The organism is Agaribacter marinus, assembly GCF_030160655.1.
GTDB lineage: Bacteria > Pseudomonadota > Gammaproteobacteria > Enterobacterales > Alteromonadaceae > Glaciecola > Glaciecola marina.
The window spans coordinates 230,685-288,355 of sequence record NZ_BSOT01000009.1; the positions used below are offsets into that span (position 1 = coordinate 230,685).

The 57,671-nt window shown below is 41.1% G+C and carries 43 protein-coding genes (1 of these 43 only partly in view); 23 read left to right on the forward strand and 20 right to left on the reverse strand.

Annotated features, from left to right (window positions below):
• Positions 1-297 precede the first annotated feature (297 nt).
• On the forward strand, positions 298-1,728 hold the full coding sequence (locus tag QQK00_RS16690) for a PhoH family protein (RefSeq protein ID WP_284218812.1): 1,431 nt from the start codon (positions 298-300) through the stop codon (positions 1,726-1,728).
• A 65-nt stretch (positions 1,729-1,793) separates the two neighbouring features.
• Here QQK00_RS16690 and QQK00_RS16695 read toward each other — a convergent pair whose 3' ends face one another.
• The gene (locus tag QQK00_RS16695) at positions 1,794-3,713 is read right to left on the reverse strand and encodes a tetratricopeptide repeat-containing diguanylate cyclase (RefSeq protein WP_284218813.1); all 1,920 of its coding nucleotides are present in this window, start codon (positions 3,711-3,713) and stop codon (positions 1,794-1,796) included.
• A gap of 296 nt (positions 3,714-4,009) precedes the next feature.
• Here QQK00_RS16695 and QQK00_RS16700 point away from each other — a divergent pair, with 296 nt between their 5' ends.
• Together QQK00_RS16700 and QQK00_RS16705 are read left to right on the forward strand one after the other, a co-directional pair.
• Positions 4,010-4,945 carry a diguanylate cyclase gene (locus tag QQK00_RS16700; RefSeq protein ID WP_284218814.1) on the forward strand — a complete coding sequence of 312 codons (936 nt, stop codon included), beginning with the start codon at positions 4,010-4,012 and terminating at the stop codon, positions 4,943-4,945.
• A gap of 181 nt (positions 4,946-5,126) precedes the next feature.
• Positions 5,127-7,637: a TonB-dependent receptor gene (locus QQK00_RS16705; protein ID WP_284218815.1), complete on the forward strand. Its 2,511-nt coding sequence runs from the start codon at positions 5,127-5,129 to the stop codon at positions 7,635-7,637.
• Between the two features lie 24 nt (positions 7,638-7,661).
• Here QQK00_RS16705 and QQK00_RS16710 read toward each other — a convergent pair whose 3' ends face one another.
• Both QQK00_RS16710 and QQK00_RS16715 read right to left on the reverse strand, forming a co-directional pair.
• A complete protein-coding gene (locus QQK00_RS16710; protein ID WP_284218816.1) occupies positions 7,662-9,407 on the reverse strand; it encodes a monovalent cation:proton antiporter-2 (CPA2) family protein in 1,746 nt (581 codons plus the stop codon).
• A gap of 95 nt (positions 9,408-9,502) precedes the next feature.
• Positions 9,503-9,976, reverse strand: a complete 474-nt coding sequence (locus QQK00_RS16715; protein ID WP_284218817.1) for a nuclear transport factor 2 family protein — start codon at positions 9,974-9,976, stop codon at positions 9,503-9,505.
• Positions 9,977-10,201: 225 nt separating this feature from the next.
• Here QQK00_RS16715 and QQK00_RS16720 point away from each other — a divergent pair, with 225 nt between their 5' ends.
• A complete protein-coding gene (locus QQK00_RS16720) occupies positions 10,202-11,650 on the forward strand; it encodes a hypothetical protein (protein ID WP_284218818.1) in 1,449 nt (482 codons plus the stop codon).
• A gap of 22 nt (positions 11,651-11,672) precedes the next feature.
• On the opposite strand, the gene QQK00_RS16725 is transcribed toward QQK00_RS16720, so the two are convergent.
• Entirely contained in the window at positions 11,673-12,650 is a 978-nt protein-coding gene (locus QQK00_RS16725; RefSeq protein WP_284218819.1) for an AraC family transcriptional regulator, read from the reverse strand.
• 277 nt (positions 12,651-12,927) lie between these two features.
• On the opposite strand from QQK00_RS16725, the gene QQK00_RS16730 reads away from it, so the two are divergent.
• Both QQK00_RS16730 and QQK00_RS16735 read left to right on the forward strand, forming a co-directional pair.
• Entirely contained in the window at positions 12,928-14,562 is a 1,635-nt protein-coding gene (locus QQK00_RS16730) for an alpha-L-fucosidase (protein WP_284218820.1), read from the forward strand.
• A gap of 132 nt (positions 14,563-14,694) precedes the next feature.
• Positions 14,695-15,918, forward strand: coding sequence for a M23 family metallopeptidase (locus QQK00_RS16735; RefSeq protein ID WP_284218876.1), 1,224 nt, complete (start codon positions 14,695-14,697; stop codon positions 15,916-15,918).
• A 195-nt stretch (positions 15,919-16,113) separates the two neighbouring features.
• Here QQK00_RS16735 and gorA read toward each other — a convergent pair whose 3' ends face one another.
• Positions 16,114-17,472 (reverse strand): glutathione-disulfide reductase, encoded by a 1,359-nt coding sequence (gene gorA, locus QQK00_RS16740; RefSeq protein WP_284218821.1) that lies wholly within the window; start codon positions 17,470-17,472, stop codon positions 16,114-16,116.
• A gap of 212 nt (positions 17,473-17,684) precedes the next feature.
• Between gorA and prlC the strand changes: the two genes are divergently transcribed.
• The 5 genes from prlC (at position 17,685) to ubiB (ending at position 23,739) form a co-directional block, all read left to right on the forward strand.
• Positions 17,685-19,745 carry an oligopeptidase A gene (prlC, locus tag QQK00_RS16745; protein ID WP_284218822.1) on the forward strand — a complete coding sequence of 687 codons (2,061 nt, stop codon included), beginning with the start codon at positions 17,685-17,687 and terminating at the stop codon, positions 19,743-19,745.
• Between the two features lie 54 nt (positions 19,746-19,799).
• Positions 19,800-20,504, forward strand: a complete 705-nt coding sequence (locus tag QQK00_RS16750) for a DNA-3-methyladenine glycosylase I (protein ID WP_284218823.1) — start codon at positions 19,800-19,802, stop codon at positions 20,502-20,504.
• 132 nt (positions 20,505-20,636) lie between these two features.
• The gene (gene ubiE, locus QQK00_RS16755; RefSeq protein WP_284218824.1) at positions 20,637-21,434 is read left to right on the forward strand and encodes a bifunctional demethylmenaquinone methyltransferase/2-methoxy-6-polyprenyl-1,4-benzoquinol methylase UbiE; all 798 of its coding nucleotides are present in this window, start codon (positions 20,637-20,639) and stop codon (positions 21,432-21,434) included.
• Positions 21,435-22,109, forward strand: a complete 675-nt coding sequence (locus QQK00_RS16760) for a ubiquinone biosynthesis accessory factor UbiJ (protein ID WP_284218825.1) — start codon at positions 21,435-21,437, stop codon at positions 22,107-22,109.
• A 1-nt stretch (position 22,110) separates the two neighbouring features.
• Positions 22,111-23,739 (forward strand): ubiquinone biosynthesis regulatory protein kinase UbiB, encoded by a 1,629-nt coding sequence (gene ubiB, locus QQK00_RS16765; protein WP_284218826.1) that lies wholly within the window; start codon positions 22,111-22,113, stop codon positions 23,737-23,739.
• Here ubiB and QQK00_RS16770 read toward each other — a convergent pair.
• Both QQK00_RS16770 and rhlB read right to left on the reverse strand, forming a co-directional pair.
• A complete protein-coding gene (locus QQK00_RS16770) occupies positions 23,723-25,237 on the reverse strand; it encodes a Ppx/GppA phosphatase family protein (RefSeq protein ID WP_284218827.1) in 1,515 nt (504 codons plus the stop codon). The genes ubiB and QQK00_RS16770 overlap by 17 nt on opposite strands.
• Before the next feature lie 15 nt (positions 25,238-25,252).
• Entirely contained in the window at positions 25,253-26,536 is a 1,284-nt protein-coding gene (gene rhlB, locus QQK00_RS16775; RefSeq protein ID WP_284218828.1) for an ATP-dependent RNA helicase RhlB, read from the reverse strand.
• A 102-nt stretch (positions 26,537-26,638) separates the two neighbouring features.
• On the opposite strand from rhlB, the gene trxA reads away from it, so the two are divergent.
• Positions 26,639-26,965 (forward strand): thioredoxin TrxA, encoded by a 327-nt coding sequence (gene trxA, locus QQK00_RS16780; protein WP_284218829.1) that lies wholly within the window; start codon positions 26,639-26,641, stop codon positions 26,963-26,965.
• A gap of 440 nt (positions 26,966-27,405) precedes the next feature.
• Here trxA and QQK00_RS16785 read toward each other — a convergent pair whose 3' ends face one another.
• From QQK00_RS16785 to QQK00_RS16795, 3 genes are all read right to left on the reverse strand, one after another.
• Positions 27,406-27,642: a hypothetical protein gene (locus QQK00_RS16785; protein ID WP_284218830.1), complete on the reverse strand. Its 237-nt coding sequence runs from the start codon at positions 27,640-27,642 to the stop codon at positions 27,406-27,408.
• 446 nt (positions 27,643-28,088) lie between these two features.
• Entirely contained in the window at positions 28,089-30,578 is a 2,490-nt protein-coding gene (locus QQK00_RS16790; RefSeq protein WP_284218831.1) for a hypothetical protein, read from the reverse strand.
• 17 nt (positions 30,579-30,595) lie between these two features.
• On the reverse strand, positions 30,596-34,177 hold the full coding sequence (locus QQK00_RS16795) for a TonB-dependent receptor (RefSeq protein WP_284218832.1): 3,582 nt from the start codon (positions 34,175-34,177) through the stop codon (positions 30,596-30,598).
• Between the two features lie 1,102 nt (positions 34,178-35,279).
• Here QQK00_RS16795 and rho point away from each other — a divergent pair.
• The 7 genes from rho to QQK00_RS16825 all read left to right on the forward strand — a co-directional run bounded on the left by rho (position 35,280) and on the right by QQK00_RS16825 (position 41,978).
• On the forward strand, positions 35,280-36,545 hold the full coding sequence (rho, locus tag QQK00_RS16800) for a transcription termination factor Rho (RefSeq protein WP_284218833.1): 1,266 nt from the start codon (positions 35,280-35,282) through the stop codon (positions 36,543-36,545).
• 127 nt (positions 36,546-36,672) lie between these two features.
• Positions 36,673-37,041, forward strand: coding sequence for a SirB2 family protein (locus QQK00_RS20540; RefSeq protein ID WP_431307751.1), 369 nt, complete (start codon positions 36,673-36,675; stop codon positions 37,039-37,041).
• 101 nt (positions 37,042-37,142) lie between these two features.
• The gene (locus tag QQK00_RS16805) at positions 37,143-38,441 is read left to right on the forward strand and encodes an amidohydrolase (protein ID WP_431307752.1); all 1,299 of its coding nucleotides are present in this window, start codon (positions 37,143-37,145) and stop codon (positions 38,439-38,441) included.
• Positions 38,442-38,588: 147 nt separating this feature from the next.
• The gene (purE, locus tag QQK00_RS16810; protein WP_284218834.1) at positions 38,589-39,077 is read left to right on the forward strand and encodes a 5-(carboxyamino)imidazole ribonucleotide mutase; all 489 of its coding nucleotides are present in this window, start codon (positions 38,589-38,591) and stop codon (positions 39,075-39,077) included.
• Positions 39,074-40,213 carry a 5-(carboxyamino)imidazole ribonucleotide synthase gene (locus QQK00_RS16815; protein ID WP_284218835.1) on the forward strand — a complete coding sequence of 380 codons (1,140 nt, stop codon included), beginning with the start codon at positions 39,074-39,076 and terminating at the stop codon, positions 40,211-40,213. The genes purE and QQK00_RS16815 overlap by 4 nt, the downstream gene beginning before the upstream one ends.
• Positions 40,214-40,283: 70 nt before the next feature.
• The gene (locus QQK00_RS16820; protein WP_284218836.1) at positions 40,284-40,790 is read left to right on the forward strand and encodes a copper chaperone PCu(A)C; all 507 of its coding nucleotides are present in this window, start codon (positions 40,284-40,286) and stop codon (positions 40,788-40,790) included.
• Between the two features lie 84 nt (positions 40,791-40,874).
• Positions 40,875-41,978 carry a PQQ-dependent sugar dehydrogenase gene (locus QQK00_RS16825; RefSeq protein WP_284218837.1) on the forward strand — a complete coding sequence of 368 codons (1,104 nt, stop codon included), beginning with the start codon at positions 40,875-40,877 and terminating at the stop codon, positions 41,976-41,978.
• Between the two features lie 80 nt (positions 41,979-42,058).
• On the opposite strand, the gene QQK00_RS16830 is transcribed toward QQK00_RS16825, so the two are convergent.
• Positions 42,059-42,376: an Mpo1-like protein gene (locus QQK00_RS16830; protein WP_284218838.1), complete on the reverse strand. Its 318-nt coding sequence runs from the start codon at positions 42,374-42,376 to the stop codon at positions 42,059-42,061.
• Positions 42,377-42,559: 183 nt separating this feature from the next.
• On the opposite strand from QQK00_RS16830, the gene QQK00_RS16835 reads away from it, so the two are divergent.
• The 4 genes from QQK00_RS16835 (at position 42,560) to QQK00_RS16850 (ending at position 46,541) form a co-directional block, all read left to right on the forward strand.
• On the forward strand, positions 42,560-43,408 hold the full coding sequence (locus QQK00_RS16835) for a tetratricopeptide repeat protein (protein ID WP_284218839.1): 849 nt from the start codon (positions 42,560-42,562) through the stop codon (positions 43,406-43,408).
• A 15-nt stretch (positions 43,409-43,423) separates the two neighbouring features.
• Complete coding sequence (locus tag QQK00_RS16840) at positions 43,424-43,615, forward strand: DUF2065 domain-containing protein (RefSeq protein WP_284218840.1); 192 nt, start codon at positions 43,424-43,426, stop codon at positions 43,613-43,615.
• 92 nt (positions 43,616-43,707) lie between these two features.
• Complete coding sequence (locus tag QQK00_RS16845) at positions 43,708-45,006, forward strand: adenylosuccinate synthase (protein WP_284218841.1); 1,299 nt, start codon at positions 43,708-43,710, stop codon at positions 45,004-45,006.
• Between the two features lie 134 nt (positions 45,007-45,140).
• A complete protein-coding gene (locus tag QQK00_RS16850) occupies positions 45,141-46,541 on the forward strand; it encodes an aldehyde dehydrogenase (protein ID WP_284218842.1) in 1,401 nt (466 codons plus the stop codon).
• Between the two features lie 39 nt (positions 46,542-46,580).
• On the opposite strand, the gene QQK00_RS16855 is transcribed toward QQK00_RS16850, so the two are convergent.
• The 9 genes from QQK00_RS16855 to fre form a co-directional block, all read right to left on the reverse strand.
• Positions 46,581-47,954 carry a Na+/H+ antiporter NhaC family protein gene (locus QQK00_RS16855; protein WP_284218843.1) on the reverse strand — a complete coding sequence of 458 codons (1,374 nt, stop codon included), beginning with the start codon at positions 47,952-47,954 and terminating at the stop codon, positions 46,581-46,583.
• Positions 47,955-47,974: 20 nt separating this feature from the next.
• Positions 47,975-50,437, reverse strand: coding sequence for a penicillin binding protein PBP4B (gene pbp4b / locus QQK00_RS16860; protein WP_284218844.1), 2,463 nt, complete (start codon positions 50,435-50,437; stop codon positions 47,975-47,977).
• Between the two features lie 98 nt (positions 50,438-50,535).
• On the reverse strand, positions 50,536-51,453 hold the full coding sequence (murQ, locus tag QQK00_RS16865; protein ID WP_284218845.1) for an N-acetylmuramic acid 6-phosphate etherase: 918 nt from the start codon (positions 51,451-51,453) through the stop codon (positions 50,536-50,538).
• Positions 51,454-53,022, reverse strand: a complete 1,569-nt coding sequence (locus QQK00_RS16870; protein ID WP_284218846.1) for a sodium:solute symporter — start codon at positions 53,020-53,022, stop codon at positions 51,454-51,456.
• Positions 53,019-54,110, reverse strand: a complete 1,092-nt coding sequence (gene alr, locus QQK00_RS16875; RefSeq protein WP_284218847.1) for an alanine racemase — start codon at positions 54,108-54,110, stop codon at positions 53,019-53,021. The genes QQK00_RS16870 and alr overlap by 4 nt, the downstream gene beginning before the upstream one ends.
• Before the next feature lie 123 nt (positions 54,111-54,233).
• The gene (locus QQK00_RS16880; protein ID WP_284218848.1) at positions 54,234-54,695 is read right to left on the reverse strand and encodes a thioredoxin family protein; all 462 of its coding nucleotides are present in this window, start codon (positions 54,693-54,695) and stop codon (positions 54,234-54,236) included.
• Positions 54,696-54,782: 87 nt separating this feature from the next.
• The gene (locus QQK00_RS16885) at positions 54,783-55,559 is read right to left on the reverse strand and encodes a substrate-binding periplasmic protein (RefSeq protein ID WP_284218849.1); all 777 of its coding nucleotides are present in this window, start codon (positions 55,557-55,559) and stop codon (positions 54,783-54,785) included.
• Positions 55,560-55,734: 175 nt separating this feature from the next.
• A complete protein-coding gene (locus tag QQK00_RS16890) occupies positions 55,735-57,132 on the reverse strand; it encodes a M28 family metallopeptidase (RefSeq protein ID WP_284218850.1) in 1,398 nt (465 codons plus the stop codon).
• A gap of 71 nt (positions 57,133-57,203) precedes the next feature.
• Positions 57,204-57,671, reverse strand: the 3' portion of a protein-coding gene (fre, locus tag QQK00_RS16895; protein WP_284218851.1) for an NAD(P)H-flavin reductase. 228 nt of this gene lie beyond the right edge of the window; 468 of the gene's 696 nt are visible here — the last part of the coding sequence; its start codon lies off the right edge, out of view; it ends in the stop codon at positions 57,204-57,206.

Here is a 57,671-nt window from a genome sequence, read left to right on the forward strand (position 1 = left end):
GTAGTCGTTAATTGTAGTCTCCAATTGTGGGATTGTCAGTAATAATCAAACTTTCGAAATAAAAGTAGTGATAATTGTCTAAATCTTGTTTATTGTAGATTACGGATTGAGCAAATCTCGATGGTCAAGTGTTCAGCTGCATAATTGAAAATGCGCAGGCACGAGTAAAAAATGCTCAGTTGTAATCAAACTCCACGAGGTTTCCTCTTTCGACACCTTATCTTTGTATCGGATGTGGTTTTTGTTTGCATCAGATACAAGGGTCACGCATACACTGTCGCATTAACGGAGTGATGAATGCCAGAAACCCAAACTGTTGAAAAACTTGATATTCAAACCGCTGTTTTAACTCATCGAAAACTCTTTGTCTTAGACACAAATATTCTTCTTCATGAGCCTTTGGCTTTTTTATCTTTTAAAGAACACGATGTTGTCGTACCGATGACCGTGCTTGAGGAGCTAGATTACATAAAAGATAGCAAGAAAGACGTTGCGCGAGATGCGCGCGTATCCATTCGTGCAATGGAAGATCTGCTGCATGATGCCTCGCCAGAACAAATGTTGGAGGGCGTATCGATGTTAGGCTTGGGATCCGGAAAGTCAGCGCCTTCTGGAGCATTATCGATTTTTGCTGATTTAAGCATGCAAGAGCAACAACAAGTATTTACGAGTAATGAAAATGACAATCGTATAATAAATGCAGCCTTGCATTTACAAGCTGAAAATCCCAAACGAGACGTCGTTTTAGTTACCAAAGACATCAATATGCGGCTAAAAGCTAAGGGTGCAGGGATGGGTTTGGTACAAGACTACCGTACTGATCAGCTAATTAGCGATATGAAGTACTTGACCAAAGGTTTTTACACCTTTGACGGTAATTTTTGGGATAAGGTTAAGTCCGTAGAAAGCGTTACGGAAGGCAGAGATACTGTTCATACCATCGATAAATCATTAGTACCTGAACCTTATATTAACGAGTTCATAGTTGATGAAAATAGCGGTTTTGCTGGGCTTATCGAGGCGATTGATGACGATACCTTAGAGGTTTTAGACTTGGGTGTGGATCGCTTAATGGCGCGCAAGGCTTGGGGTATTCACCCTAAAAACATTGGTCAAGCGATGGCGCTGCACACTTTGCTCGACCCTCATATCGATTTGTGTATATTGACCGGGCCTGCCGGTAGCGGTAAAACCTTGTTAGCGATAGCTGCCGCATTACATATGGTGATTGAGCACAATATGTATGACAAGATAATCGTTACTCGAAGCACTCCTGAAATCGCTGAATCCATAGGTTTTCTGCCGGGTACAGAGGAAGAAAAAATGGCGCCTTGGTTGGCCGCCATTACCGATTCCCTAGAGGTGCTGCATAAGAATGATGAAAACACTAAAGGTTCCATGAGTTACATCATGGAGAAGGCCAACATTCAGTTTAAATCTGTTAACTTTATGCGTGGGCGGAGTCTACAAAACGCCATTGTTATTCTTGATGAGTCACAAAACTTAACTGCCTCACAATTAAAAACGATTATTACGCGATGCGGCGAAGGAACAAAGCTTATATGTGCTGGTAATCTGTCGCAAATTGATAGTAATTATTTAAACCCGTTAACGTCAGGGTTAACTTACCTTGTTGAAAAATTTAAATATTTTTCAGGGAGCGCAACGATTAGTTTGGATGGTGTTGTACGCAGTCGATTAGCTGAGTTTGCAGAAAAACAACTCTAAAGTACTTTTGGCATTGGGCATAACCCCAATGCCAGGTTTAGATAACTATGTTTAGACGACTATGTTTAGACAACTATGCCGTTAGGTGCGGTTGACGTTTCATTATTAATGACAAAGTTATTGCGGCCATTTTCTTTGGCGCAATAAAGGCTTGAATCAGCTCTATTAATAAGATCACGTAATTCACTACTTTGTGAGTTTGTACATACTGCAACCCCCATACTAAAGGTGATTTCATAATTACTTGGAATGCCGGGTATTGATGATGAGTTTAGCTCATTTCTTAAGCGTGAGAATATGCCCTCAAAGTCATCTAAGCTTGTATCATCGAGCACCAACAGCCACTCTTCACCGCCGTATCTGCCAAAATGGTCATGTTTTCGAAGTACGTTTTTACAAGCGTCTGAAAAAGCTTTCAGCACATTGTCACCTGAGTCATGACCATAGTTGTCATTCACTCGTTTAAAGTGGTCAATATCTATAATTGCTACGCTAAGCGCATGCTTATTATTTAGTTTGTCTTGTGCAAGTTGTAAAATTGCACGTCGATTTGGACTTTCTGTTAGCGGGTCTTTTAACGCTAATGCCTTAAATAAGTTACGGTGTTGAATTTGTTTTGCTAACAATAAAAACGTAATAATAAGTACTATGAAAATTAGCGTAACTAAAAAAATCCAATATTTCTTTTGTTCTTCTTGTTGTTTTATTTTAAGTTTTTGTAATTCGTTGTCTTTCTCCAACGCTTCATTTTTCAATATTTGAAATGTGGTATCAAATTCGACAGCATACCGTTGAATTTGTTTTTGTTGGTCCTCTTCAAACATCGAGTATTGGAATTCTGAACTTTTATCCAACAGATCGTACGCATGCTGATATTCGCCTCGTGCATATTTTAGCGCAGATAAGGTGTAATGATATTGATTCTCATACACCGGAGAATTAATAGACGGCAATAGTTTTTCTATTTCTTGTAGTGTAGTATGTGCATTATCATCTTTATCGAGTGCTAAATACGCATTGGTTTGTGCCAGTTTCACCGTAAATAACGATAGATTGTCTCCATAGTCTTCGAATTTTTGCTGGAGCCCCTCAGAAAGTACCAGTGCTTTTCCCCAATTACTGCGTTCAATTTCAAGTTCCACTAATGAAAGCTCTGCCCAAGCGACACCTATTTCGTCGTCGATTGATTTACTTATCGTGATGGTTTCCTTAAATATTGACTCCGCAATATCTAAATTGCCAAGGTCAACCTGAGTTGAAGCATGATTATAAAGCACGACAGATAAGTCAAAGCGATTTCCATACTCACGAGCGATTGCCGCTGATTGTTCAAAATATTCACTGGCTTTCTCGGCATTGCCTAAATCGGCGTAGATGACGCCGAGCGAGCTGAGAACGGTTCCTTTTGACACTTCATTGTTGCTAGACTGAAATTCTCTAAATGCAGCATGTAGATATTGTATTGCATCCGTATGTTCAAACGTATCCATGTAACTTACCGCGATCGAATATAGTAAGTGCCCACTTAGTTCACCATGCTTATCTAGCGATACAGCATGTTTGAGTTCAGAACGGAGAGATTCTAGTGACGTCGTAATCCCAGAATTGCTTAACAAATACAGTTTGGCCATATTGTATCTAAGGGTGAGTTCTTCATCATCAAACGCGTAAATAGTTTGTTCTATTTGGTCAGAAAGGGTTTGTGCTGCAGCGATGTCTTCGAGCTCAATTAGTAAGTTAAGTGATAGTGCTTGCGCTCTGAGTTCAGCGGCTTTCCAATTGTTTCGTCTGCTAATGTCTAGCGTGTTATGTAGTACTTCCAGCGTTTCTGTTGGTGAAGTAGTTTGGTCTTTTTCAAGAATCTTTATATATGTTATTAAGGCATTTTCTGTTGTTGGTTCGTTTGCAAGTGATTTAGAGGGAATAAGGAACAAAAACAACAATAGCAATGCAGTTGAGAATATAGTCAAAGTCTTAAGTTGCATGATTTCTCTCTACTGTATCGATAGCAGTCTATTTTATATTCTAGCGGTGCTTTTGTCTGGACCTTAAGTTTTTTTTGATATATCTAGTCAATTAATTACGCTAACTACATGATTTATCGGTACTCAGTCGCTAAAAACTTATATAATTGTACTTAAGTATGGTGTTTTTTCTGATATCGTTATCTTTTTAGATTAAGAACAAAAAATTAGCGATAAAGCCAAAATTTATCGTATTAAATCTACATTTAATGGATGCTGCATGTAGCATAAGTATAGGTTGACTAATTAAATCACGAATGACAAATTTAAAACCAAAAATACTCGTAGTAGATGATGAGAGGCTAAACATTCGCCTATTGTATGAAGGTTTAAGAGACGAGTATCAGATTTTGGCCTCAAGTACCGGTATGGATGCATTAAGAATTGCGAATACTGAGTTGCCAGATTTGATTTTATTGGACATTGGGCTAGACGATATAAGCGGGCATGACGTTTGTACCCAGTTAAAGTCAAACGAACTTACAAAAAATATTCCTATTATTTTTGTTACCGCACAAGATACATACGAAGATGAACTAAAAGGCTTAGAGCTCGGGGCAATTGATTACTTTAGAAAACCTTTTTCTATCCCACTTGTGCGAGTTAGGGTGCGTAATCAAATTGAACTAAAGCGCAAAACCGACATGCTTCAGTACCTATCATCAATTGATGGGTTGACGGGCCTAGCCAATCGAAGACAGTTCGATGAGCATCTGGTGAACACCATTAGATACGCAGATCGACAACATCGAGGGTTATGCTTATTGATGATTGATATCGACAGGTTTAAGCAATACAACGATTTGTATGGACATGTGAGAGGCGACGACGCACTCAAAGTTGTTTCTAGGGTATTAACCAAAGGCGCTGGCAGACCGATGGATTTCGTTGCTCGTTTTGGCGGCGAAGAATTTATTATTTTACTGACAGACTCTTCGCCTGAGGAAGGCGCTCTGGTCGCTGAAAAAATCAGAGAACAAGTTGAGCAATTACATATTCCGCATGAGGGCTGCGAATTTGGATTTTTAAGTGTCAGCGTTGGCGTAGCCTATACAAAGCCGGACATTGGTGAACACATAGATGAACGCGCATTTGTAGAACACGCGGATACATGTTTGTATTTTGCTAAAGAAAGTGGCCGAAACCGTGTCATTTGTGAAAATTTTGAGCTACACAGACCCATCAAAAAATAGTCCTATTCATAAAAGCAGTACTCTTTGATTCCCGCAAGAGGGTATTTTCAAGCTGCACTTCTCATGATATTCAATAGGGTAAATGCGCGTGAACCCACAGTCCCCTATTGACCTGATTCATAGATGTTATATCATAACAGGCTCAAGATGTAATAGTATAACAACACAAAAAAAGCGAATTATGAAAGCTCTAGCACTCACTAGTCTCTTGTGCGCATTTAGCACAACAAGTATTGCAAATACAATATCTGGCACCGTTGTCGATGCCTCAGGAAATCCTGTAACCAACGGCGAAGTACAAGTCATGGGCGCGACTCAGCGCGTTCAAATTAATGACAATGGGCAGTTTTCGATCGCGAATGTTAAAGTCGGGGATGTTGAATTACATGTCGCGTCGAAAGATTTCATTCATGACACGTCTATTGTCACTGTCCCTGTTGAAGGCAAACGCGATGTGGTAATCGTTGTAAAAGACGCCAGCATTGAAGTGTTTGATGTGACGGCAAGTGCTTTTCATGCATCAAATATTGAATCAGCAGGTCCAGTCGATGTTTTGGCTGGCGATGACTTAAAACGACGCCAAGCTTCTACCCTTGGTGACACTTTGTCTAAACAAGTGGGTGTGCACTCGTCATTTCATGGCGGCGTCGCAGGCACACCTATTATCCGTGGTTTTGATGGGCCTCGTGTACTAGTAACGCAAAATGGATTGGATGCATCAGATGCATCGCGGGTTGGACCTGATCATATGGTAGCGACTGATAGTACAGCTGCGCAACAGATTGAAGTGCTTAGAGGGCCAGCGACATTGTTTTATGGTAGTGGCGCAATTGGTGGTGTGGTAAATGTGGTTGATGACCGCATCCCTGATGACAATACCAGCGAATTGTCTACTTCCTTGTCGCATAACACAGTAAATTCAGAAAACGCTTTTTCTGGCAGACTTAAAGGCGGCAGTGATAACTTTGCCTTTAACATCCAAGGTTATTATCGTGATGCTGATGATTATGATATTCCGGGCTTTGCTGAATCACCAGATGTTCATGCTGATGAACATGACGATGAGCATGAGGACGAATCTGATGGGCATGATGAGGAAGGTTTTGGTAAAGGTCGCGTGGACAATTCGGATTATGAAACGCAAGGCATTACCGTTGGTGGTAGTTACTTGTTAGACAACGGTTTTATTGGCTTTTCTTACGAGCATTTAGACAGCTTGTATGGTATCCCTGGTCATGCCCATGGCGAAGAGGAGCATGATGAGGAAGATGAAGGTGTAGATACACATTCCGATGAGTTGGAAATCGTTCAAGCTGACGTTAAACAGAATCGCTATCAACTTAAATCCAACCTTTTACTTGATAGTGATTGGTTAAACGCTATCAATTTTGGTATGTCTTACACTGACTACATGCACACTGAAATAGAAAATGGCGTGCCAGGCACAGAGTTTTCAAATGATACGTTTGAATCGCGTGTAGAACTTATTCATGAGCACATGGTGGGTTGGCGCGGTGGCTTAAGCTTGCATTACAAAGACAGTGATTTTGAAGCCGTGGGCGAAGAAGCATTTTCGCCAGCATCAAATACCACAACATTTGGCCTTGGCCTTATTGAAGAAAAACATATCGGTAATTTTTTGGTACAGTTGGGCGCACGCGTTGAGCGAGTAGAAATAGATGTGCCATTTCTTCAAGACGCTGAGTTAAGCTTTGACGAACATGACGAACATGACGAACATGACGAACATGACGAGATAAAACTGACTAGCATTAACTCTTCATTTACGCCAATTAGCCTGTCTGCTGGCATCGTTTGGGATTTTACCGAAGGTTATAACTTAGGCGTGTCTTATGCGCACTCTCAACGCGCACCTTCTACCGCAGAGCTTTTCTCATTTGGTCCGCACATTGGTACAGGAAATTATGAAATCGGTGCGCTTTATACGATTGATGATGAGAAAGTTGAAATCGGTGACGATAATTTTTCGTTAGAAAAATCCAATAGCATCGATTTGTCATTGCGAAAATTTGATGGCGATTTTGGTTTCGTGTTAAACGTATTTTATAATCAAGTCGACAATTACTATTTCGCTGCAAACACTGGGTTTTTCGCTGAGTTTTCTCATGAGCATGAAGACGAAGAGCATGAAGACGAGCATGACGAGGGCGAAGAACATCATGATGACGAGATGCATGATGATGATGAACATCTTGACGAAGAAAGTGAATCACTGCCTGTGCTTATTTTTGAAGCGCGAGATGCAGATCTATACGGTGCAGAATTTCAAGTAAACTGGCAGGTAAACGATAAGATCACTTTGTCTACACAAGCAGACCTTATTCGCACTAAAGTAAGCACGCCAAGTGGTAAAGCATCACTGCCACGCACACCGCCAGCAAGACTTGCTTTTGGGCTTGAATATCAATCTAATCGTTGGTCTGCCCAGGCGGATATACGCCATGTGTTTAAGCAATCTAGATTGGCTCAATTAGAGACAAAAACAGATGCTTATACCTTGCTCGATGCTAATATTTCGTATTACATGCCAATAAAAGGCTATGATGTCGAATTTTTCTTAAGTGGTAAGAACTTATTAGATGAAGAAGCCCGTGAGCACACGTCATTTATTAAAGACTTGGCGCCCCTACCTGGACGTAGTTTTCACTTTGGAGTGCGTGCCAGTTATTAAGTAACATGGTGAATAAAGTTGGCGTTAAGTTTGATCGTTTTTAAACAGATCTTTTAGCGCCGCTCTGCTTTCAACGTTATGCTGGATTAATGCATCTAACCCCATTTCTTCGTTTATGGACACATCGAGCATTTCGTTGTCGTGGTTCGCAAACGTTTCTGTCATCGTTTTCGCTGAATTTTCAGAATGACCAACAAGTTCAAGTACCATTGTTGCCGCTTGCAGGCCGCTATGGAAGGTCTCTCGCACGAAATGTTTTATACCGAGTTTTGCTAATTCCGTTGCATGCATTCTATCTCGTGCACGAACAACTAGTTTGACATGTGGGTATTCTTCTTTCATCAATGTTGCTAAACGTGAAATCGCCTCTTTATCGTCAATGGCGATTAACAGCACATCGCAGGTATCAATACCTGATTTTTTGAGCAAATCTAAGCGAGTCGCATCGCCATAGAAAACTTTGTTCCCAAAGCGCTTTACAAATTCGATGTGACTTGCGTCTATATCAATTGCGGTAAAATGTATATTGTTAGCCGACAATATGCGAGCCGTGATCTGTCCGAATCTCCCAAAGCCAGCAACTATGACATTCGGATCGTCATGTTGAATATTGCTTTCAATGACAGAAGGGCAATTACGACTATTGAACCACATGCTATAAAATATTATTGCTGGCGACGTAAGTGCCATCGACATACCTACTACTAAGTTCACCATGCCCGCTACGTCAGGGCTTAGTAACAAGCCACTCACCGCTAATGTCATTACGACAAAAGCAAACTCTCCTCCCTGCGATAACATAATAGCTACCCGTGTAGCGTCAACCCATGATTGTTTGCTAATTCGTATTATCACGGCAATCACTAAGGCCTTTACACACATTAATGCGATAGCCGCACTCACAACAAAAATTGGGTCTCGAATCAGTAGATCTAAATTGATATTCATACCCACTGCGATAAAAAATAAGCCGAGCAATAAGCCTTTAAACGGTTCAATTTCAGTTTCCAATTGGTGTTTAAAACTAGAGTCAGCTAGCAGAATGCCGGCAATAAACGCGCCCATACCCATAGATAAGCCTGCTTTATACATTATCATCGCCGTGACCAGTACAATGAATAATGCAGCTGCGGTCATTACTTCATTACTGCCATATTTAGCAATTAACTGTAAAAAAGGGTTTATCAAATAAAACCCGACGACTAAGACACCGATGACAGCGACAGCACCAACCCACCACGGTTGCGTTTCACCCATTTGCATCGGCGCGAGTGCGGCGGTTAGCAAAAGAATCGGAATGACGGCGACGTCTTGCATGAGTAAAACCGAAAAACCTTGCTGTCCAGGTTCGGTTCGCAGTATGTTCTGCTCTGTCATTAACTGGACAGCGAATGCCGTGGATGAAAGCGCTAAGGCCAGCCCGATAACAATACTTGCTGAAATTGACAGAGTGTTTGAAAAAGCAATTATCGCAAGACTAATAATCAGCGCACTAAGGATAAGTTGCATTCCGCCTGTGACGAGGATTTTATTTCGCATTTGCCAAAGTCTTTTTGGTTCTAATTCGAGACCAATGACAAATAGCATCAGCACAACACCTAACTCTGCAAAATGCAGAATGGTTTCGGCATCGCCAACAAGTGACAACACCGATGGCCCAATAATGACACCTGCACACAAATAACCTAAAATTGCGCCGAGTTTTAAGCCTTTAAATAGGGGGACTGCAATTAACGTTGCAGCAAGAAAGACGATAGCGGTTTCTAGCATGTTAAATCTTATAAAGATGGAATCGAAGGAACTATGCTTAGTATAAGCATAATTTGGATACGATTCCGAATGCTATTGTAATGTTGTCGCTAGGGTTAAAGGCCTAGTTCTGATAGTCCAGGGTGGTCATCAGGACGCTTTCCCGCCGGCCAACGAAATAAACGCTCTTCTTCAGTAATGGGTAAATCGTTAATACTGGCGTGCCTGGCACACATGTAACCCAAATCATCAAACTCCCAATTTTCATTACCATAGGAGCGAAACCAGTTGCCATCATTGTCATGCCACTCATATGCAAATCTAACAGCAATACGATTGTCGCCGTGTGCCCAAATTTCCTTGATCAGTCGATAATCTAATTCCTTTTCCCATTTAGCATTTAAGAAATCGATGATTTCTTTTCTACCATTTATAAATTGTGAACGATTACGCCAGGCAGAATCTGGTGTGTAAGCAAGGGCGACAAGCTCAGTTTGTTTGCCATTCCAAGCATCTTCGGCTTTACGTACTTTAATAATGGCATCTTCGTAAGAAAAAGGCGGCAGTGGTGGACGAGAGTTTTCGGTCATAGTATCTCCAAAGTGGCGAATCGAAAGTAGTGTCAGTTAAGGTGTAAACAGCGGATGTCGTTACTCCATTATTCTTTGGAAATCATACAGAGTCTAGAGATAGTATAAAATTAATTAGACACTATTTCAGTTTACATCGCTCACTGCCGTTACATGTATTGAGGAAAAGGGATTTCGATCTTTACATTTTAATTTTAATGCGCGCGCAAAAACGTCGGTGGTAATATGCACGGCCCAATGGGTAACTCTTTTTTTACTAAATCTGTTTCTAACATGGTGGATGCTATTCAAAGTAAAACGCCATCAAAAAACTCTTTGTTTGAGCAAGCGGAGGCCTATTTTCAAACATCTGAAAAAAACAAAGCGGCACTGTCTTCGCTCAAGAATATGGTTGTCGATATTAGTAACAAAATTGAGTTGGCGAGCGATGCAGAAAAGGATGCTCTATCGGCCAAGTTAAAAATTGCTAGGAAAAACTACGCCGAACAAAAATCACTAGATGACGACGCTAGATTGTCTAGGTTAACTAAAGCGCTTGAAGTTTGTTCTATGCTGTTAACGCTTTGCGAGGGGGAAAATTGGGAAAAAACTCAGGTAAATAGCGCTAAAGTCCTTGGTACCTTACAGTTATTGTCACCTTGCGAAGGGAAAAAACTGCGTCTCCTTCATCAAAAGCTCAAGCCCTCATACAAAGGTGTAATTGCGTTAAGATTGTTGGATAAGTTGCTTTTTGACGGAGAGTTTAAGAATGACTATGTGACTAAGCAGTTCAACAAAGAGACGCGTTATGCTGAAACTGAAGGTAACTTGAGTGAGTTTCAAGAGAATATTGCCTTGCCAGTCTTGTTTGCAAGTATTTTTCAAGATGTAGGCTTGCTGCATCCAAAGGCACAGCGAATATTGAAAGGTGATGATGGCGACTTAGATGAATTTCGCGTACTCACACAAGAAGAAAGAACGGCATTGCTTAAAATCAATTATGAGCAAACTTTAGATTATATTAGCTTTGGTTTGGGCAAAGAAAAGTATGTAGGTAATTCGAAAAGCGAGAGAGAGGATTTCAATGGTATTCAGCAGCAGCGGCTCACTTTTACGCGCACGTTAGTCATTAAGGCCTTAAATCCTAAGTTGGGCATCGGGAATCTAATAAAGGTACCGCAAATCTATACGTCTATTGTTTTTTCTTCGAAGCCAGACTATAACTTTTTAGATTTACCTAAGGCTGCTTTAGTCGTTACAAATGCGGGAGAGAAGGGGGCTATAAGTAAATTGGTTGCTCAAAAGCTTCTAGATATTGTCGGTTATTTTCCGCAAGGTTTTGGTATTACCTATATCCCAGAAGAAGACGGAGGGCAGGTAGACCGATATGAATATGCGATTGTGACTAAACTAAACCCAGAAGATCCCTACCATCCGGTTTGCCGTGTTGCCACTCGTAATTTGACCTTTATATCGAGTGGGTCAGTTATTACCGTTCAAAAACATAGTAATCTATATTTTAAAGCGGCAAAAAGCCGATTAGAAAAAATTAAACCTGAAAGGTTAAAAGAAATATTAAGTAAACTAGTGTCAAATTTTGAAGAGCGTAAGGCCTTAGAGCTGATTCCTAGTTATTGGAATCCATATGATTTTTTCTGCTATGAAAAACTGCAAAATTTATGGAAAAAAAGTTAAGTGCTTAGCTAAGATGCGCAATTTAACTGAAGTGTGCATCAAGTCTTTGCGCAGCAGCATTATCGCTAACGATGTCAGTATTTGCATCAATCAGCATTGTTCTTTTTTCGCTTCGGTATTCAAAAGGTGTTAACGAGGTGTATTTTTTGAAGAACAACGAAAAATATTGAGGGGACGAAAATCCCATTTCATAGGCGATATCGGTGATGCTGGCTGTTTCTTCACACAAAAGACGTTTAGCAAGTTCTATGCGTTTTTGCGATACAAATTGCTGCGGAGATTGCGCAACAGCCTGTTTTAACTTTATTCGTAATTGATTCTCTGATATACCAACAAGTGCAGATAATTCGCTAGTGGATATATTTCTGCATAGATTTCTCTCAACATATTTCGATACATTTTGAATCCAACTTAAATCATCGCTTCTCCCTTTTACTTGATGCTTTTCCAGCAACCGTATCAGTTGAATACACAATGCATTGTAGCTACAAAACGCAGATAACTGACTATACTTATCTGCGTTTTGATGCTCTTGCAGCAGTTGTTTTAATAATTCTAAGCAATGGCTCGTGCCTTGTATGATTTGGTTATTTTTATCGTTTATAAATGAATGTTGCAGCTCCACTAATAATGTCTGTGTGATGTAATTGGTCTTTTCAGAAATATTTTCAAATGTTGGGTGCATGGTGTTTAAATTGTGAGCATTTAGCTGCAAAAAATAGTGATTACCAACGGGTAAGGTATTGCTGACATAACGCATTATTTCGTATGGGCGGACAATTAATATTTGCTGAGGAAAAACAGAAACAGCTCGGCCATCTAAATATACTTCCAAAACACCGCTCTCCATAAAAATCAATTGGTAGTCATTCAAACAATGTGGTGGGAGAGCATTCTTCGCGGGAGCGTATAAGCAACGTTTTCCAAACACAACCAGTTCTTCAACCAAGGTAGGTTGGTCAGTTGGGCGACGACCAAAGCGTATTTGAGTATTTTGCATAATTTATACTTTTTCACGGTGATAAACTAAAAGTTAAGGAAATGTTAAGTTGGTAGTATCAAAAACATATCCAGTGCGCATAAATTTAATTATCTATGAAACAACATATATTGTCTGCCCCTGAAAGTTTTAGGCGAGTGCACCTCTAGTATGTTTTACATGCTTGAAGTGTAGGGGGGCGGGCTAAATAAATCGAGCAATCTAGGTAAAAAGCATAAAGGAAATTGTCCTAATCGGACATACATACAAAAGTATTTAACTAACAAATGGTTATCAGATGGATATAAAAATTTGGAGCGCTATCAGCAAATATTTAACTGCGACAATTCTGGTCACTGGTATAGCGGCTTGCAATATAAAACAAGAAGAGGTGCTTGTCGCTAGTGTGACGTCCGTTGTATCAAAAGATGGCAGTAACGCCTTTTATAAAGAAAACTGGGAGTCGCTTGAAAAAGTAAATCAAAAACCGGCGTGGTTTCAAGACGCTAAGTTAGGTATTTACACTCATTGGGGGCCTACATCCCAGGCCAATATCGGTATGAAATGGGCCGCGGGCTGGTACGGATTAGACATGTATATGGACAAACAATATGACTGGAAGACGGGGGAGCTGAGGCGTTTTGGTGATAACAACGAAACGCGTCCGTCTTATGCCTATCAACACCACTTAAAACAGCATGGTGATCCTGCTGAATTTGGTTTTAAAGATATTATTAAACAGTTTAATCCAGATAAATTTGATGCAGAAGAGTGGGCTGAATTATTTAAAAAATCCGGCGCCAAATTTGCGGGGCCCGTTGCTATTCACCATGATAACTATGCCATGTGGGATAGTGAGGTTACTCGCTGGAATTCAAAAGCGACGACTGGCAGAGATATCACTGGTGAATTGAGAGATGCCCTTAAAAAGAGGGATTTAAAGTTGCTTACTTCATTTCATCATGCATTTACTTGGGTATATTTTGCGAATGCCCATAACTTTGATGCGACGGCGGAAACGTCTGATTTATATACTGATAAGCATGATTTAACAGATTTTAAGCCAAATAAACGATTTCATGATCGTTGGTTTGCTAAATTGAAAGAAGTGATCGACAACTATCAGCCGGATGTTATTTGGTTTGACTGGTGGGTTGAGTTTTTAGACGAAGAATACCGCAAAAAATTTGTTGCTTATTATTACAATAAAGCAAAAGAGTGGGACAAAGATGTCGTTATCAACTACAAAAACACATCATTTCCAAGTTCTGTTGGTATTTTAGATTACGAGCGTGGTCGCCCAAATAAAATAAAAGATGAATTTTGGATGACTGACACATCGCCCGGCGCATGGTTCTATTATGAAAATGCGAAGTTTGTTAGCCCCAATGAAATTGTCGACATCTTGATTGATATTGTAGCAAAAAATGGCTTAATGTTATTGAATGTGCCGCCTAACCCCGATGGCTCAATTCCGCATGAAATGCACGATATGCTAGATAAACTAGGTAATTGGTTAGAAATTAACGGTGAGGGTATTTATGAAACCCGTCCGTGGACAGTCTTTGGTGAAGGCCCAACGCGCATTAGTCGAGGCGGTCACAAAATTGAAAAACAAAAAATTGAATATAATCAAAAAGATATTCGCTTTACCAAAAAAGGTGACGACGTTATATATGCGTTCGTAATGGATGTACCCGACACCGATCTTGTCATCGAAACGCTGAATACTAATCTATCCGTCTTGCAGACGAAAATTGAGAAGATAGAAATGCTAGGTAGTAAACAGACTGTTAATTGGCGGCGAAATGCGCAAGGCTTAGTGATTCAGAAACCAGTATCGATACCAAGCGACTTTGCCATTGGGTACAAAATTACATTACTTCATGAAGACGAAGTAGGGATTGGTGGCGAAGATCCAGGCGCAAATTAAAGTTGTCATCTATTTATTTTAATTGACGTGACTTGTGTCGCACTTTGAGTTTATGTTAAAGTGCGACACAGGTCACATTAATAATTAGCAATCATGTTGTTGAGAATACTACTAAGCATTTCGTTGCTTAATATGCTGGCATGCGGCGAGCAAAGGATAGTCGAAAAACCCCAGCTGGTTTTAACTGATACGGAAATTGAAAAATTTCAACATGAAGAAACAAGTCGGTCTATTGAGAGCGAGGTGTTAATACCGAATAATTATCAGATGAAGGAAGTTGTTGTTTTACCAGGCGATAATATTTCGTTAATTTTAAAACCGTTTGGTATCACCGGGGGAGCAATTTACGAATTACAAATGTTGTTGCAAGATAAACTGGATATTAATAAATTGAAAGTTGGGACTAAAATTGAAGTTCAATCTTTTGATGAAAAATTTATTGTCAGACTAGCTACTGAATATGGTCACTTGATTGAAGCGACATGGACTCGTAATGCTTGGAAATTAAACGAAATTACAACTGAAATTAACTATGTTAAATCAAAAAAGGAGGTGCTAATTCTAGATAACATTTACCAAAATAGTCTAGATGAGGGCGTACCGCATAGTGTAGTTAACGACATAATATTAATTTTATCTTATCTTATTGATCTGCAGCGTGATGTTAAAAAACATGATTCTCTTATTGTGGAATATGAGCAAGCTCAATCTGCTTCAAACCCTCGATTGTTCAGTCATAAGTCACCCAATAGAAAGATAACTTATCTCCAATTCAACCAAGATGATAAAAATTATACTTTGTATCGTTTTGAAGGCGCTTTTTATTTTCGAGATGGTAGAGCTTTGCACGGAGGCTTGTTAAAAACGCCCATTAACGGCGCTAAGCTAACTAGTCATTTTGGGAATAGGAAACACCCAATATTGGGGTATTCGAGAATACACAAAGGTATTGATTTTAGTGCCCCTATTGGCACATCAGTATTAGCTGCTGGTGATGGCAAGGTAATTCGGGCAAGCAGTTATGGAACATTTGGGAATTGCGTGATTATTGAGCATAAAAACGGTTATAGAACGCTATATGCACATCTTGAAAATTACGCTTCTAATATCAGGGTGAACAGTAAGGTGAAGCAAGGCGATGTCATTGGTTTTTTGGGTAATACTGGATTGTCAGGTGGTAGGCACTTACATTATGAGATACATAAAAATGGTAGAGCTATCGATCCGTTAAACTTAAAAAATGTGCCGCAGGTTAGATTGGAAGGAAATAAACTAATGGCTTTTAATAGGAAATTAACAATGGAGTACAATGATAATCCTAGTTTAATCATCAATGAATCTGATGTAGCCGAATAAGATGCGCTAAGCAGAATGTAAACAAGAATGTCTTTAACGGGATACTTTAGGCTGTCCCGCATGGTCATGGATACCATGGGGACTAATTTGGAACTCAAGTAAGCTAACAACAAAAACCATACTAAACGATGTCTAATTCAATAAAATTGAAATAAGATTAGTATGGTTTCCAGAGGAAGTTCTAAAGAGTCATGTCTACATGGTAACAAACTCTTCTCCAGAGGTGGGGTGAATCGCGACACAAGCGTCAAAATCGGCTTTTGTTGCGCCCATTTTTATCGCCACGCCGAAGCCCTGTAAAATTTCATCCATCGCATAACCAATACCGTGCAAACCAACTACTTTCTCGTCAGAACCAACAGTTATCAATTTCATTTTTGTGGCTTGGCGGTGTTGTGTGACTGCGGTGTACATAGCGGCAAAGCTAGAGTTGTAAACTTTGACATTGTCTTTCCCGTAAGTCTCTTCGGCTTCTTTTTCATTGAGGCCAATCGTACCAATCGGTGGATGGCTAAACACAACCGTCGGAATTAAGTCATAATCCATTTTTGCTTCAGGTTTATTGTTAAATAAACGTTCAGACAACAACCTGCCTGCTTTTACTGCAACGGGCGTTAAATCGACCTTGCCGATGTTATCACCAACCGCATAAATGCCCTGCGCCGTAGTATTTTGATACTCATCAACTTTAATATACCCGCGGGCATCTAGCTCAACGCTGGTATTTTCGAGCTGAATTTTATCGTTAGATGGCTCTCGACCGATCGCCCAAACGACAGCATCAGCGTGTAAGGTTTCATCGCTATTTAAGGTGACCAATATACTGCCATCATCTTGTTTTTCTAGGGACTTTACAGCGCTATTTGTATGCAAGGTCGGCCCTTCTTCTGCCATGATTTCCACTAACGTGTCTGATAACACATCATCAAAATTACGTAGTGGCTTTTCTTTCCTAACCAGTAAATGTGTTTCAGACCCAAGAGAGTGCATTACGCCAGCGAGTTCAACGGCGATATAACCAGCTCCTACCACTACTACGCGCTTTGGTTGTTCCTTTAGGTCAAAAAAACCGTCCGAATCTATCCCTAAGTCGGCGCCTGGAATATCCGGTTTTACCGGTCTTCCACCCACGGCAATAGTGATATGCTCCGCAGTAAATAACTTGCCGTCAACATCGATAGTCTTGTCGTCTACAAATTTTGCAAAACCTTTGATTACGGTAACGTCGTTATTGCCTAGTACGCGATCATAAGACTGATGAATTCTGTCAATATATGCGCTTCTGCTTTCAACCAGCTTTGCCCAGCTAAAACTATTGACCGTGACGTCAAAACCATAATCTGGTGCATATGAGTTAATTGCTTCTGCTACCTGTGCGCCGTACCACATGGTTTTTTTAGGGACGCAGCCAACATTTACACATGTGCCACCGATTGCCTTAGCCTCAATAATCGCGGCCTTTTTACCATAGCGAGATGCTCTGTTTGCTGACGCAATACCGCCAGACCCGCCGCCAATACAAATATAATCAAAGTGAGTGCTTTCTGAAGTCATAATCGCCTTTATTCAGTTGTTGTCATGGCATCGTCTAAATGATGCAAAGTTATAACAGTGATGATGAGACCCGTTATTTCAAGTTTTATTTCTATATTTAGCGCAAACTATTTTTAAATAGTTGAGCGTCAGTTGATTTTTAACTATTTTACCCAAGATCTAACCATAGCGACTTTTTTTATAAATACCAATTTTTTGAAATAGGAACATTCATGCCTGCTTTACCTATCGAACACGCCAAAATTGATACCACTCAGCTCCCACGGTTTTCAGCTATCACCCCTGAAAATATCGTAGATGCAGTTCAGCAGGCAATAGACAAATGCAAAGCGACTGCAGAATCCGTCGTCAAAAGCGCTGAAGTAAGCTATGCCAATGTCATTGAATTGCTCGAAGAAGCGGATGATGAGCTAAGTAAATTATGGTCGCCAATTAGTCACATGAATTCGGTAGTGAGTTCTGATGAGTTGCGTGAAGCACATGACGCGTGTTTACCATTATTATCAGAATATGGCACATACATTGGGCAACACAACGGCCTTTGTAAGCTGTATATTGCCTTACAAAAAAGCGATGAGTATCAATCTCTTTCGCAGGCGAGCAAAAAGTTAGTCGATAATGGTGTAAGGGACTTTACACTTTCAGGTGTCGCTTTACCCGACGATAAAAAAGCGGAATATGCGAAGATTCGTGCGGAGTTGTCGGAATTAGGCTCTACATTTTCTAATAACGTGATGGATGCGACACTTAATTTTACTTACTACACCGAAGACGAAGCGGAATTATCGGGGCTGCCTGACTCCGTAAAGGCGGCGGCAAAACAAACCGCTATGGCAAAAGAACGCCAAGGGTATTTATTTACCTTAGACATTCCAAGCTATTTACCGGTGATGATGTACGCCGACAATGAAAACTTACGCGAAACCATGTACCGGGCATATACAACAAAGGCATCAGAATTTGATACCGAAGATGGTAAGTTTGACAATACCAAAGTGATTGAGAGAACCTTGGCGCTGCGTCAAAAGTTATCAGCCTTACTAGATTTTGAAAATTACGCTGACTATGCGTTACAAACAAAGATGGCAGAAAGCGCCTCTCAGGTGATTAGCTTCTTAGAAGACTTAGCCGAAAAATCTAAACCTCAGGCGCAGGCAGAAATCGATGAATTGAGAGCGTTTGCTGAAAAAGAATATGGTAAGTCCTCTTTGAATGCATGGGATTACCCTTATTACTCTGAAAAATTGAAGCAAGCAAAGTATGCAGTGTCTGATGAAGAATTGAGACCTTATTTCCCGGTAGACAAAGTCTTAACTGGTTTATTTGATGTTGTATCACGCTTATATGGTATCGACGTTGTAGAGATTGATGGCGTTGATACTTGGCATGAAGATGCTCGTTTTTTTGAAATACGACAAGGCAAAGAGTTACGGGGATGCTTTTACTTAGACCTATTTGCGCGTGCGAAAAAACGAGGCGGTGCTTGGATGGACGAATGCAGGGTTAAACGCATTACGGCAGACAATCGTTTGCAAGTGCCCGTTGCATATTTAACCTGTAACTTTAATGGACCAGTCGATGGAAAACCCGCCTTATTCACGCATGACGAAGTTGTCACTATGTTTCATGAATTTGGCCACGGTATTCATCATATGTTGACGAAAATTACTGTCGGGGGAGTATCTGGTATTAACGGCGTCGCATGGGATGCAGTAGAGCTACCCAGTCAGTTTTTAGAGAATTGGTGTTGGCAACCAGAGGCGTTGGCTTTTTTATCTGGTCACTACGAAACCGGTGAAGCGTTGCCAAAAGATCTATTAGATAAACTGCTCGCCGCTAAAAATTATCAGTCAGCAATGCAAATGTTGCGTCAGTTAGAGTTTGCGTTGTTTGACTTCTCTCTTCATATGCAAACTGACACAGATATAGATGTCCAAGCGTTTTTGAATGTTGTCCGAGATAAAATTGCGGTGCTTGTTCCGCCTGCATTTAATCGCTTTCAAAATAGTTTTTCGCATATTTTTGCGGGTGGCTATGCTGCAGGCTATTACAGTTACAAATGGGCTGAAGTGCTATCATCGGATGCGTTTTCTCGCTTCGAAGAGGAAGGCATATTTAATCAACAAACTGGGCAGGACTTTCTTACCAATATTCTTGAAAAGGGCGGTTCAGACGAACCAATGAATTTGTTTAAAGCATTTAGGGGGCGTGAACCGAGTATTCAACCCTTGTTACGCCATTCTGGTATTGGTGAGCACGACGACGCGGCTTAATTGTGGATAGTAATTATGAATAGTACTTTTGAATAACAATTATGGACAATAAGTATGAATAAAACAGAGCACTTTGAACAAATATTTCAGCGTGCCAGCGATCGCAAAGGCGGTGACTTAGCGTTACAGTCATTGGTTTCGAAACCCCTAGAAACTCGAGATTTGTTACAGATACCTGATGACCGATGGTTAGCTGAGTTCACAAAGAAAGTATTTCAATCTGGTTTCGTGTGGCGTGTCGTTCGCCAGAAGTGGCCGGATTTTGAAGAGGTATTTTTTGAATTTAATATTGAAAAAATACTAATGATGCCAGATGAAATGTTAGAGAAAAAGGCGACTGATCCCAAGATTATTAGAAATTTAAATAAAGTACGCACAATTCGCGACAATGCGCACATGATAAAAGACGTTAGTGACGAGCATGGAAGTTTTGCTGCATTTGTAGCCAAGAGAGATTCAAGAGATGTTATCGGTTTGTGGGATTTTTTGAAGCAAAAAGGGGCGCGTTTAGGCGGTAACACCGGTGCATATGCATTGCGATTTTTGGGCGTTGATACATTTATTTTGTCAAATGATGTTGAGGCCTACTTTCGATCTCATGATTTAGTCTCGGGTTCGTTGCGTTCGAAACGCAGTTTACAAACGATACAAGATACTTTCCAATTTTGGCAAAGCACATCGGGGCTGTCATTTCAAGAGTTAAGCCAAATACTGGCCTTGAGTGTTGGTGACAATGCTGTAGGTATAGAATCTACATAAATAAGCCTTAGGCGTGCGCCTATGCATTGCAGTATCGCGAATATGTGTCGCCAATCTTCATGGCGACTACACCAAATTTAATATAAACTAATGACACTAGCTTTATAACACCAAATCAACGAGTTAAGCATCATGTCGAGCGACGTAACTTCTTCACCTTCTAATATTCACGAATCCACAACTGCTGAGAAAGACCTCATTGATTTTGGTTATAAGCAAGTCAACAAAAGTGAGAAAGTTGACTTTGTGGCAAACGTGTTTCACTCCGTTGCGGCGAAGTATGATGTGATGAATGATTTAATGTCTTTTGGCATACATAGACTTTGGAAGCGCTATACCATTGACTGCAGTGGTGTTAAAGCCGGGCAACGGGTATTGGATTTAGCCGGTGGCACGGGTGATTTAGCTGCAAAGTTCAGCAGGATTGTAGGTAAAACCGGGCAGGTCATTCTTGCTGATATTAACCATTCAATGCTGACGGTTGGTAAAGAAAAACTTGTCAATAAAGGGATTGTCGGCAATCTTCATTATGTGCAAGCTAATGCCGAAGAGTTACCCTTTCCAGACAATCATTTTGATTTGATTACCATTGCATTTGGCTTGCGCAACGTAACTGATAAGAGCAAGGCGCTTGCGAGTATGTTTCGTGTCTTGAAGCCAGGTGGTCGTTTATTGGTGTTAGAGTTTTCAAAACCCACTACTGACGCCTTAAGCAAGCTTTATGATGCATATTCTTTTCATGTATTGCCTAAAATGGGTGAGTTGGTTACCCAAGATGGTGACAGTTACCAATATTTGGCTGAATCTATTCGTATGCATCCAGAGCAAACCGTGTTAGAGAGTATGATGAAAGATGTGGGCTTTGAGCAAACAAGTTTTACCAATATGACGGGCGGAATTGTTGCTCTGCATCGAGGATATAAATTTTAGATGCCTGCACTACAAGTAGTCTCGTCTATTGTTGAATTGGCGATAAATACGGCCTTAGGCTTAGCGCGAAACTCAGACGAGTTAGTGCGGGCGCTAAGTGGAAAGTGCTGCACATTGCATATTCAAGAAGTGGACATTACTCTGTCATTGCATTTCTCTTTGCCTCAAAAAATAGACGGTAAAACATCATCAGAAAAGCGCTACGTTGACGTCACCATCGATGACCCTTGGACGGAAGCACAAAAGCAAACCATACTCGACAACCACGCATATGTCAGTATTTCAATAAATGCTTTGCCTGAATTAAAAAAAACAAGCCAGTTAACTCGCCTTATTAAACTGGGTAAGTTGGACTTTTATGGTGATTTGTATCTGATTCAAAAATTAAGCGCGTTATTTGACGAGTTGGATATCGATTTAGCCGAAGTTTTATCTCAATATATTGGTGATGTGCCTGCACATTGGCTATTTACGTTTGCCGGTAGCACAAAAGACAAACTAACTAAACATCGCGAAAGTATTATGCAGGCCCTGTCGGATGCTGCACTCGAAGAAAAACCAATCGCCGTTCGGCCTATTATGTTGATGAATTTTATTGATGAAGTAAAGATACTTCAGGCGGGGGCAGACAGAGTAGCCGCAAGAATAGAAAAATTGGAAAAGGACGTAAATTGATATGAAGCTTCGTCGTTTTTATAAGATTGGGGCTGTATTACTTTCACATGGCCTTGACGAGCTTATTCCTAAGCGCTTTCGCCCATGGTATTTTAGATGGGCAAGAAAGTGCGTATTTTGGTTACCTAACAAACATGCTCCTGATACTCATGGGCGTCGGCTACGGTTAGCCTTAGAATCTCTTGGGCCCGTATTCATCAAATTTGGGCAAATGCTGTCTACTCGCAGAGATTTGTTTTCTCATAATATTGCTAACGAACTTAGTATTCTTCAAGATAAAGTTCCGCCATTTGAATCCTTAGATGCAAAGGTATTGATTGAAAGAGCGCTAGAAATCAACGACATATCTGAATTGTTTGAAGATTTTGAGTTGATCCCATTAGCCTCTGCATCTGTCGCACAAGTGCATTCAGCAACCCTTAAACCGACAGGTAAAAAGGTAGTAATCAAGGTACTTCGCCCGAATATTCGTCAAACCATAGAAGCTGATGTTGATCTCCTTCTGTCTATTGCTGGCTTAGTCCAACGTTGGATCCCTAAAGGAAAACGCTTACGCCCTGTAGAAGTAGTGCAAGAATATAAACGAACAATTTTAGATGAGCTAGATTTACTTCGAGAAGCCGCCAATGGGATTCAAATAAAACGCAATTTTGAAGGTTCTGAAGCACTTTATGTACCTGAGTTTTATAGTGACTACTGCCGAAAAAATGTGATTGTGATGGAGCGCATTTATGGTATTCCGGTATCTGATATTGATGCATTGATTGCGCAAGGCACTAATCTTAAATTGCTTGCTGAACGCGGTGTTGAAGTGTTCTTCACGCAAGTATTTCGAGACAGTTTTTTTCATGCCGATATGCATCCTGGCAATATCTTCGTTTCCAAAGAGTCTCCAGAAAACCCACAATATATTGGTATAGATTATGGCATTGTTGGTACGCTAAACAAACAAGATAAACGATATCTGGCTGAAAACTTTATCGCCTTTTTTAATCGCGATTATCGAAAGGTTGCGGAATTGCATGTAGATTCTGGATGGGTACCAGCAAATACGAATATTGATGACTTTGAGATGGGGATTCGTACGGTGTGCGAGCCGATTTTTCAAAAGCCTCTAGAAGAAATCTCTTTCGCGAATGTCTTGTTGCAGTTGTTTAATACTGCTCGTCGTTTTGATATGGAAGTGCAGCCGCAATTGGTGTTGCTGCAGAAAACGCTGCTTTATGTAGAAGGTCTAGGTAGACAACTGTATCCGCAATTGGATTTATGGGAGACAGCAAAGCCTTTCTTAGAGGCATGGATGAAGGAACAAATAGGTCCAAAAGCGATGTTTAATAGCATTAAGGAAAACTTGCCGTTTTGGAGTGAAAAGTTACCGGAGATGCCAGATCTACTTTTTGATAGCTTACGTCAAATACGAGCGCTACCGAATCAGTTGTCAAGACAGCATCAGGAAGAGATTAACCAACAGCAACGTCTTCAGAGATCTCGAGTCGCTGGGCATTTAGCGGTTGTACTAAGTATTGCGAGCTTGAGTGTATATATTCTAGAGCGAGAGTTTTTATATGGCGCTGTACTTACTATTGGCGCGCTTGTCGCTTGGGTTATCTCATTTAGGCAGCTTCGGTAATTTTCAGTTGCCAACCGGCTCGATGTTGCAACCAACACTCATGGACTAATTCTGTATAAATCATGGGATGTCGAGATTTCAAATCAACACTAAACGTCAAATTCCACTCGTTCTCGTTAATGTTCAAGCGTGGAGTAGGTATAGCGTCACTTCTTCTTCTACTCGTCAATATAATCGCTATTCTAAGAACGCGCATTGCGTTGATAAGGGTTTGTTTTAGCTCGTTTTTGTATTGGGTTAAGGGCGACAAATCAATTTCACCGCGATGTAAAAGCACTAGGTCTTTAATCATCATGCGCTGCAAATTTGTAAATCCAGTGACATCAACGTGAGTTAGTATATAAGCACCATGCTCATTGTAACCTTTAAATCCGATATGCAGGCCTATTTCATGCAGTGAGGCTGCAGCATGAGTAACTACTTCAGTGTCGAAGTCACAAAAGTTGGTTTGATCACACATTGTTTTGCAGAGCGCAGACGCTATTTTTTGCGTGCGCTTGCTCTGCTCAGCATCGATATGAAAGCGGCTAATTAACTGGTTAAGGCCTTGTTGCCTGCGGTCGCTTTTTTGATAGGTTTCGAGCATGCCATAAATGATACCTTCTCTTAACGCCCCACCAGATATTTGCATATTTTCTATTTGAAGATTCTCAAATAAAGCGATTAATATTGCTAAACCACTTGGAAAAATAGCCTGCCTAGAAGATGCCAGCCCTTCAATGATTAACTTATTTATGTGGCCGGCGGCAATACATTCATCTTTTAACTTGTGCAGGTAGTCTAGTCGTATAGCATCACTCACACCGCGTTTAACTAATATCGATGTGACTGCTTGCGGCGTCCCTGAGGCACCTAAGCATTGACCCCAGTCAAAGCAACGGAAAGTGTTAACATGGCTTTGCATTATCTTGCTTGCTTCACTAAGGGCTTGATTAAAACCTTTGGCAGTAATATTTCCTTCCGGAAAGTACTTCTCCATGAAGGTTACACAACCCATATTAAAGCTAGTAAGATGCAATGGTTGTAAGTCTCGACCAATGACGACTTCGGTACTTGCGCCACCAATATCTATCACCAAGGTATTGCCTTGATTTGCAGATGTGTATGCAACACCTAGATAAATTTGTTTTGCTTCTTCATCCCCACTAATAATATTTACTTTGTGATTAAGTATACGCTCGGCAGGTACTACAAAGTCTTTTGAATTAGTGGCTAAGCGAAGTGTGGCTGTGGCCACAATTTTGATGTTTTTAGGGGGGATATCTTGAAGTTTTTCCGCAAAATTACGTATGCAGTTAAGTCCGCGAGCGATTGCTTCTTCACTTAACTCGTTGTCGTCATTCAATCCAGCAGCAAGGCGCACTTTTTGTTTGTTTTTGCTCACAATCTGCACGCTACCTGACAACACTCTAACAGTCACCATATGGAAACTGTTTGAGCCTAAATCTACTGCAGCATAATATTCATCCTGCATCGCTGCGGGTTGATACTCACCCATATGTCTTACATCGTCCTATTTCTTTGCTGGTGCGCGTCTACGAGGCGGTTTTCCTCGGTTATTGTCTCTTCGTCCACCGTTGCCGCTACGGGAACGATTATTTCGACTGCGCATTTGAGGTTTTTTAACGTCTTCCAGTAGTATGTTTGGGTTATAATCTGTCACTGGAATTTCATGGCTAATGTACACTTCGATTGCCGTCAGGTTTTGCGCATATTTTTCGCAAGCAAAGCTAATTGCATAGCCTAACTCTCCGGCTCGCCCAGTTCTTCCAATACGATGCACATAATCTTCGGCATCATCGGGCAAATCGTAATTGAACACGTGCGTTACTTTTTCAATGTGAATACCTCTAGCGGCAACATCTGTAGCGACTAACACGTCAAGCTGACCTTGTGTGAAGTCGTTAAGAATCTTAATTCGTTTCTTCTGTTGCACGTCGCCACTGAGTAAACCAACTCGGTGTCCATCTGCTTCTAACCAGGCAGCAACAGTTTCACAATCGTGCTTCGTATTGGCAAATACAATCGCTTTATCAGGCCACTCTTCTTCCATTAAGGTTAAGAGCAATAGAGCCTTGTCCTCATTGGACGGATAAAATAGCTCTTCTGTAATGCGAGTATTGGTTTTTGTTTCAGGCTCTATTTGTACGCTGGCAGGATTGTTCATGTGTTCATAGGCAAGTTCTTGAACTCGCATGCTCAAGGTCGCTGAAAACAGCATATTCAGACGTTTTGCAGGCTCGGGCATACGTTTAAATAGAAAACGTATATCTTTAATAAAGCCTAAGTCAAACATGCGGTCGGCTTCATCGAGGACGGCAACTTGTACGTTACTTAAAGAAAACACGCGTTGTTTGTAGTAGTCAATGATGCGGCCCGTAGTACCGATAATGATATCTACGCCGTCTTGCAATTGTTGGCGTTGACTTTCATATCCTTCGCCCCCATATACTACCGCAAGCGACAACCCTGCATGTTTACTAAGGGCATTGGCATCGTTGTATATTTGTATGGCTAGTTCCCGTGTGGGCGCCATAATAATAGCACGAGGTCCGTGTTCCGTCGTTTTTGTATGGTTGTTGAGTAAGTGATGAAAAGTAGCCAGTAAGAAAGTCATCGTTTTGCCGGTCCCAGTTTGGGCTTGACCTGCGATGTCTTGGCCAGCAAGTAACTGCGGCAAGCTCATTTCTTGAATGGGCGTACACTGAGTGTAGTTCTCTTCCTTCAGCGCGGATAGTAATTGCGGATGGATCGGAAGCGAATCAAAAGTCGTATCTGTTAAATGTGTTGTTGGCATAGCTTATAGCTTATCAATGCTTGCATTAAAAACAGTTTCTATATAACACTATTAGGTAATGACAGAAAATTAATTCTACAATTTCCTAACTCGGAGAAAAGAATGAGCGACAAAATAATCGCATTAAGCGACGAGAAATTTGAAGCCGATGTAATCAATGCATCTGGTCCTGTATTAGTGGATTTTTGGGCAGAGTGGTGCGGCCCATGTAAAATGATCGCTCCTATTCTAGACGAAATCGCTGACGAATACGAAGGCAAACTGACAATTGGTAAATTAAACGTTGATGATAACAATGAAACGCCACCTAAATATGGCATTCGAGGCATCCCAACGCTGCTTTTATTTAAAGATGGTGGCGTTGCCGCAACGAAAGTAGGTGCGCTATCTAAAACGCAATTGAAAGAGTTCTTGGATGAGAATATCTAGAAAGTTCTTAAGGTAATTTATAGAACGGCCGGTTATTTCTAATCGGTCTTTTATATTTTGTTACACAAATATATCACCTGGCTAAATTTTCTGTTTTTGAGCTTGTCTGTTGCTGAATATGGTAGTCTTAGTTGAATGCTATACAATTACCGTTTTCCAAGCAATTAAAGCAACCCGTCTATAAAATGTGTTTAGGTACACTTCTAATATTTTATTAGAAGATAAAACCAAGATATTTGGAGGAATCAACAAAGGTTATTCACCGTTATTACCAAGCATTGTTGCATATGCATTGGTTATTAATGATAGTGTGTGACAATTATTTTAAATATAATTTTATGGCGTTAAGTATAAAAAATTTGTAATTTAAAAGGAGACGGCTAACTCCTTTATTTATTGATGAGTTAATTCATTGATAATGTTGGTGCAGCGGACTAGCGTTAACAACCACCATAGGATACCGTGTAGTTACTGGTCGTTATTCCCCAGGATGAATTTATAGTTGTACCGTTCGGATTAGTGGCTGACGCATTGCAGCCTGTTCCATAAGTTACTTCCCCTACAAGGTTTCCTGAAGAATCAAAATAATGATAAACGTCTATAAAACCAGCTTGCACACTAGCTGAAAATAGTAACAAAGCACATATAGTGGATAATATACCCTTTAACTTTTTCATTTATTTTTCCTTATAAATTAAATAAATATCTGTACATTAGTTGTACTGTTTAAGCTTAGGTCTGAGCGGTAAGAATTTCAATGTGTTTTGCAAATAAAACCACTTTTTTTCATATAAAATTGTTGGAGTGCAAAAGTCACCTTTAATTCTAGGCATCAAGAGTTATCAATCTTTCGTTATTTGACGTTCATTGATTGCTACTTCAGGAGTTTTCACAAATGCAAATTAGTCCATTTTTCCTATATCTATTTACTCAGCATCTGCGTGAATTCTATAAATAATTACTAGGTAGCTAATTTAGCTTAACACAGAGATTCGCTAGTTCGTGTATTTTAATATACGCATATCAATACACATTCAAATATACTTATATTTAAGATTAAAAAAGCCCAGCGATAAATACTGGGCTTTTGATTTTAAGCAATGATACTTAAATGATAACTAGCTTATTGAGGTACAGGGAACATACGAATGTTATCAATCTGGAATGTTTGACCTGCGGGAATAGTAAATTGGAGTTGTGTCGCAGCCCCTTCCCAATCAAACTCTGCATCACTAGCAATTGGAGTACCCAACCCATCCGTTGTTAAAGATACTGTATTCAAGTGATAGAAGTATGTATTCCAAGCCGTGGCACTTGGCTCTGCAAATCCTGATTTCCGCACATAGTTCGTGCCATTTTCATCTACAACGGAAACTCCTAGAGGCGCTCCTTTTTCTTCGCTGGCCGAATAAGTAGGGTTTCGCAAATCGAATGATACGATATAACGCATACCTGTTTTGACAGCACCTTGGACTAATTGCGATGAATCTAAGAATAAAGTACCGCCATCTGGCCCCGCCGTTACTTCAAGACCATATTGAAGATCATCAACGTTTTGTTGGCGATTAGCGTCTTCAGTTACCGCTAGTGTAACATCCCCGCTTACTTGCCAGCCGCCTGCAAGACCTTGACTAAATTGGCCTTCAGAAACTAAGTCACGGAATCTCGCGTAGGTAAATTCGACCAACGAAAAGTCATCAAAAGAACCTTGATCAAGACGGAATGTTAAATCGAATACCGAGTCATCTTGGAAGAATTCGTCAGCATCTACATACGTAATGGTATGTTCAAACCATTCCGTTGTATTCAGAGTTGGCGACTCTTCTATTTGGAACACATCATTTGTGTCGGCATTCTTGTTGAATGTTACACGTGCACCACCTTCTGCATCACTTTGTTTGGCGAAAAAGTTGATATAATAATTATCACGTCTTTCAATCTGTCCTTGTTCAATACCAGCTTCATTTAGCTGCAAGAACGTACCGCCTTCGGCATTGTTAAGCCCAAAACTACCTGAATAAGCTGCTTCTGCTGTAACGCCTATTAATCCTGCATCTCCCTCAAACGCTGTCCCTTCTAGTGACCCACCTTCGAAGCCATTGGCTTCTGGGGTGTTTTTATGGAGCAGATTTTGATTCGCTCCGGTAATGACAACACGTAATTCACGTTCATCAGAGGTTAAGTCACCGTCAGTTATTCTGTAAGTATAAGAAAGTACTTTCTCTTCCCCTGGTGCTAGATTTAAGAAAGCATAAGGGTCAACAACAACTGCGTTAGGGTTAGTTAGGTCGATACCATAACCTGTGCTTCCTTCAGCAGGCGTGAAGTCAATGATCTCAGTTGCGTCGCCATCTAGGTCTATTACGCCTTCTTTCAGGCTATAAACCATCGGGAATTCTGAAGTGAGAATATTCTGTGTAAGTACCGGCTCATCAAATTCCGGCGGGTTAAACTCATCCGCCCCTTTAATATTTACAAAAAAGCTACGGTCTACAAAATTGTTTCCGTCAGTTACCTGGAATTTGAATTCTAGATTAACTGTATCACCGCGTTGCAATAGTTCGCCGTAGGGTGATGGGTCTATTTGTACAAAATATTCCTCTACCCCAGTGTCTTCATTGGATCTTACCACGGAATTACTGTCGCTAAACACGCCTTCAGGCACGCCTTCAGGGACTGTGATACCAACCACGCTCAAACGCTCCGCGGTATAATGTTGTTGTTGATAGATGTTTTCCAAGTTGCCAACGTCTTCTTGTAACGCTTGAATATCTTTAATATCTTGATCGTATATGCCTTCAACAATATTGAAGAACACCGGATCGGATTTTTCAGAGATGGTTACGTCAGCTTGTTCTACATCTATTCTTTCACTTGTCGTAACATCTAAGATTGGTTCACCAAGTGAGTTTTGTTGAATAAAGGTGGGCATTGCGTCTTCACCTTCAACTACAACTTTTAAGCGGCGATCTAACACCGTTTCACCATCTGTGACTTTATAGATGATATGAAGCTGTGAGGTATCTCCCTCTACAAGAATTGGCGCAAACATATTGGGGGTTACTTTGACCGAGGATTGTTTTAACTCAAACCCGTAAATAACGCCTGACGTTATCGGTAGGTTTTGCATCTCAGCAATCTCTTGGTCTTGCTCGAAGTTGGTGTTGATCACATTTCCTTCAGCATCAATAAAACCAAGTGCTTCATAAATTGGGTTACATATATCAGGATATGCAGCACCTTCACCTACAGTATTCGAGCAATCCGGCCCTTCCCAAACAAAACGGACATCATTCACTTGCAACAAAGCGCCATTATCTGCGTCAGTGATGCCGGTTAACAAATCGATTTCGAAAAAATCAACGCTTTCAGATTTAGACGTATCGGGGTTTGGGTAGTCATCTGCGCTTTCTTTTACGCGATATTCCCATTCCATTTGACCTGCGTCGTTTGTATATGTCGAACTAACGCCTTCAATTGTTAGGGCTGCAACATCTAATACTGGCGGAGAATTGTTTTCAATTCTAACGATTTCGTTATCAGTGCCGCCACCGCAACCATAGAGCGCGGTCATTACGGCCGGTACTAATAGATTTTTATATTTAAATTTCATTGTAATAATCCTTCACTCTAAAAGTTAACACGTAGGTCAATACGGAATATACGGCCTGTGCGTTGGAGTAATTGTGTTCTACTCTGTGTCGCACCGTCGTCATACACGTTACCTTCGTTAAAGAGTATTTCTTCGCCATTTGCATCAACGTCACCTAAGATGTGTTCTCTACTGGTGTAATAACGTCTTACGCCCTCATCTGTTAAGTTGATTGCTTGGAAAGATATTCTGGTTTGGTCGGTAATCTGATAACTAGCTGAGAAATCGAAAGTACCTGTTCCATCTTGCCATACGGCACCTTCACCAACTGCTCTGTTAACTAGTTCGTCAGTTTTGCCTCGGTAAGCTAAACGAATTTGATGACCATCTTGCTCCCAGAATACCGTTGCGTTGTAACTGTGCTCAGGTGTCCAAGCGCGTGGCCATTGCGGTAATATTTTACCAGGTTCAAGCGTAGATTCTTGTTCGTCCGTTTTACTTTGTTGATAGGTATAGTTCATGGTGGTACCTAAACCAGACCAAATACCAGGTAAAAAGTCGTACACTTGAGAATATGAAAGCTCCATACCTGTAATCGTCGCGCCGTCACCATTTATCTTATTGGTGGCGCTATAAAGGCCACAGTAATTAAGTAGGTCTGAATCATCGAACCACCAATCTTGAGTAACGTTGCTTAAGTTGCCACGTTTAGGCAAACATGCTGCGTCGCCAATACTCGTATATCCGGTAGGGTTTTCGGCAAAATAAGCTCTAATTTGTTCTTCAGAGCGAATCAAATTGGCGACATCATAGTTTTCGATGTCTTTGTCGCGAAGGTCGTCTGCATAAACGATTGACGTTTCATCTTCAAGAAAGTTGGTCATATCTTTGTGGAAGAATGCAACAGACAACAAGCTACTTGGGTTGAAGTACCACTCTAGTGAGAAATCAAGGTTAATCGATTCTTGGGGTAACAATTTGGGGTTATTCAAGGTGATTCTTGAACCCCTTGGCGTATCCGGATCTCCCCAAATGCCTTCGTTTAAATTAAACCCGGGTTTTAGGTCATCAATCGGTGGACGTGACATGGTTTTAGATACCGCGAATCTACCAATTAAATCATCACCAAATTGATAATTTAGGTTTAAGCTTGGTAAAAATAGGTCATATGTATTTGAACCCACTGTTCCAAAGGTGCGTAGGCTGTTGTCAACAGGAACTCGTTGCGGATCGTCGGTGAAAACGTCACTAACAAGGGTCGTAATGTCACTGTGACGCCAGTTCCACCACCAGCCACCTTGGCCAGCATTTTGTGTGGTACGCGGGTCAAAACAAGGGTATCCCGCTGGATCTTGTGGGATACGTGTTGGGTTGGCTGGATCAGTAGTGTAGTCCCAACCATTGCCGTCGATTCTGTTGTTTCTCAGATCACCTTGAGGGTTTGGTGAGAATATATTGTCTTGGTTACAAGTATCAAGTTCAGGGTTTCTTAATTGACGCCAAACAAATGGGTCAAATATTCTGTTGAGCGGTGTACTTTGGAATCGAGCACCTGAACTGCCGAAGGTTTCCAAGTCTGTTCTAACATAACGCACACCAACATCACCAGTTAACTTGCCATCAAAGTATTCAAAATTAGTTTTAAAATACGCGGCGATATTTTCTAATACTGCCCGGCGTGTAGCAGAGTCATCAACTTCTAGGTTATTTCCATCGATGCCATATGCCAAATCTAGCAGTTTTTGCTCGTCTACAAGGGTCCAACCGTCTGTTATGTTGTTTCTCGAAATACCAAATGAAGACATAAAGTCATCAACTGGAAAAGCTTCGTCCGATGTGTAGTTAATTGCACTAATCGTGTTAATGCCTTGACCTTGAATAATCGCTTTAACGCCTATCGGTGAACCTTCTGAATCAAAACGAGTAACGATAACTGGCTGTGTAGTTGTTCTAAATTGACCGGTTTGGTTATCGACAAACTTTTCACGTTCGGAATACTTAGCACCAAATTCGAAACTAGTAATGCCAGCAAAATCAACTTCCCAATCAAAATCAACAAAAGCGGTTTTATTGGTATCTTTTACTTCTTGTTGATTTAACCCCATCCAATTCACTGATTGAGCGGCAATATCATCTGGGTTAAATGCTGCACGCCCGGTCTCATCGCCATTTACTTCCGGGCTATTTAATGACGTGAAGCCGTCACCAAACACTAGTTCACAAATTCCAGTTGTACAATCGTAGCCTGCGGGTTGTATGCCAGTGTGCGGCGTACCAAATTCAGCCGCTCTTGCTTTAACCTGTGCTTGCACACCAAAACCATTGAGAAGGTTCATAGTAACATTATTAGTGGGTTCTAGATGCGTTTCTGAGTAGTTAACGCCAGCTTCCATACTAATTTCATCAGTAAAGTGATGGGTTAAATTTAGGTTGGCAACTTTGTTTACAGTAGTACCACCGCCATTTCGGCGCTGGAAACCGCCGTCAGCAAATCGATTAACTGATTTGACCAATGTGCGAGTTTCGGTATCAATTACCCACCACTCAGATTGTGGATCTGTATACGTCGGAATATTGGGTGTACCAGGATTAGCCGCCGTCGGGTTTTCGACTCCCTCTACAAAATTAGGTAAATCGGCTCTAGATCTTATGCTGACACCGTGGAAAGTATCAACAACCTCTTGGTTTGCCCAGTTAAGGTTTAATACAATGTCTGTATCTTCAGTAGGCTGATACTGGAGGGTCATATCGACGCCTTGGCGATTACGTTCGTTTGTGAATAACGAATACTCTACTGAGTTAGGCACTAGCGCCCGAGTATCAGTGATAATGTTGCCTTGTAGGTCTCTTGCTACGCTTACATCTACAGCATCGTATCTACCTATACGCATTTCATCGCGACGAATAGAGCTCGTTTCGTCATAAGCAGTAATCAAAAAGCCGACAGTGTCATCTAAGAATGCCTTTGAGAAAGTACCCGATATTTTGTAATCAGATTCTTCCGAAAAGTCATTATATCTACCTTGGAAAGTAAGGCTTCTGACATCTTCACTAAGGTTTAAAGGTTTTACTGTATTTAGTAGAATCGACGCACCTAGCGAGCCTTCGTCATGGTCCGCACTTGGTGTTTTTACTACGTTGATGCTTGACAATACATCTGAAGAAAATGCACTGAGGTCCACTGATTGGTTAAAGTCAGCCGTCGTTAGCGTAACACCATTTAAAGTAATAACGTTTTGGTCTGGGTTTGCTCCCCGTACTGTGACTCTGGTACCTTCACCATCAGTCGTTTGTACCGATACGCCTGTTACACGAGATAATGCGTCGGCGATGTTTTGGTCTGTGGATTTACCAATATCTTCCGCGAATATAGAATCTGATACGTTTTTACTAAAACGTTTTTCATTCATGGCTTTAAGGATACTGCCCTTAAAACCAGAAACTTTTATGACTTCAACTTCACCTTCTTCGTCATTTTCTGCCGAAGCAGGTGATTGAGTGACCGCAGTGTTTGCAACTTCATCTTCCGCGGCTTGTTGGTCAGCAAAAGCGCTTGAAGTACTGGCAAGCATAGCCAATGTCAGCGCACTTAACTTAAACCTTCTTCCCGTATTGTTCATGTGTGTCTCCCTTAGGGATGCTGTTCGACTGATATGGTTGTTGGGCAATAACCAAAATCAGAGCCTCTTTATAGTTGTATTTGCGTTGAGTGTTAACAATTGGCAAACAACTTACTAACAAGATACACCTTCACTAGGGTAATAATCTACATCCCTTAACGCTTGTTTTTAGAGAGAAAAGCATGTTTTTTCATTGTGGATTTGACAATCTTAAGGGTTAAACACTTGTTAATTTGTTGGTAAGTTAATGAAATTTAATGGAAAAATTATTTTAACATTTTTATCTCATTTACAGGTGAAAGTTGCCAATCACAAATAAAAATAACAAGATAAAGTAATATTAATAATTAAAAACGTAAGATTCTAAATTAGTCAAAATCAAAATTAAATTTTCACTTCGAAAATAGTATATTTAAAATACATAAGTAGATGTTTTTTTCGAGTATTACTTGTACAGTTAACGTGCGTATTTTTTCAATCAAAACACAGCTTTAACAATGCCTTAGTGATTTTTTATATGCTTGTATTTTTGCCTGCGTTAATGTGGAACACTTTCGTTTTCATTGAAAACAGTTATCGAGTACTTCCACGCTTTACCTCTATGCCGCTTATATAAAGAAATGGTAGCGTTATCATTTTTGAGGGTTGAAGTTATAAATAAATTTTGGGTTTATACAATTCTTATTAGAAATTGAATTTTTATATATCAACTTTGTAACAAATTAGGCATCACGTTTGGAGAGGTTTACGGATAAACCCAGTTATTGCGCATTTTCAAACGATTGAGGTTTGACCTGCAGAGCTTGAGATGACCAAAGTTGTGAGTTAAATTTATGTCGAGCAGGTGCCACTAATTAAATTGTTGTGCCGAATCTTTACATTATTCTCTAGTAAAACTGGACGATTAAAAAAATTAGTGCTAATTTATTAACAACTCACCAAAGTAATCGTATCTTTCCGACGCGACGTTCACTTACCAATTGGCCTGTTCCACGTTTTGTGCGCCGCAGACAAACATGCAGATTACTTACCTACTAACCGAGTCAATACAACAAAGTGAACCTACGTCGTACTTGCTTGTACATATATAAGACCCACCAACATGAATTTAACTGAATTAAAACAGAAACCAATTAGCGAGCTAGTCGAACTGGCTGAAAAAATGGGGCTAGAGAATTTAGCGCGAGCCCGCAAACAAGATATTATTTTCTCAATACTTAAATCTCACGCAAAAGGTGGGGAAGACATCTTCGGTGATGGCGTATTAGAAATATTGCAAGATGGCTTTGGTTTCTTAAGGTCGGGAGACTCATCCTATTTGGCGGGGCCTGATGATATTTATGTATCACCTAGTCAAATCCGTCGTTTTAACTTACGTACTGGCGACACTATTTCAGGTAAAATTAGACCTCCGAAGGATAGTGAGCGGTACTTTGCCTTATTAAAAATACGCGAAGTGAATTTTGATAAGCCTGAAAACTCTCGAAATAAGATATTGTTTGAAAACTTAACACCTTTGCATGCAGCATCAAGGCTGCGCATGGAGCGCGGTAACGGGAGCACAGAAGACATTACTGCTCGTGTACTAGATCTTGCGTCTCCAGTGGGCTGCGGGCAACGAGGACTTATTGTTGCGCCACCAAAGGCAGGTAAAACATTATTGCTACAGAATATTGCGCAGTCAATTGCTGCAAATCATCCTGAGGCACAACTAATGGTGTTACTTATTGACGAACGTCCTGAAGAAGTAACAGAAATGCAACGCCTTGTACAAGGTGAAGTGGTTGCCTCTACTTTTGACGAACCTGCTAGCCGACACGTACAAGTGGCTGAGATGGTCATCGAAAAAGCAAAGCGCTTGGTCGAGCATAAGAAAGATGTTGTTATCTTATTAGACTCTATTACGCGATTGGCAAGAGCATATAACACTGTCATACCGTCGTCTGGTAAGGTGCTTACTGGTGGTGTAGATGCAAATGCACTGCATAAACCCAAGCGATTCTTTGGTGCAGCAAGAAATGTCGAAGAGGGTGGTAGTTTAACAATCATCGCTACTGCGCTAATAGATACTGGTTCCAAAATGGATGAAGTTATCTACGAAGAGTTTAAAGGTACGGGTAATATGGAGTTACACCTAAACCGTAAAATTGCGGAAAAACGGGTGTTCCCAGCGATTGACTTTAATCGTTCAGGTACGCGAAGAGAAGAATTGCTTACCACGCAAGAAGAATTGCAAAAAATGTGGATTTTACGCAAAATTGTGCACGAAATGCCAGAAATTGATGCCATGGAATTCCTCATTAGCAAACTGTCTATGACAAAAACAAATGATGAATTTTTCGATTCGATGAAGCGTCAGAAAGGCTAATTACGCTAAAAGTTTGCTAGTCTCTATATTCAGAGCATTAGAGCCAGTTGTTTAACTGGCTTTTTTTATATGGAATCTAGTAAAATCATTATATGGATCGTATTTCACGATAAGTAGGCCAGAAAGTTTGTATGCTACGTTAAAACACATTCATATGTCTTTTGCCGCAATCAGCATTATTCTGTTTATTGTGAGATTTGTTCTCACCATCGAAAAACCGCATTTAAAAGAAAAGTTCTATTTCGATAGATTACCTCATATTGCTGATACAATATTAGTTGTGTCTGCAATAGGAATGACGCAGTATTTTCAGTATATTCATTTCACTTTTTCTTGGTTACAAATAAAATTACTGTTCGTTGTGCTTTACGTAATTTTCGGTTTTATCGCATACAAAAAAGTAGAAGTATTCACTTATAAATGCTTGTTTTTTGCGCTATCTTTAATCTCGTTTTCAATCGTGGTAAAAATAGCCATTACGAAACACTTGTTTTAGTTGCCTTAGCCTATTTTTGTTTTGGCTAATATTCGCTCACCAGAAACTATAATAACAGTCCTATTAGTGCGTCTGGCAACGGTGCTAATAAGGAAATAATAATGGGCAGAAAAATGAAATCAATCACACTAATCTTATTCGTATGTTTGTCTTTTGCGGTAATCGCTGATGACGTAGCAACGCGAGCGGACAGTATCGAATCCAAAGTCATTGCATGGCGCCATCATCTTCATGAAAACCCTGAACTATCAAATCGTGAGTTTGAAACCGCTAAATATGTGGAAAAGCATCTTAGAAGTTTGGGGCTTGACGTTCAAACTGGCGTCGCGATTACCGGTGTTGTTGCCGTTTTAGACTCAGGCAAACCCGGACCTACCGTTGCTTTGCGCGCAGATATGGATGGATTGCCAGTAAAAGAGGTGAATGACCTCCCTTTCAAATCCACAAAGACGGCAGAGTTCGAGGGAAACACTGTACCTGTTATGCATGCTTGCGGACATGATACTCACATGGCTATGCTCATGGGCGCCGCGGAAATTTTGACGGGTATGAAAGACCAGTTAAAGGGAAAGGTGAAGTTTATTTTTCAACCTGCTGAAGAAGGTGCGCCTCGTGGCGAAAGAGGCGGAGCAGAAGTCATGGTCGAAGAGGGGGTGCTTAAAAACCCTGATGTTGACGTAATCTTTGGCCTTCATATTAGTGCGAATACCGATGTTGGTAAAGTACGTTATCGACATGGCGGTATTATGGCGGCGGTTGACCCCTTTAAAATCGTTATTAAAGGTAAACAAGCGCATGGCGCATATCCGTGGAAAAGTGTTGATCCTATTACGACATCCGCGCAAGTAATTATGGGTTTGCAAACTATCGTGAGTCGAGAGCTTCGTTTACTTGATGATGCTGCCGTGATCTCTATTGGATCGATACATGGCGGAAATCGATCAAACATTATTCCGATGGATGTAACTATGGTAGGCACCATTCGCACGCTTAACGAAGACGCCAGAGAGCACATTTATGAAGCGTTACCACGGAAGGTAAAAGGGATTGCTGACAGTATGCGAGCAGAAGCAGAAATTACACTTCCGCTTGACTACAATTATCCTATAACCTTTAACGACCATGCGCTAATGGACAAGATGTTGCCATCTTTAGTTAGAACTGCGGGTCAGGAAAATGTGATCAATAGTAAAGCAGTAACTGGTGCAGAAGATTTCTCTTTCTTCCAAAAAGAAGTGCCAGGCGTTTATTTGTGGGTAGGTGGTAAACCACTAGATGTTAGCGAGGCTGACTCTCCTGCGCATCATACGCCCGAGTTTATTGTTGACGACAGTGGTATGAAGTTAGGTGTAAAACTACTTTCAAATATGACAATTGACTATATGAATTCAGTTGAGTGAAGGAACGATAAATCTTTGAATGTTATGACTTAAAATTCCTTTAGATGTATAACGTTAGCGTATTTTAGATGGCGCGTGACACAAAGAGTCGCGCTCTATGGTACTTTCTTCTATAATGTCGGGCTTTTAAGATTGGAAGTAAATTTTATGGCTCAAGTCGCAATCGTTATGGGGTCGCAATCAGATTGGCCTACCATGCAACAAGCTGCAAAAATGTTGAAAACACTCGGTGTCAGTTTTAAAGCGCAAGTTGTTTCTGCGCATCGTACGCCTAACTTGTTAGTTGATTTTGCTGAGTCTGCAGAAAGTGAAGGATATCAAGTTATTATTGCTGGCGCTGGTGGTGCTGCGCATCTTCCTGGAATGATAGCTGCACATACTCACTTACCAGTATTTGGCTGTCCAGTCAGATCAAGTCAGTTAAGCGGGTTAGACTCTCTATTATCAATTGTTCAAATGCCAAAGGGTGTGGCTGTTGGAACCTTAGCTATCGGTGAGGCAGGCGCTGCAAATGCTGGTCTGTTAGCTGCTCAAGTCGTGGCGTTGCAAAACAAAGACGTTCGGGACAATATTGTTGTTTTTAGACAAAACCAAACTGAGACTGTTCTTGCTAATCAAACGCTGGAATTAGAATGAAAGTACTAGTATTTGGTGCTGGGCAGTTAGTTCAAATGATGTACTTAGCGGCGGCGCCTTTGGGTGTTGATGTAAAGGCCGTTGACGTAAATTCGAGAGACATTTTACATCCTGTGAGCAAACAAAAGCTTGAAATGACGCTTGATTATGCGCTTTCTGATGCCGATGTAATAACCGCTGAGTTTGAGCATGTGCCTGAGGATTTACTAGCCTTAGCTGGTGAAACCGGTAAGTTTCATCCTAACGCGAAATCGATTCTTACGGGGGCGGATAGAGTACGCGAAAAAGCTTGCTTAGATATTGCCAATATTCCTAATGCTCCATACAAAATCATTAAACATATTGATGCGCTCGACGACGCAGTTCAAGCACTGGGTCAACGCATTATCTTTAAGGCGTCAAGGGATGGGTATGATGGCTATGGTCAATGGCGAATGATGATACCCGAAGATGTTGACGACATTCGGATTGCGTTTGCAAGTTTAGATCTTCAAACTGTGCCAATTGTCGCCGAGAAAATGATTGATTTCGAACGTGAAATTTCAATTATTGGTGCAAGAACATCTGACGGTAAGGTATCTTGTTTTGATATTGCAGAAAACCTGCATTATCAAGGGCAACTGCATGTCTCTGTTGCACCGGCATCGAATATTAGTGATTCACTCAAACAAAAGGCTCATTATATTTTTGAAACGCTCGCGAATTCGCTTGAATATATTGGTGTATTAGCAGTTGAGATGTTTCAAGTGGGTGACGAACTTCTTGTAAACGAAATCGCCCCGAGGGTGCATAATTCCGGGCATTGGACGCAAAACGGTGCAGAAACATGTCAATTTGAACAACACATACGAGCGTGCTTAAACTTTCCTTTAGGCTCGCCACAGACAAACAAAATTACCGCGATGATAAACATTATCGGCTGTACTTCTTTTAGTCGTGACTTAATTAGCATTCCGGGGTGCCACTTGCATTGGTATGGCAAGGAAGTGCGTGAAAAACGTAAGATGGGTCATATAAATGTGACCGCGAACAGCTACTTTGAGTTAAGTGAAAAGTTATCAAAACTTTTGACTTTTTTACCTGAAGAGTATTTTCCAAAACTAGCGGGTGAAATTCGACGTTTAAAAGCGCTTTAAATTGACAACGTTGATTGTGCGTTGAGTTAGCCTGTATCTTGAGTTTTTAAATGTGAGTTAGGAGCAATAAATGAAAGTGATCAAAAAACATCAATGTATACATTCGATTTATACACTCTTGTCGTCGCTCGCACTATTTTTCGTCGTTAATGTTGCCTTTGCTAGTGATCAAAAAAACACTTCATTTAAAATGTCAGAGCATGCTGAAATCTCTCAAAACTGGTCTAGGGAAACATTCAAGTTTGCTAAAACTGGTGCAGCCTACTTTACTATTTTTAATACTCACCACGCGTCGACACTAGTGCTTAGCCACGCGGCAGTTGACCAAAACATCGCGTCAATGGTGCAAATACATGAAACAGTTATGGAAGACGAAATAATGAGCATGATGGAGGTTGAAACAGGCGTAAAAATCTTACCGCAACAAACAGTAAATTTTTTACCCGGAGGTAAGCATCTCATGTTTATGGGATTAGAGAAGCCATTTACCAAAGGTGACAGTGTTTCAGTTGTTTTGCATTTCGAAGACGGTTCTTCACTGCCAATAGAATTACCTGTCGTAGATGTTCGACAATAGTTTCTTGGCGTTTACTCGAACGTTTTGACCCATGTTTCTACAATTTTCGTACTTATGCTCGGTCATAGAATATAAGGGAAAACCATGTTAAAACTGATATTTTCTGGAATTGTTACAAGTTCCTTTCTACTTATTACTACATCTATAAGTCAGGCAGCAATTAAGGTTACTGAGTTAGCCTCAGGCCTGGAGCATCCGTGGGGGATCGCTTTTTTGCCCAACGGTGATGCTCTAATTACTGAACGAGCGGGTGGTTTACGTAAATTAAGTAAAAACAATGAGCTTAGCGCCCCTATTCTTGGCTTACCTGACGCGGTGGCGAAAGGTCAAGGCGGGACGCTCGGCCTTGCTATAAGTCCTAATTATGATAAAGACAAACTAGTCTATGTTTGTGTTAATGTTGAACGGGATAACGAATGGGGCAGTGAAGTTCACGCTGGGATGTTTGACGGTCAGTCTTTACAAGATACCAAACCTGTATTTATTGCTTTGCCTAAAGCAAAAAGCAACTATCATTTTGGATGTCGAGTAGTGTTTGATAACACAGGGCATCTATATGTGTCATTAGGTGATAGAGGTGGCTTTAAAGACGATGCACAGAGCACTGATAACCACTACGGCACGGTCGTTAGAATAACATCAGAGGGCAAAGTACCAAGTGATAATCCTTTTGTAAGTGGCACTGCGCCAGAAGTATACACTTATGGTCATCGTAATGTGCAAGGTATGGTAAAACACCCGACAACGGGAGCAATCTGGACTCATGAACACGGGCCAAAAGGTGGAGATGAAGTCAATATATTGTCTAAAGGCAATAACTACGGTTGGCCCTCCATTACCTATGGGGTTAATTACGACGGTTCCATTATCTCAGAGGAAACCAAAGCTGACAGTATGGAGCAACCGCTTAAATATTGGGTCCCCTCTTTTGCTCCTTCAGGCATGACCTTTTATTCAGGGAGTGAGTTTCCAGAATGGAAAAATAATCTTTTTATAGGTTCCTTAAAAGATAGATACTTAAAACGTTTAGTCGTTGAAGATGGAAAAATCATCAGTGAAGAAAATCTGCTGGCAGAGCGTGATGAAAGAATCCGGGATGTAGCGCAAGCACCCGACGGAAGTTTGTATGTACTCACTGACTCTACGGATGGCAAGATATTGCGCTTATCAAGTGCAGACGACAAATAGTGTTGCTACTGCAATGCCATATTGTAACGACGATATAAATACACGCATGCTCAGGGGGGGATATGCGTTTTTGTGTTTGCTTATATGTCGAGCTTGCCTTGGATTATATCTTTAAACATAACCCAATCCCCAATTAAACTGTACAGTGGATAGGTAAATGTGGCTGGACGATTTTTTTCAAAGAAAAAATGTCCGACCCACGCAAAGCCATAGCCTATAACAGGTAGTAACCAAAGTAGCATGTATGATGACTTCAATATTGCGACGAAAATAAGTGTGATTACGAGGCATGATCCCGCAAAATGTAAGCGACGACAGTTCAAGTTTTGGTGTTCGGACAAGTAGTAAGGATAAAACTCTTTGAAGGAATTGAATTTTTTAGACATATTACCGACCATGGGTTCGTTGACAGACGAATGGGCTGCTCTTGAAACAAATAACTACTTCTTTGGTAGTATATTATTTGTGTTTATATTTAACAATATTTTAACAATGAGTAAAATATTACATCGGCTGTTGTAAATCATCAAATTGTCGCCATAATCGAGAATAGAAATTTGTTGAATATTGAATGCTAACTTATGTCAGAAAATGTAGTAGAACTTACAGTAGAAAACTTTAACGATGTGATAGTCGACGGCAGTCAGTCTGCGCTAGTGGCAGTGTATTTTTATGCACCTTGGGATGAGCCTTCAATGGAAATGCTCCCAAATGTTCAAGCACTTGCACAAGGCAATACCGAGCATCTTACCTTAGCTTTGGTCAACTGTGAGGAACAGCAACAAATAACTGCGCAATTTGGCGTCAGGGGCTTGCCAACAATAATGCTGGTGAAAGAAGGGCAACCAATTGACGGCGCTGCAGGCCCCCAAGATAGCGAACAACTAAAAGCACTATTTGACAAACATTTACCTAAACCTGAAGAGGGTATGTTGTTGCAAGCCGCCCAGCTAATTGAAGCGCATGACTATCAGCAGGCATATACATACGCAAAGCAAGCTTTTGATTTAAATACCGATTGGATTGACGCAAGGTTTGCGCTTGCAGATTGTACGATAGAACTTGGGCAAGTAGATGCTGCGAAAGCGTTGCTAGCACCGGTGACAATGGTTGACCAAGATGCACGTTATCAAGTCATCTTAGGCAAAATTGAACTGGCAGAAAAAGCAGCGGAATCACCTGAATTAATTGAATTGCAGACTAAGTTAGATGCAGACCCTGAGAATGATGAAATAAAACTGCATTTAGCTATACAGTTGCAGCAAGCACATAAAGTTGAGCAAGCCTTGGATTTACTTTTGAGTATTTTGCGTAAAGACATGGGATTTGGTGACGCAAAAAAAATTACCTTAGATACTATCAATGCATTACCTGATGGCGAGCCTTTAAAGTCAGTATATCGCCGAAAGATATATAGCTTATTGTATTAGATTATTGGCGCAAAGATGACAATTGACACTCTGATATTGGCGATTTGTTTTGTGCTTATCCTTGAGGGCCTTGGCCCCTTACTTATACCAAATAAATGGCAAGTGTTGTTGAAAGATATGGCTGCTCAATCACCCAATGTGCTCAGACGTATTGGGGGATTGTTAGTTGTGACGGGCAGTGTAATCTTGTGGTTTATATTGTTTTGATATATTTCTGCAATAAGTAAGACGAAAATTCCATTCAACAAGCGCGTATAGTTTGCTAAAATCGCCGCCTAATTTATCCACAGTATAGTTTCATGGCAAAGAATGTTGTAGTGCTTGGCACCCAATGGGGTGACGAGGGGAAAGGTAAGGTTGTTGATCTGCTCACAGATCAGGCTCGATATGTTGTTCGTTATCAAGGCGGTCACAACGCAGGGCACACCCTAGTAATAGATGGTGAAAAAACAGTTTTACACCTTATTCCGTCAGGTATTTTACGAGACAACGTGACTTGTGTAATCGGCAATGGCGTAGTGCTTAGCCCAGAAGCGTTACTTAAAGAAATGCACATGCTCGAAGAAAAGGACATTCCTGTAAAAGAACGTTTGCGTCTGAGTGAGGCATGCCCACTTATTTTGCCTTTTCATGTGGCGTTAGACGTGGCTAGAGAAAAAGCGCGAGGCAATAAGGCCATAGGTACTACGGGACGTGGTATTGGTCCAGCGTACGAAGACAAAGTATCTCGTCGAGGCCTGCGCGTTGGAGACTTGTTCAATGCTGATGAATTTGCCGTTAAATTAAAAGAAGTGATGGCCTATCACAATTTCATGTTGACTGAATACTATAACGCGCCTGCTGTAGACTATAATGAGGTACTTGAAGGTGCATTGAGCGTGGCGGAACTGTTCCGTTCGATGACTACTGATGTAACTCACTTACTTGAATGCGCAAAGCAGAATGGCGATGCTATCATGTTTGAAGGCGCCCAAGGCACATTGCTTGATATCGATCATGGTACTTACCCTTATGTAACATCTTCCAATACAACGGTAGGTGGTGTAGCCACTGGCGCAGGATTTGGTCCGCTAAGTATTGATTATGTGTTAGGTATTGTGAAAGCCTATACCACACGTGTTGGTTCTGGGCCATTCCCAACCGAATTAGATTGTGATGTAGGGCAGCATTTAGGTGTAAAAGGTCACGAGTTTGGTGCGACTACCGGACGTAAACGACGCACAGGATGGTTTGACGCAGTGGCTATGCGCCGTGCAGTGCAACTGAATTCAATCACTGGTTTTTGCTTAACTAAGCTAGACGTATTAGATGGTCTTGAGGCACTTAAAATCTGTATTGGTTATAAAGATGCAGCTGGCAATGTCAGTGAGATACCGCCTTTAGCCGCTGAAGGCTATGAAGCAGTAACACCGGTCTATGAAGAAATGCCCGGTTGGAGTGAGCAGACGTACGGTACTCAAAATTACGAGGCCTTACCTCAGGCAGCCAAAGATTACATCGCGCGCTTAGAAGAGCTGACAGGCGTGCCTGTCGATATCATTTCTACGGGGCCAGATAGAAATGAAACCATTATATTGCGTCATCCTTATCAGGCGTAGCGCGACTGGCGACTAGCATTCTTGAAAATGCTTTCAACAGATTAATGGGTAAACGGCTATAGACTTTATCTATGGCCGTTTTTATTATGTCTTCAATACTTTAACGATTTTTGTAATTTAAGGCGTAATAACGTATGAGTAATGAAGGCAATGACAATGTGGCACCACGGTCCATCCCTTCTACTGTATCAACACATCAACGTTACTTTGCGACGGGCGTTACCAAAGAGATTGACTGGCGACTTAAGCAGTTAAAGGCATTACAACGACTTATTCGGGAAAATGAAGTCGTTATTTCCGAGGCTCTCTCTTTCGACTTGGGCAAAGGGAAGCACGAGGCCTATCTAACCGAAATAGGTTTTGTGTTATCTGATATTAAGCTGGCGCTTAAAAAACTGTCGCAATGGCATAAGCCTATAAGAGTTGGTTCACCATTGGTGGCATTTCCAGCGAAAAGTTATATGTTACCTGAGCCTCTTGGTTGTGCACTGATAATCGGCGCTTGGAATTATCCTATACAGTTAACCTTGAGCCCGCTTGTTGCAGGGATTGCTGCGGGTAATTGTGCCGTAATTAAGCCTTCTGAGTTGGCGACAAATACTAGTCGACTACTGGCGAAATTGATCCCAAACTATCTAGATGCAGAGGCTTTCAGTGTTGTTGAAGGGGGAAAAGGTGAAACTCAGGCACTCTTAGCTTGCCAATTTGACAAGATCTTTTATACGGGGGGCGAAGCTGTAGGGAAAATAGTAATGACGGCTGCTGCAAAATTTCTTACGCCAGTAACGCTTGAACTCGGCGGTAAAAGCCCCTGTATTGTTGATGCAAGCGCAAATATTGAAATTGCCGCAAGTCGCATTGTATGGGGTAAGTTCATGAATGCAGGGCAAACATGTGTTGCACCAGATTATTTGTTGGTCCAACGATCAATAAAGCAGCCCTTATTAGACGCAATTATTAGACAGATTGAACGGCAATACGGAAAAAATCCTTTACAAAATAAGGACTATGGACGTGTAATAAATGAGCGTCATTTTGAGCGTTTACGTAGTTATTTAGCTGGACAGAATATCGTTTGGGGTGGAAATAGCGCAAAGGCGGAAAAATTCATCGAACCGACAATTGTACTTAACCCAGACTCAGAAAGTAAATTGATGCAAGACGAAATATTTGGCCCTATCTTACCTATACTCTGCATGGACTCTGGCGACGATATGCTTGAGTACGCCTCAAATCGACCAAAACCACTCGCTGCATACTTATTTACACAAGATGAAGATGTTGAAAAGAAATTTGTACAACGTATTAGTGCCGGTAATATGTGTATTAATGATACAAATTTGTTCATGGTGAATCACAATTTAGCCTTTGGCGGTGTCGGTGCGAGCGGCATGGGGCAATATCATGGCAAACACGGTTTTGACTGTTTTAGCCATTACAAATCGGTTATGTCACGTAGTAATAAATTTGAAGTTAGTTTGCGATACGCGCCATTTTCGAGGGTCAAATCATACCTCTTAAAAAAACTGCTCTAAGCTCAGCAGTGCTTAGATATTTTATTAAATTAATAATCTTTAAAAGACCACTAAACCAGCTATCGCATATAATGCTACTGTTACCCCGCCGACCGCTAATGCGTAGGGTAACTGTGTTTTAACATGGGTTAACAAATCACAGCCGGCTGCCAAGGACGAAATAGCAGTTGTATCTGATAGTGGAGAACAATGATCGCCAAAAATACCGCCACCTAATATAGCTGCTAACACTAATTGCGGCGGTAAACCTAGTGTTTGTACAAGCGGCATACCTATCGGAATTAAAATCGCGAAAGTACCCCAAGATGTCCCCGTGGTAAATGACATTATCGCACCGGCGATGAATAGTGCAGGTAATATTAAGAACATTGGTAAGTGTTCACCGACCAATCCAGCGACAAAGACCCCTGTGCCTAACACTTTTAAACTGGCTCCCAAGGTAATAGACAACAGTACAATGGTGACTAAAGGCAATAATTCGCTCATACCATTGAAGCCAATTTTCATCGCACTTTTGTGTGTTTCTTTGCCATTGGTTATTAACATCAGGTAGCCGACGATACACGCTATGAAGGTAGCGTAGAGAACAGATCGACTGCCGCTTCCACTGCTTAAGTTACCATCACCTGTCCACCACATAAAATACAAGGTGCCAAAAATCATGATGCCTAAGGGAATGATCATAAATCTGGATTTTGATGCTTTGGGTATGTCGATATGGTTATCTATTCGCTCGAGGTCAATTTCCGCCTGTTTCATCGGGCCATGCACGTTGTCTGTAAAAATTGTATAGGCGACAACGAGTAAGGTTAACAAAGCATAAAAGTTAAACGGTACGGATGACCAAAGCATCACAAGTGCATTTTCTTCCAGCTCATAAGCACTCAGCAAACTCAGAATATATGCTCCCCAACCATTGAGTAGTATGAGTATACAAATTGGCGCTGATGTAGAGTCGATGACATACGCTAGTCGCGCGCGGCTCATCTTATATTTATCAAATAGTCCCCTAGCCATTATGCCCGACGATAATACGCTTAGATTTGATTCAATAAATACGACGATACCTGTAAACATGGTAATGCCACCAGCTTTGCGCTTACTAGATGCAATGCCAGAATTAACTAATTTAGAGACTACGGCGTTGACGCCGCCAGAGTCACGAATAAAAGCGAGTAAAGCGCCCACTAATAAACTGAATATTAAGATTCTTGCGTTGCCTGCGCCTTGCACCGTCGATACTACTCTATCGATTGAATTGATTGGGGCTAGAAGGAGTGAAGTGTCTGCGGTGTTCAACGCCAACAGTAATTCTGTTGAAACCAATGCTACAAGTAAGCCTAGGATGACTTCTTTTTTCCAGAGGACAATTGCGATGGCAATTATTGGTGGAAGTATACTTAACCAATCCAAGGTAGTTTCCTTTTATTCTGTTATTTTTTATTGTGCAGAATTGCTTCGTAAATCAGGGTCATTACGTCCCCATATTTACCCGTTGCAAATCTGTCGCCTACAAATTCAATATTGTCTAGCGTCCCGTCAATGGGGCTGTGTTTTTTATTCGTAAGTAATACGATGGCTAAATCTGCGCTCGGATCTATCACCACTACAGTACCCGTCGACCCAGTATGTCCATATGCCTGTGGCGACGCATAAGCACCAAAATGTAATGCTGAGCTATTGTCTGTATTCAGTTGCCAGCCAAGACCATAATGGCTTTTTGCGAACGTTGGGGCTGTAAAACGTGTTAACGTCGAATTATCAAAAATCTTGACCTTGTCGTAGCCACCGCCATTAAGCATTAGCTGTGACAATACGGCCAAATCATGTGTATTTGAAAATAAACCTGCGTGGCCAGCAACGCCTTGCATGGCGTAAAATGCTTTCTCATCATACACCTCACCTTGAAGTGTATATTCTCGTACGTTATCGAAATGTACCCTGCCATCTAGTGTATTGCCAGCTAACGCTGTCGCAGCAATCGTACTTGTATCAATCCCTTTGTGTTTAGGGTTAAAGGCCGTATTGCTTAAACCTAAGGGGGCATAAATTTCGTTTTCTACAAAATCATCGAGTGATTTACCTGTTATACGCTCGACTAATAAACCCAAAATCATAAAGTTTGTGTCGTTATAAGCCTGCTCTGTTTTATTACTTACCTCTGGCGCTAGTGCTGTCAGTAGTAATTCTGAGGTAAATAGCTTCTTCTGGGAAAAGAAATGTTCCCCTAATGAGTTATCACGTTTATATATCTGAATATCCACAATGTGGCCCGATGTATGGCTCAGCAGATCTTCAACGGTATGCGCTCTTTTGCCCGCGCCCATGTATTCCGGCAAGTAGCGGTGCACCGGAGAGTTCAATTGTAATTTTTGTTCTGAGACAAGTTTCATTACCGCAAGTGTTGTGGCGAAAGTTTTTGTATTTTCGGCGAGGTCAAACAATGTATCAGTTGACATAGACCTTGCTTGCTTTATTTGGTCGCCTTGCGAGTCATAGCGTGTCTTGAAGCCATATGCCGTATTTTTAATAATTCGCCCGTCTTTAATAACTAACAAACTTGCACCTGGAAACCCATTTTTAATGTCCTTGTTGATGAGCTCGTCAACGGCTGCAAAGTCGTAGGGCGAATTGCCATATTCAGACAAGGTAGGGTAGTTGATGCTTATGTTGACAGCGCTATTTACTGGCAAGATATTGTCTACTTTTAATGTATTGGTGCCATTAACTGTGCGCTTCTGCAAGTTGTAGCGGTATTGGGTTTCTACAAAGGGTTGAGTAATATTTAGTTTTTCACCGTTGATGAATATATCGGCGTATTGCGCATTTTCCGGCTCTATCGTGATTTCGCCTTGGCCAATATAAGACTTAAATGACCGCCTATTGTTTGCAACAGTTAGATTATCTGTAGTCGATAGTGAGAATTGTGAAGCGATTTGACTATGTCGATTTAAATGTGCGCTTTGTTGATAAGAGGAATCTGTATTTTGTTCAAGTGCGAGTGCTCGATTATATCGAGCGTATAGGTTTTCAAGTTTTTTAGGAAAGTACTTTTCAAGTAAAGCAAACACCGCTGCTGTGGTGCTCGCATCGCCGGTGCCACTTACTTGCCAAGGCAAGAAGTGCATTTGAAATGCGGCGATCGTATCTGTTGTTTGTTGATCCGCAACACCTGTTTCGTCGATCCTGTACCCATAAGCACTTAATGCACTTTGCAAGAGGGATGTATCAACAGGATATTTAGAAAATTTATGCCAATATTTCGCCAGGGTTTGCCTGTCATACCAAGCACCAACGCCGGCTTCGTAGAGCTGATACCAAGGAAAGCGTGGACCTGGGTCGTGTTTTCTTGATGGCGCAATATCGGAGTGGCCAACAACTGCTGTTGGAGAAATATCAGGATGTCGTTCTAGTATATCTTTACTTAAGGCGACTAGTAATTCGATCTGTTTTGGTTCGAAATCAGGGTATGTGCACAATTTATCATGGCTATACAATGCTAATCGGTGAGGGGCTTCGTTCTCCATACATTCAGGTATATTGACAATTTCTATCCCTATCGACGTATCGTTTAGGCCCGTTCTACCTTGCCAATAGCTCACACCAGCGTGCCACGCACGTAGTTCATCTTCTACCAATTGATATATCTCTAACTTATCATTCGGATACGATGGGTCATTGCTCTGAGGGATTAGGTAGTGACTACTTACATACCCTTCATTGACTAATAGATCTATTGACGTGGCATAATCTACCGCAGTAAAGTGCATGACTAATGACTTTACCCTAAAACTAGAATTTTCAGATACAAGTGTTTTATAGCGTAGCGTGGAGCAAGCCGTTAGGATGATACACAAAAGGCAAATAATGCCAATTTTTTTGCTCAACAGTCGCATATTAATGTTCTTTTTATTCTGGTTGTTCTTGATGTTGCTGTGTTTAAATTAAGTTGGCTGTAGTTATCATCAGCAAATAACTGAATAAACGCAAGCACTTAATGCTTGCTTAGCACAGTATTGAGTTTACCTTTGTGTTGGTCTAGTAGTTTACTGGCAGTGTCAGCATCATTGCCGGTCAAAATCATCAATATCGCCAACTTGGCTTTATTTTGGGCTTTTCTTAAGGCATCCTCTGCTACTGTTTGCTCGCATTGCGTTGCTTGCATCACAATACGCGTTGCACGTGCCACTAGTTTTTCGTTAGTGGCATTTACGTCCACCATTAGATTTTGATATACCTTGCCAATCTTAACCATGCTTGCGGTGCTTATCGTGTTTAAAACAAGTTTTTGCGCAGTTCCAGACTTCATTCTAGTTGAGCCAGTTAAACACTCTGCACCGACAGTGACACAAATACCAATCTCTGCAACCTCAAGTAGCGGGGCATTAGGGTTACATACGACACAGGCCGTATGACAACCTAAGGTATTTGCATAGTGTAAACCGCCAATAACATAAGGCGTTCTGCCTGATGCGGCAATACCGATAACCATATCATGTTTGCTAAGCGATATGGCTTTCAAATCTTCTGCGCCTGCATGCTTATCGTCCTCTGCGCCTTCCACAGCATGAATTAACGCACGTTCGCCACCGGCGATTAGTCCCACAACCATATCATCAGGTACACTGAACGTAGGTCTGCATTCAACGGCATCTAATACGCCTAGTCGGCCGCTAGTGCCCGCACCCATATATATTAGTCTGCCGCCTTTTTCGAAACTTTCGGTACATAAGTCGACGACCTTTGTGATTTGCGGCAATGCGGCTTCTACCGCGATTGCGACTTTTTTATCTTCATCATTAATGGTTTTTACTAAGTGAGCTGTGCTTAGTTGATCAAGTGTCATTGTATTGGGGTTGCGCCCCTCAGAGATAAGCTTATCCAGCTCGTCAATTAGTGTATATTTATTCATTTATGCAACTGTTTTCCAATGCGTTTTCTCACTTTTACCCATTAGACAAATGAGTGTACTAAACGTTGTTCCAATAATTAGTTGCCATGAAAATCCAAGGTTGAAATGCATTGTTTCAGGTAGATACAGGGTCATGACATAGGGTTGCATAGACACCGGGATTAAAAAACCAATGAATAAGGCCCAAAAGATACTCTTAGCAGAGCCTCGCTTACTGAATAATGCGGTAAAATATACTCCCAATAACCCACTGTACGAGAAAATCATGACGCTCAACGCAAAAGCGAGTAAGGGCATATCTGTATATTGTTGCCAGTAATAGCAAAGCGCTGCCATTAACGACAATGCAATGGCAACAACGCCCATAGCGACTCTGCCGGCAAACACCAAATGTGAATCACTTAGTTGCACGCCTTTTTTTATCCAACCTTTGTAAATGTCTTGCACAGCTACCGATGCCATTGAATTCAAGCCGGAATTTAATGTGGATAATGCGGCTGCAACGATGCCGATAGTGACTACCGCTTTTATGCCGTTGGGTAGGTCGGTTAGCACGTAATACATAAAAATAGTCACCGTTTGCCCCTTAAACTCTGGAGTAGGTGCACCGTCTGTTTGCATCATCAAATCTGGGCGTTGATAATATATAAACAAAAGTAGCCCAATACACACGAACACTAATACTATCGGGATACCCATTGCAATGGATGATACCAATGCTTTGGTTGCGCTTTTTGCATCTTTACAGGTGAGCATACGTTGGGATACATCTTGGTCTAGACCAAACGCCGCGATGTTTAATAATACAAACCCCGTCAATACTGACCAGATTGAAAAGACGCCAGCGCTGCTAAAATCTGCCGAAAAGTCCAATAAGGTTAACTTGGACGGGGCATCGCCACTCGGGTGCTGTAGTGCCGAAATGATCGTACTCATGTCTGTTGGGATATTGTGTAGCAAAAAAACCAGTACTAGCAGCGCAGCACCTACATACACAATGCATTGGATAACGTCAGAGTATATAACACTGCGTATACCGCCATACATGGTGTAGGCGAAACCGGTAAGGGCTATGATTAATATGGCGAACATTACACTTGATGCGTCAACGTTACCAAATAAAATCATCGCGATAGCAATTGCGGCCATAAACAACCGTGAACCGCTAGCGAACAATCGACCAACTAAATAGACTAATCCGGCCTGATATTTTGCATTTTCACCAAAGCGTTGCCCTAAGAGTTCGTATACGGTGTAGACTTTATACTGATAAAATTTTGGTAGCAGAAACTTGGCGACAAATATCGCCGCAATCACGGCAGCAATGTTGGTAGCTAAGTACGTTAAATCTCCCCTATAACCCTGATCGGGACCACCAAGAAACGTTGCAGCGGACTGAGAGGTTGCCAGTACGGATATACCAACCGCCCACAATGCCATTTTGTTCCCGCCAAGAAAATAATCTTGACTGCTGTTAGTGCGTTTATTGAGAATATATCCCGTCGCCAGTAATATTAGGCCATAGGCTAAAAAGATGGACCAATCTAGTATTGAAAACTGATCTATCATGTTTTTTCCTTGGCATGGATGTATTTTCTTGGAACACGCTTAGAAACTCTTGTCATTAGTTCATATCCAATGGTGCCGACGTAAGAGGCAATTTCATTTATGGGTAACTGATTACCCCAGAGTTCTACCATATCCCCTATTTTTACGTTTTCGACATTGCTGATGTCGTACGTAATCATATCCATAGATACTCGGCCAACCAGGCTAATTCGCCGATTATGCAATACCGCGGGTGTACCATTTTGGGCATGTCTTGGATAACCGTCTGCATAACCAATGGCGACAGTGGCGATTGTAGTTGGTTTAGTTGCCTGCCAAGTCATCCCGTAACCTACTGTATCACCCTTTGGAATTTCCCGTACAGCAATTATTGGCGCGGATAGCGTCATTACTGGCCTAAGTGTGATCTGTCTGTCACTACAAAATGGCGTAGAACCATAGGTGCTAATGCCAATCCGGTTAAAGTTTTGTCGTGCCTTAGGCAACGCAATAGCGCCCGCAGAATTCGCAATTGATAAGGCAAAATCACTTGCAGATACTTTGGATAAAAAACTATTTATCTGTATGTTTGTTTGTGTTTGATCATCTTCATCGGCGGCGGCAAGATGAGTCATGATAACGCATTTATTAGACATTACTGTTGGGTAACGACGCATTAGGTCGTCAAACTCATTCATGGGCAATCCTAGACGATGCATACCAGAATCGACTTTAACCCACTGATGTCCTTGAATATCTGAATGCGATAGGTATTCACTAAACCATGCCAATTGTGTTTCCGTGTGCAATACCCAGTGTAAGTTTAAGGTCTTGGTATTTTCTAGTTCCTGATAAGCGTATGGGCCTTGCAGCACCAGAATTGGAAGAGTGATACCCGCCTCACGTAGAGCAATAGCTTCTTCTAGAAATGCTACCGCAAACATATTCGTGTAAGGAGTTAAGGCTTTTGCAACGGGTATAGCGCCGTTGCCATAGGCATCTGCCTTAATGACGGCAACATGCTTACTTCTAGGGGATAAGTGTTTAACTTGTAGAAAGTTATAAACGAGCGCATCCAGATTGATCGTCGCATAAGTACCACGCGCCACGTATAAACAAGCCTCGTATAAATGTTATTGATACGCACAATTTACGCGGGATTTAATGTTTTATCAATGATTCCTGAGGCTTATGATACATCGTGTGCAATAAGACGCTATATGCTTGTACTATTAGTTACCGCGTATGGCAATAACCTTTTGTAAATTATCATTGTAAGTTTTTGGGTCAAAAACCAGTGGCATTTCGACAATTTTATCTCCATTGGCAGAGAGGACTAATACTCTAGGAAAACCCATCAACTTAAATTTTTCTGCAAATGCTTGACCTTCATCAGAGTCAAAATCTACTCGTACATAACTGAAGTTTTTCTTCACTGTATCTGCGATATCTGGATGGCTAAAGACTCTTTGATCTAATTTACGACAGTTCGGGCACCATATTGCCGAGTAGTCAGCCAATATCAATTTGTCAGATTGTTTGGCTTTTTGCTTCCCCTCTTCTAAAGAATAGACGGGGAATGGCAAAGCTTCTAAGGCTTGTTGACCTAAATAGCTTTGCACAGCTCTATTGCCAAAGTAGACCACAGAGATAACAATGAGTAGTACTAAAACATTTTTAACAGATTTATTCATCTAACTCGACACTTAGTTTATTCGGCTTATCAGACCGATATGCGTTGGTTTTTCTTTCAGAAACTCAACAGACGCGTGTGCTTGTGTTTACCATTTTCTTAAAATGTTGTTGTAAACAGCAGGGTCTAACTTGCTGGAAGCGGTGCTTGCGGGGTAATAAATCTCTTGATCTTTGCCATTTACCTTGAGGGCAGTAATGCGTTGATTGAAGTCATCTAGCAATTTTTGTGCATTAGCTCCGTCACTTCTAAGACCCACACTAACATCAACATCAATGATTGAAGAGGGTGATAATGACAATGGTTTTTCGCCGTCAGCAATCAAGAGCTTATTCATTTCTTCTAACATTATTTTATCCGCTAGAATAAAATTTACTCGTTGTTCAGAAATTTGAAGCATGTTTTCGTAGAAGTTGTCCGCGCGCGACCATTTCACTCGCCTTTCTACACGTAAGATATCTGTATTGGCAAAGCGCCTCTCAATGCCGATTCTATTTTCTGCTAACTGGTCGAGTCTATTTATGGCGCTGGCACTGTCATCTATTGATGCAATATGAAGAGAAATTTTTGCGTATGGAAGGCTGTAAATGTAGTTCGTTTTTTGCGAGTTTAAGGAGTAATGATCAATATACCCTATAAATTTTCCACTGCGTAAACCTGAACCAGACCAAGCCTGAGTAGTGGCGGTTACCTCTATTTCTAACTTATCGAAGCCGGCTGTTACGAGGTCAATGAGCCGAGCAGGTTGGTCTTTTTCATCAATTAGCGTAGCCACTGTATTTCCGACAAGTTTAAGTTGATTGGTAGCCATTGAAAACGCACTAAAAAGCAATATAAAGAAAAATCCAACTACTAATTTACCCATCTTACATTCGTACCTTTTTTGTTGATTTATCAAAGACTAATATCAATGAAGTATCAATAAAGAATAGTATATAAACGCTGTTTATTCATTATTGGATTAGATGTTTAGGGCCTGAGGTCCAATTAATTTGGACCTCAGGCCGTAGTAAAATCATGTGGTAGAAGAGCTAACAACTTTAATTTTCTTTGTCGACCGCGCTAAAAAAGTCACCTGCGGCACCCGGAAATACAACTGGGCTCTCAAATCCTTCTTTACTGACCGCTGCAACGCCAAAGAAATAGTTATCGATGACAATATTTTCCAAGGTTACTTCGTTTTTCATCCCGACAAAACGGCTAAATTGCCATTTTGGTTCATCAGTATATCGCCAATATACACGATAACCGAGAAGCTGAGGGTTTTTGTTTGAGCCGAGCGCTTTCCATTTTAATGACGTAGATGGCATAACGGCGCCTGAAATTTGTACATTTTCGGGTGGGCTAGGTGCCCACGCCATCGAGGCAAGCGAGACTGCATTTAATGCCGTTAACTTTGCCGCATAGTCAAAATTAACGCCGTCTATCGTATCTCCGTAAACAGTACCGTTTTCAGTCCGTAGATCTTGGTGTTGGCGATCATAATGTTCGTTGGTTTCCATAATACGAACACCCGCAAATCCTAAATCATTGAATGGTCGATGATGCCCACCACGTCTAAAGCGGTCGAGACGGTATATAACCATAGTATTTAGGTTGTCGATGTAATCATCTGCCATTTTATCAATATATCGGGCGAGGTTTCTGCTAGGAGAGTCAACTTCTCCGCCAGTGAAGCGGCGTAACCGGGTGTCGTTAGCGCTTTCATTTTGCCTTGTGCCTTCCGCAAATATACGCGCGGTGGTGTTATTGATAACACCGTTGATACCTTTGATATTTCCAATCATATCATTGTTCAACACGGCCTGAAGACGCCACCCTTTTTCCTTTGCATGTTTTGCGAGAATCTTTCCACCAAATAATCCTTGTTCTTCCCCCGCCAACGCTGCGTAAACAATAGTGCCGTTGAATTTGTGTTTGCTCAATACTCGGGCTGCCTCAAGTGTGCCGGCAACACCTGAGGCATTGTCATTTGCGCCAGGAGAGTCATCAGTAAAATTCATTACGTCAGTAACTCTAGAATCGATGTCACCACTCATCATTACCATACGATTAGGATCACTTGTTCCTCGTTGAATTGCTACGACGCTCACGACATCTGTCGGATCTGGAATACGCGCTTGGCCCGAGATGACCTCTGACTGATAAAATACGTCTAAGCATCCGTCACACTGCGCAGAAATCTTATCAAATTCAGATTTTATCCAACGTCTTGCAGCACCAATACCTCTGGTATCAGAGGCCGTTTCAGAGAGAGTATGACGAGTACCGAAGTTAACCAGTGTTTGGATGTCTTTTTCAATACGCGCCGGGGAGATGTCATCGGTAATTGTCCGCATTGTAATTTGCGGATGTTTTACGTCAGGTGCTGCAAGCAAAGGTGCGTGTATCGCCAATAGTGAGCATATGCCTAAGATTGCTGACAACGTCTTTTTCATGATTGTTACCTTTCTATTATTTTTATTTGAGAAATCTGTCGTTATGCTATGGAGAGTCGCAATATTCTCGCTTAGATATACGCGAAAGCGTCTCCAAATAGAGTATCTGGTTCGATACCTTTGGGTAAAAAGTCTTTTTTAACAGCTGCGGCCATTTCAAAACGTCCAGCGACATATACATGGAACTGCGATAAATTGGCATGGTCGTCTAACACAGCTTTATGCACCCAGCCGGTTTTTCCTTGCCAGCTATCGTTTGGTGATTCGACGACAGGAATAAAGGTGAACTTACTATTAAAATTGCTCAATGCTGTCAGTTCGTCATGATCATAGAGGTCTTCCAGCGTTTTCGCTCCCCAATATAAGCATACATCGCGACCAGGTTCGACCGCTAAAGTGTGGTGTAAAATGGATTTTGCGTAAGAATATCCCGTTCCGCCCGCGATAATGATCATTGGCGCGTCAGATTCCCTAGCATATGCGTCGCCCAAGCCAACTTCTAATGTTAGTACGCCGCTATTTTTTGCATTTTCTAGTAC

Excerpts from the sequence above, each read along its gene's own strand:
- QQK00_RS16690 (WP_284218812.1), top strand. The coding sequence starts at position 298 with ATGCCAGAAACCCAAACTGTTGAAAAACTTGATATTCAAACCGCTGTT.
- QQK00_RS16695 (WP_284218813.1), bottom strand. The coding sequence starts at position 3,713 with ATGCAACTTAAGACTTTGACTATATTCTCAACTGCATTGCTATTGTTG.
- QQK00_RS16700 (WP_284218814.1), top strand. The coding sequence starts at position 4,010 with ATGACAAATTTAAAACCAAAAATACTCGTAGTAGATGATGAGAGGCTA.
- QQK00_RS16705 (WP_284218815.1), top strand. The coding sequence starts at position 5,127 with ATGAAAGCTCTAGCACTCACTAGTCTCTTGTGCGCATTTAGCACAACA.
- QQK00_RS16710 (WP_284218816.1), bottom strand. The coding sequence starts at position 9,407 with ATGCTAGAAACCGCTATCGTCTTTCTTGCTGCAACGTTAATTGCAGTC.
- QQK00_RS16715 (WP_284218817.1), bottom strand. The coding sequence starts at position 9,976 with ATGACCGAAAACTCTCGTCCACCACTGCCGCCTTTTTCTTACGAAGAT.
- QQK00_RS16720 (WP_284218818.1), top strand. The coding sequence starts at position 10,202 with ATGCACGGCCCAATGGGTAACTCTTTTTTTACTAAATCTGTTTCTAAC.
- QQK00_RS16725 (WP_284218819.1), bottom strand. The coding sequence starts at position 12,650 with ATGCAAAATACTCAAATACGCTTTGGTCGTCGCCCAACTGACCAACCT.
- QQK00_RS16730 (WP_284218820.1), top strand. The coding sequence starts at position 12,928 with ATGGATATAAAAATTTGGAGCGCTATCAGCAAATATTTAACTGCGACA.
- QQK00_RS16735 (WP_284218876.1), top strand. The coding sequence starts at position 14,695 with ATGCTGGCATGCGGCGAGCAAAGGATAGTCGAAAAACCCCAGCTGGTT.
- gorA (WP_284218821.1), bottom strand. The coding sequence starts at position 17,472 with ATGACTTCAGAAAGCACTCACTTTGATTATATTTGTATTGGCGGCGGG.
- prlC (WP_284218822.1), top strand. The coding sequence starts at position 17,685 with ATGCCTGCTTTACCTATCGAACACGCCAAAATTGATACCACTCAGCTC.
- QQK00_RS16750 (WP_284218823.1), top strand. The coding sequence starts at position 19,800 with ATGAATAAAACAGAGCACTTTGAACAAATATTTCAGCGTGCCAGCGAT.
- ubiE (WP_284218824.1), top strand. The coding sequence starts at position 20,637 with ATGTCGAGCGACGTAACTTCTTCACCTTCTAATATTCACGAATCCACA.
- QQK00_RS16760 (WP_284218825.1), top strand. The coding sequence starts at position 21,435 with ATGCCTGCACTACAAGTAGTCTCGTCTATTGTTGAATTGGCGATAAAT.
- ubiB (WP_284218826.1), top strand. The coding sequence starts at position 22,111 with ATGAAGCTTCGTCGTTTTTATAAGATTGGGGCTGTATTACTTTCACAT.
- QQK00_RS16770 (WP_284218827.1), bottom strand. The coding sequence starts at position 25,237 with ATGGGTGAGTATCAACCCGCAGCGATGCAGGATGAATATTATGCTGCA.
- rhlB (WP_284218828.1), bottom strand. The coding sequence starts at position 26,536 with ATGCCAACAACACATTTAACAGATACGACTTTTGATTCGCTTCCGATC.
- trxA (WP_284218829.1), top strand. The coding sequence starts at position 26,639 with ATGAGCGACAAAATAATCGCATTAAGCGACGAGAAATTTGAAGCCGAT.
- QQK00_RS16785 (WP_284218830.1), bottom strand. The coding sequence starts at position 27,642 with ATGAAAAAGTTAAAGGGTATATTATCCACTATATGTGCTTTGTTACTA.
- QQK00_RS16790 (WP_284218831.1), bottom strand. The coding sequence starts at position 30,578 with ATGAAATTTAAATATAAAAATCTATTAGTACCGGCCGTAATGACCGCG.
- QQK00_RS16795 (WP_284218832.1), bottom strand. The coding sequence starts at position 34,177 with ATGAACAATACGGGAAGAAGGTTTAAGTTAAGTGCGCTGACATTGGCT.
- rho (WP_284218833.1), top strand. The coding sequence starts at position 35,280 with ATGAATTTAACTGAATTAAAACAGAAACCAATTAGCGAGCTAGTCGAA.
- QQK00_RS16805 (WP_431307752.1), top strand. The coding sequence starts at position 37,143 with ATGGGCAGAAAAATGAAATCAATCACACTAATCTTATTCGTATGTTTG.
- purE (WP_284218834.1), top strand. The coding sequence starts at position 38,589 with ATGGCTCAAGTCGCAATCGTTATGGGGTCGCAATCAGATTGGCCTACC.
- QQK00_RS16815 (WP_284218835.1), top strand. The coding sequence starts at position 39,074 with ATGAAAGTACTAGTATTTGGTGCTGGGCAGTTAGTTCAAATGATGTAC.
- QQK00_RS16820 (WP_284218836.1), top strand. The coding sequence starts at position 40,284 with ATGAAAGTGATCAAAAAACATCAATGTATACATTCGATTTATACACTC.
- QQK00_RS16825 (WP_284218837.1), top strand. The coding sequence starts at position 40,875 with ATGTTAAAACTGATATTTTCTGGAATTGTTACAAGTTCCTTTCTACTT.
- QQK00_RS16830 (WP_284218838.1), bottom strand. The coding sequence starts at position 42,376 with ATGGTCGGTAATATGTCTAAAAAATTCAATTCCTTCAAAGAGTTTTAT.
- QQK00_RS16835 (WP_284218839.1), top strand. The coding sequence starts at position 42,560 with ATGTCAGAAAATGTAGTAGAACTTACAGTAGAAAACTTTAACGATGTG.
- QQK00_RS16840 (WP_284218840.1), top strand. The coding sequence starts at position 43,424 with ATGACAATTGACACTCTGATATTGGCGATTTGTTTTGTGCTTATCCTT.
- QQK00_RS16845 (WP_284218841.1), top strand. The coding sequence starts at position 43,708 with ATGGCAAAGAATGTTGTAGTGCTTGGCACCCAATGGGGTGACGAGGGG.
- QQK00_RS16850 (WP_284218842.1), top strand. The coding sequence starts at position 45,141 with ATGAGTAATGAAGGCAATGACAATGTGGCACCACGGTCCATCCCTTCT.
- pbp4b (WP_284218844.1), bottom strand. The coding sequence starts at position 50,437 with ATGCGACTGTTGAGCAAAAAAATTGGCATTATTTGCCTTTTGTGTATC.
- murQ (WP_284218845.1), bottom strand. The coding sequence starts at position 51,453 with ATGAATAAATATACACTAATTGACGAGCTGGATAAGCTTATCTCTGAG.
- QQK00_RS16870 (WP_284218846.1), bottom strand. The coding sequence starts at position 53,022 with ATGATAGATCAGTTTTCAATACTAGATTGGTCCATCTTTTTAGCCTAT.
- QQK00_RS16880 (WP_284218848.1), bottom strand. The coding sequence starts at position 54,695 with ATGAATAAATCTGTTAAAAATGTTTTAGTACTACTCATTGTTATCTCT.
- QQK00_RS16885 (WP_284218849.1), bottom strand. The coding sequence starts at position 55,559 with ATGGGTAAATTAGTAGTTGGATTTTTCTTTATATTGCTTTTTAGTGCG.
- QQK00_RS16890 (WP_284218850.1), bottom strand. The coding sequence starts at position 57,132 with ATGAAAAAGACGTTGTCAGCAATCTTAGGCATATGCTCACTATTGGCG.